The sequence below is a fragment of the Pseudomonas atagonensis genome, assembly GCF_011369485.1.
GTDB lineage: Bacteria > Pseudomonadota > Gammaproteobacteria > Pseudomonadales > Pseudomonadaceae > Aquipseudomonas > Aquipseudomonas atagonensis.
Map to the genome: position 1 here is coordinate 57,672 of NZ_VXCA01000016.1, position 57,671 is coordinate 115,342.

Consider the following 57,671-nt stretch of genomic DNA (forward strand, 5'->3'; position numbering starts at 1 on the left):
GAGCTGAAAGGATTTTGTCAGACAGAATTTGTAACAAGCGATCCCAAGACTTTTTTCACATGGGTTTCACTGGCTGCCTACGCGAGCGTCTGTAGCTTTGCCGCATCGAATGACAAGTGACGGCGGCTTTTTGTGGAATTGAGATTGAGTCTGTTCGGCGTCAAACGCTCGATTGATCTGAGTGGTCTGGCGCGTTTTCGAAACACCTGGGTGGTGCTGGCGGCCTCGCTGCTGGTGATCCCGTTGACCCTGTGGTTACTGGCGCCGGCGGCGGTGCCGGATCTGGCCCACGGCAATGCGACGGGCGCGCAGGCGTTGGCGGCAGGCTGGGCCAAGGGCGACATGATCGTGCTGGTGCGCCACGTCGAGCGCTGCGACCACTCCAAAGCCGCGTGCCTGACGGGCAATGACGGCATTACCGACCGCTCGCGCAGTGTCGCGGTGGCTGTCGGCGCGCAGTTCGAGCAACTGGGCCTGACCAACGCCGACTTCTACAACAGCCCGGTGATGCGCACCGTGCAGACCGCCGGTTACATGTTCAACCGCGCAGCCACCGGTGAAGACTGGCTGGTCAACTGCAGGGGGCGCATGTTGCAGGACGCACTCGCGCACAAAGTGCCGGGGCGCAACCTGATTCTGGTGACCCACAGCGAGTGCATGGCGCAAATCGAGAAAGACCTGAACGTGCCGGCCTCGAATCCCGGATACGGCTCCTCGCTGTTTGTTTCCGCTGCCAGCCCGGCGGCTCCGAAAATGCTCGGCTTTATTGAAGCCTCCGATTGGCGCACGGTGACCACCCGATGAAATCCCGTTTCTATGCAGTTAATTTCGGCATCCCGCTGGCCTGCGCCGCGCTGGTGTTCCTGATGTTCGACATGACCACCCTCGACATTCAGTTCAGCAACCTGCTGTTCGATCCGCTGAGCCAATCCTTCCCGCTCGACAAGGTCCACTTCTTCGAAAAACTCACGCACAAATGGGCGCGGATCATTCCGAACTGGACCGCCGAAATCGCCTTGATCGGCGCGATGCTGTCGCTGGTCTGGCCGTTGGTCAATCCACAGAAACGGCCGCGACTCGGCGCGTTTCTGGAACGCAGCAAAGTCGCGCCAGTGCTGCGTTTTGCCGCTGACCATCGGCGGGATTTTTTCTTCGTGGTGGTCGCGTTTGCGGTCTGCACGGGGGTGATCCATTTCCTCAAATCGCACACCAGCGTTTACTGCCCGATCGAAACCACGCTGTACGGCGGAAAAATGGCCCACATCGAGTGGTACAGCAATTTCCAGTTGTTCCATGAAGCGGGCAGTGGTCGCTGCTGGCCGGGCGGCCATGCCTCCGGTGGCTTCACCATGCTGGCGCTGTACTTTGTGGCGCGGCGTTACCAGTGGCGTTTTTCCAGTGCCATTTTGTGGGGCTCGTTGTTGCTCGGTTTTGTCTACGGCACGACGCGGGTTCTGCAGGGCTGGCACTACATGTCCCACACGTTCTGGGCCGGGATCTTTGTGTGGCTGGCGTGTTTGCTGACGGCGCTGGCGTTCTATGGGCGGGCACGGCTGGATGTGCCAGTGCTGAGCAAGCGTGAAGCGAGAGCCTTCGGTGCACAGCCAGAGGTTTCTGTGTAAGTCCTTTCCAGTGAATTGAAAAACCCGCCTGCATTGGCGGGTTTTTCATTTGCGCGATCGCCAGCTCAGTAGCCGACGAAGTAATACGCTTGCCGCCCGACCATCAACGTCTTGATCACTTTCAATGGAGCGGCGGGTTCGTTGTCCCCCGCCATGACAACAACGTGTGAGGTTGAGGCACTGAGGTAGTCACGCAGTTGCGCTTCGGTGTCCAGCCCTTTGAGCACTTGCTGGGTGTAGAAAACCGTGGCGCCGCCGAGCCGCTCGTTGGCTTGAAACAGCGCAACACGATGACCTTCCTCCTGCAGCGTTTGAATGTGTTCGGCCAGTGGCAGAAACGAAAGTTTTTTGTCTGCATGAGGCAATGCCCACTGTGCGGCGCCCAGGTAACTGGCGATCACCAACGCCAAGACACCGCCCGCCAGAGTCTGACGATGACGGGCGATTCGGCCGACAAAACCATGGGTCGATTCGTACGACTTCAGTTTTTCAAACAGCACACCTGCGTACTCGGCGGCGATCACCGCCGCGGCCGGCGTCATCGACATCAGATATACCGTGCGTTTACTGGACGCCAGCGTCAGCATCACAAACTGCGCAACGATCCACAGACTGAAAAACAACAGGTAACGATTGGCCTTCAACTGTTTGCGGAAATGCCATAACCCCAGGTACACCAGAATGTTCCACGGCAGGAACGCCTCGGGCAGCTTGGCCAGGTAGTAATAAAACGGCTCGTAGTGCCCGGCCTCGACGAAGGAGCCGCTGAAACGACCGACACTGTTGGTGAGCAACACTTCCTTGACCGCTTGCACACCGCCATGCTGAAAAAGCACCACCAGCCAGATCATCAGCGGAATCAAACCCACCACCGTCAGCAGCCCCGGGCGCAGCCAGTCTGCAATTTTCAGACGTCTGTCCAGCAGGTTGTCGACCAGCAGATAGGCGAAAATCACCACCCCCGGCATTGCCAGGCCCAACACGCCTTTGCTCAACGTGGCGATGGCAATCCCGACGACAAACAGCAGCGAGTTGCCCACTGTCGAGGCTCGTTGCGCCTGGAAAAACGCCAGCAGCGCTGTGGTCACGCCGAGTGCGAGCAACGCATCTTCGCCGACCCCGCGCACGTTGCTCCAGTAACTGGCCATGGTCGCCAGAAGTAAACCGGCCGTCCAGGCGATCATCTTCGGTCGCTCGAAACGCCGCAGCATGCCGTACAACAGCATCACGCTAAGCAATCCGGCGAACGCTGACGCCAGCCGCACCGCCCACGGCGAAACGCCGAAAACGCGCATCGCGCCGGCATCCAGCCACAGACTCAGCGGTGGTTTCTCCAGAAACGGTTCGCCGAACAGTCGCGGGGTCACCCAGTCGTCGTCCAGATGCATCTCCATGGCGATCCCGGCGACGCGGGCCTCGGTGGAGCCTTGCAATTGATGATTGCCCAGCGCAAAGAAAAATAGCAGGGCGGCAAGCAGAAACAGCGAAGTGGCGGCACGCGGCATGGGTTTCAGGCTACCGGAAAGGGCGGAAGGCCTGAGCATACGACGGCAATGCTTAACAAATTGTGAAACTCACGCGAGTCGTCGCGACCAGCGTTTGTCCGGCGTCTCGAACGCCGGATTGACCAGCGCCGTCAGTACATGATCCTGCCAGCGTCCGGCAATGTTCAGGTAGGCCTTGGCGTAGCCTTCACGTTCAAAACCCAGCCGTTCCAGCAAGCGCGCACTGCGCTCGTTGCCGGGTATGTAATTGGCCATGATCCGGTGCAGGTTCTGGCTGTCGAACATGTAGGCGATGCCAGCCTCCAGCGCTTCCTGCATCAAGCCCTTGCCCTGATGTTCGGCATCGATGTGGTAACCCAGATAACAGGCCTGGAACGCACCGCGAATGATCCCGCTGAAATTGCACGCGCCGATCATTTTCGAGCCGTCCTCGCTCAACAGCGCGAAATGCATGGCCAACCCGGCTTCAAAGGCGCTGGCCTGAATATCGAGTCGTCGGCGAATCTGCTCGGTAGAAAAATAATCGCGTGTGCGAATCGGTGACCACGGTGCGAGATGGCGTTGGTTGCGCTGGTAGAAAGCGCTTTCCAGGGCGGCCTGATCCGGATCGAGAATGGCCAGCGTCAGGCGTTGGCAGGGCAGGGTCAGCAGCGGCATCGGGCGCTCCGGGTCGATGAGTCTGCTGGCAGGTTCGCGCAATCACCGGGGAGCGGCAAGCGATGATGAGCAGGAGATCAAACACCGGGCAAAAAAAAAGCCCGCGGGAGAGCAGCGGGCGAACCGTAGTTTCTTGAATGAGCGAGCGGACTGTACAGGTTTGGCCGAAGGGGGGCAGTGAAGAAAAATTCATCTGCCCGGCGTTGCCGTCGGCTCGTTCAGGGCAAATGATCCGCAGCGAAATCCGCTTCCGAGCGCGCCCGCAGGCGGCCCTTGCGGCAGGCGTCCTGAAAGCGTTCGAAGTCGCGTTCATTCTGTGCCGTGTAGCTTTGGGCGTATTTGAGCAAGGCATCGGCCAGCGCATCGCCCTTGCCGATGTAGCCGCTGATCTGCGCAGCGTGCCCTGACGCTTTGGCGTGCGCGCGAGCCAGCGCACGGCCGCACACCCGGCCGTAAGCACCAAAGGTCTCGGCGTCAAAGTTCTCCAATTCGGCGGAGATTTTCATGTCGCGCAACTGCCGCACATAAAAGTGCCGACCACTGGGGCCGGTAGTCCAGCCGAGAAACAAGTCGCTGGCCGATTGCATCAAACGCTGGCCCTCAACCACGCGTTGCCCCTGATGGCGCACCCGCGATTTGCTTTTGACGTAACCGGCCAGCACCGAGGGCCGTGCTTCCTTGAATTGCAGAAACAGCGGAAATTCCTGATCGTCCGTCAGCAGGGCCACCAGGCATCGCGTACCAACACTGCCGACGCCAACCACTTTGAACGCCAGATCCTGAACGTGAAATCGCGACAGCAGTTCGCGCCGGTCGGCCTGCAGGGTGCTTCGGTAATCGCGCATGAACGTATCGAATAGCGGACGCCAGTCCGCCAGGCGCAACCAGTCATCTTCGGCGTCGAGCAGGGTGGTGTTTTTGTGCAGGTGGAAAATTTCCGGCAGGTCATCGCGAATAATCAGACGTCCGTGTTTGTCACGTTCGCTGATCTTCGGCAGCAGTTCCGCGTGGGTGCGCCGCTCGGCTTTGGCGATGGCCCGTTCGACGTGTTCAAGGGTACTTTTGCGTGCCTGCTCCAGCAGATCGTTGTAGCTGATCGACTCGTACCAGTTTTCCAGCGCGCCTTGCTCGGCGCATTCCAGCATGGTCGCTTGGTAGGCGCCGACCATCTCCCGGCAGACCGATTCTTCGACCGAGTCGCCATGACGCAAGTCGCGGGCCGCCACCACGAAACTCGCGGCCAGCCGTTTCAGGTCCCATTCCCACGGCCCGGGATGGGCTTCATCGAAATCATTGACGCTGAATAAAAGATTTCGCTCGGGCGTCGCAAATCCGCCGAAATTCATCAGGTGGCAGTCGCCGCAGATCGGTCCGACCAAACCCATATTCGGCGTGCTCGCCAGATCGTGCGCCTGCAATAACGCATTGCCGCGAAAGAAGGTAAACGGCGACACCAGCATGCGCCCGTAACGCAACTCGACCAGCGATTCGACCCGCCCGCGACTGGACGCATTGATCAAGGGGATCGGGTCGCGCTTCATCTTGCCCGTGATCGCTTGAGCACTGCGAGGGCATTTCTTGCGTGCGTTTTTGCCTTGTTGCAGACGGTCTTGAAGTGAGGTCATGGCGGCTCGATTCGGCGGAGTGGGCGCTGTGAGTGTAGAAGCGCTTTGGGACTTCATCCGCCGGTTTTGCACAACGACTAATCTGTACCACAGCGACTGTCCCGATTTCGCAACATGCAGCACGGAAACAGGAGGGGTTGTGCTTTCACTGCTGATATCGCTGCTGCTGGCCTTTCTCATCGGCTGGGTTTCCCAGCGCATGGGCATGTGTCTGGTCAACGCCACCGGGCAATTGCTGCGCCGCAGACCAACGCTGTTCGTGGCGCTGATTTCCTGCGGGTTGTTTGGTTTGTTGCTGGGGCCTGCCTATGGGCTGTTCGGCTTCAGCCAGCCGCTGTTCATCCCTGAGGTCGGTTACGGTTCACTGGTGGCCGGCGGTTTGTTGTTCGGACTCGCCTCTGTGCTCAACGATGGTTGCAGCGTCGGCACCCTGACCAAACTTGCCAGCGGGCATTTCGCCAAGGGGTTCACCGTTGTCGGCTGGGTGCTGGGTATCGTCCTCTGGCATCACTTGAACATGCTGGCTGAGCACAAAACGTTGCACATGCCGCAGATCAGCAGCCACCAATATTGGCTGACCCTTGGCATCGTGTTGCTGGTGCTGTTGTGGCTGATCCGGATTCACGGCGACCGGCGGGTGGTGGTATCGAGCATCCTGCTCGGTGCCCTGACCAGTGCGCTCTACACGTTCGAGCCGCTGTGGACACCCAGCGTGTTTTTTTATGACGTCTCGCGGCTGTCCTGGACGATGAATGAGCACGCGCTGACCGTCCAGCGCGTGGCGGTGTTCGGCATGCTCATGCTGGGCATGCTGGTTTACACGCTGCATCGCCAGACGTTTCGTTATCAACCTTTGGCGTGGATACCGGTCTGCCGTCATTTGCTGGCGGGCATGCTGATGGGTATTGGCGCGTCGATGATGCTCGGCGGCAATGACTCACAGATATTGTTGGTGTTTCCGACAATGACCTGGACAGGCGCGGTGCCGTTGACGGCGATTGTCGCGGGGATTTTGCTTGGCATGGGTGGACGGGCGCTGTTGCGCAGCACGTCAAGCGGTGCCCGATTGTGATGTGGATTAACTGTCGCTGGAGGTGAGCGGCTGCATGAAATCGTCGACGCGCCATGGCGGCGGAGCGAAGCCCGGTTCACGTCAATGAACAACAGGGCCAGGTGTATTGCGATCTCCAGATGCGACAAAGCCCGCACTTGGCGGGCTTTGTCGTTGAGAGTTGGTGGAGCCGGGGGGATTTGAACCCCCGTCCGCCAGTGCTCCGCTGTCGGTACTACATGCGTAGCCGTGTCTATTGAGTTAACCCTCAGCGACCCGACGGGCAGGGTGCTTTGGGCGAGTTGTGTAAGTTTTAGCCGCTTCGTCCACAACGTACTGCACGGCGATTCTGTTCTATATGACAATCATTTTGGGTTTACAGACATCCCCTGATGATTGCTGGGCCCGAAGGCACCAGGAGTGCATGTCAGCTGCAATTAAGCAGCGAGAGCAGCACCGTATTGGTCGTCATTGGCAACTATAAGAAGTTGCAACAGTGGATTTACGACTTCTGTTACCAAGTCGGCATGCACCTAAAGTTTCGTCACCGGCGTCGAATCCTAATCGGCCCCGAACTCATTGCCTCGTACATCACGTGAGGCAACAAGCCTGCGCAGTGTACGCCAATCAGCCGGCAAGGCCAACCCGAAGGTTGGCCGAAGCCAGGATCAGTTGTTGGTGCCCGTGGACTTGCGCAATTCCACAATGGTTTGCGAGGTTTCCGCAATGCAATCGTCGATTTTTCCTTGAGCCTTGAGCGCCTTGGCTTTGGCAACGCTGGTTTCGGCGCGCTGAGTCAGCTCCGGGTTCGAAGACAGTTGCCCCTTGGCATTGTCGATGGTTTGAATATTGGCATCGCACAGGTCAGCAGGTTTGTCGGCGGCGAACGAAGTGGAAGCCAGCATCGAGGCAGTAACGAACAGACCTAACAGTACAGAACGTTTCATGTGTATCTCCTTGAACTGAGGGATCCAGACTTCGCTGGTCGTCAGGACGGGCAACCGAGTGGAGGAAAAGCCCCGTTTATCGGGGCTTAATCTGTGGACTACAGTCGCACGCAAGGGTTCTATTTTTCTTCAGCAGGCCTTCGCCTGCGTTACGCGATCGACCAGATAGACCAGACCGTGGTAATCGATGCCACCGTGTTGCGTCAGACCGATCTCACAAGTGCGACTGGTGGAAATACCTTCGCTGCAATGTTGTACGGCGTCCTTCAGTGTCCGCAGCGAATGACTGTTCAGCTCCGGCGTGGTGAAACCCTTGTCGCCGGCAAAGCCGCAGCAATGAATGCCCTCGGGAATCACCACGTTGTTGCTGCACTTGCGCGCCAGATCGATCAGCGCCTGGCTTTCACCCAGATGCTGAGTGCTGCAGGTCACGTGCACGGCAATGGGCGCTTCCTGCGGTTTGAAATCCAGTCGATCGAGAAGATGTGTACGGATGAAGCGCACCGGGTCATACAGATCCAGACGGGTTTCTCCTACGTCCTGAACCAGGCGCAATGTGCACGGGCTGGTGTCGCAGTAGATCGGGTCGAGGCCGCCGCGACTGGCGTGGAGCAATGCGCTGATCAGCTCTTGCCGCTTGTGTTCGGCTTGCTCGGCGTAGCCTTTCGAGGCGAAGGGCTGGCCGCAGCAGAGGTTGTCCTGATTGTCCGGGAAGACCACCTGATAACCAGCCTTTTCCAGCAGGCCACGGGTTTTGTCATAGAGTGACATTTGCTCTTTGTCACCCGCCGCCGGGCCCATTACCCGCGATACACACGCGGCCAGATAGACCACACGCGGTCGCTCGTCCGACACGGTCGGGCTGAAGCGAATGGCTTTTTCCGGTTGCGGCATCGCGTTAGTCCATAGCGGCACCTGGCCTTTGGATAAGCGCGTCAGCGTCGCTGAAAGCTTTGCCAGACGCGGTGCGCCGAGCAGCATTCGCGCGCCGTTGGCCACGTGCAGGGTGAAGCGTGCGCCCTGTAGGGTTCTAGCGAAATTTCCTTCAATCCAGTCAGCGGTTTTCTGATGTGTTGCGTGTCGGCCTCGCAGCTTTTTGACCAGATCACCGGTATTGATGCCTACGGGGCAACGTTGCGCACACAAACCTGTCGCGGCGCAAGTGTCGATGCCTTGGTACTCGTAGGCTTTTTCCAGTTCAGTGGTGTTGACGCCTGCGCGTTTCTTTACCTGGATGTCACGCCAGATCACGATACGCTGGCGTGGGCTCAAGGTCAGGCCTTTCGACGGGCAGACCGGCTCGCAGAAACCGCATTCGATGCATTTGTCGACAATCTCGTCGGCGGCCGGCAGCGGCTTCAAGTGTTTGAGGTGAATCTGTGGATCTTCGCTGAGCACCACGTCCGGGTTGAGGATGCCGTGGGGGTCGAGCAGACGTTTGAGTTGCCACATCAGCTGGTAGGCGTCACTGCCCCATTCCAGTTCCACGAACGGCGCCATGTTGCGTCCGGTGCCGTGTTCAGCCTTGAGTGAACCACCGAACTCCACTGCGACCAATTGCGCGACGTCGTCCATGAACGCCTGATAGCGTGCGACTTCTTCCGGGCTGTTGAAGCCTTGGGTGAAGACGAAGTGCAGATTGCCTTCCAGCGCGTGTCCGAAAAGGATCGCTTCGTCGTAGGAATGTTTGTCGAACAGTTCGATCAAGCGGTTCACGCCGATGGCCAGTTGCTCGACCGGGAAGGTCACGTCTTCGATGATCACCGTGGTGCCGGTTTTACGCACGGCGCCGACGGCCGGGAAGGTGTCTTTGCGGATCGCCCAGAGCCTGGCGTTTTCTACAGGGTCCTCAGTGAAGTCGACCTGTTTTTCTACAGGGAAACCACTGAGCGATGCCATGATCTGTGCCAGTTGTTCCTGCAGTAACGAGGAAGACGCGGCGCGGGATTCGATCAGCAGGGCGCAGGCATTGTTCGACAGTTGTTGTACGAAAGCGGGCATGCCCGGTTTGTCCTGCACTGAGCGCAGACTGCGTCGGTCCAGCAGCTCGACTGCCGACACCGGTTGGGTTTTCAACACCGTGACCGCGTTGCAGCAGGTTTCCACGTCCGGAAAGACGATCAGTGCCGAGGCTTTGTTCGGATGATCGACCACGGTGTCATACGTCACTGCGCTGATAAAACCGAGCGTGCCTTCGGAGCCAACCAGCAGGTGACTCAAGATATCCACAGGCTCATCGAAATCCACCAGCGCATTGAGCGACAGGCCGGTGGTATTTTTCAGACGATATTTGTGGCGAATTCGTGCAGCCAGCTCGGCATTGGCGCGGGTCTCGCGGCCCAAAGTCGCCAAGCGATCCAGCAGATCGCCATGGCTTGCGCGAAATGCCGCGACACTTGTGGCGTCTTCGCTATCGAGGCACGTGCCATCGGCCAGCACCAATCGAATGCCCGCCAGCGTGTGATAAGTGTTTTGTGCGGTGCCGCAGCACATACCGCTGGCATTGTTGGCGACGATGCCGCCGATCTTGCAGGCGTTGATTGAGGCCGGATCCGGGCCGATCTTGCGTCCGAACGGCGCGAGCCATGCGTTGGCCTGCGCGCCGATCACACCCGGTTGCAGACGAATCTGCGTGCCTTGGCCACGAATCTCGCGAGCGTTCCAGTTATCCCCAAGTACGATTAAAACCGAATCGCTGATTGCCTGCCCCGACAGGCTGGTGCCGGCGGCACGAAACGTCACCGGGACGTTATCGCGCTGTGCCAGTTTCAGCAGCGCCACTACTTCATCTTCGGACTCGACACGGATCACCAGTTTCGGGATCAGCCGATAAAAACTCGCATCGGTGCCGAAGGCCAAGGTTGATAAAGGGTCATCAAAACGACGCTCGGTCGGAATCAGTTGTTGTGCATCACGCAGGAAAGCCGCCGGTAGACTCATTGGTCCTCCAGTATCAGAACCACCAGGTCTTTCGGCCCGTGTGCGCCGTAGGCCAGCACTTGTTCGATGTCAGCGGTTTTCGATGGGCCGGACACCAGCAACGCATTGGTAGGCATGCCTTGCGCCCACTCGAATTCCTGCTGCACCTGATAGAAGTTGTCGCGAATTTCGCTGGCCTTGAGCAAGGCGAAATGCACCGGTGGCACCAGGCTCATCAAGCGTGGTTCTTCGCGGGTCGGCCAGAGGATCAAACTGCCCGTGGCGGCGATTGCACCGAGGGTGCCGGTGAGGCTGGCCGGGGTGTCATTGAACAGCTCGGCTTTCCATTCTTCCATGGGCCGGTCGTAGGATTTCAGCGTCGGCAGATCAGGATTGTTCGCCCAGTGTTGTGCGATTTTCTGCCCGTGAGGCGTAGTCGGTGCGATCAACAGGCTCGGCAACTGACGATCACGCAGCAATTGCGCGAGCAGCGCCGGCCATGCGTCAGCGGAAGTCAGGTGGATTTCGGTGTGCACCGCCTCCATCAGTTTGCGCAGTTGCGGGATCCTTTGATCGGGGCTGTAGGTGTAAGGCTGCGTCACCAGATCGACATCGAAGTTGTCGGCAATCGGTGTCGCGCCCGTCAGGCTTTTGCGCAGCTTGGCGAGGATATTCTGCTTGGCGCTCATCAGCGGTCTCCCTGTTTGGCCAGATGCTCGCGGGCCATGTCATGCAGCGAGCGTGCGGCGGGTTTCGGCGCGCTGTGGTTTTGCGTCCACGGGCCGACGTTGCCTGGCATCAGTGCACGCAGGCGCGTGGCGAAGAAACCGAACAAGCGATACAAGGTCGGCGAGCTGTTGAGCCTGGCCCAGGCATTCCAGATGAAACGCTCCTTGCGCGAATACTTGCTGCCCTGACCGCGCATCACTTGATTCGGAGCGTCGGGCGCTTTGACGTTCTCTTCGCGCAGGCGACGCAGGATCGCCGGGATAGGAATTTTTACCGGGCACACTTCACCGCAGGCACCGCACAGCGAGGACGCGCTCGGGTGATCGGGGACTTTGGCCAGACCGACCATGTGCGGAGTGATGATTTTGCCGATCGGCCCTGGATATACCTCGCCATACGTATGGCCGCCGACACGGGTGTATACCGGGCAATGGTTCATGCAGGCACCGCAGCGGATGCAGTTCAACGTCTGACGCAATTCACTGTCGGCGAAGGCCTGGCTGCGACCATTGTCGAGCAGTACCAGATGCACTTCCTGCGGGCCATCGAGCTCATGCTCCTTGCGCGGGCCGGAGATCATGTTGACGTAAGTGGTGATCGGAATGCCCAGCGCCGAGCGGGTCAACAACGACAGCAAAGGCACTACGTCGCGCAGGTTTTCGACGACTTTTTCGATACCGGTGACGGCGATGTGCACGGGGGGCACGGTGGTGGTCATGCGCCCGTTGCCTTCGTTTTCCACCAGCAGCAGGGTGCCGGTTTCGGCCACGGCAAAGTTGACACCGGAGACGCCGATGTCCGCTTCGAAGAATTTCTGCCGCAGGACTCTGCGACCGATCTGAATGAGTTGGTCAACGTCCTTGGTGTATTCCACGCCAAGTTTGTCGTGGAACAAGGACGCGACCTGACCGGCATTCTTGTGGATCGCCGGCATAATGATGTGTGAAGGCTTCTCGTGGTCGAGCTGGACGATGTATTCCCCCATGTCGGACTCCAGACATTCAATGTCTCGAGCCTCGAGGAAATGGTTCATCTCCATCTCTTCGCTGACCATCGATTTGCCCTTGATCACTTGCCGCGCCTCGTGAGCGCGGATGATCGACAAGACGATGCCATTGGCCTCGTCCACCGTTTCCGCCCAGTGCACTATCACACCGTTGCGGGTCAGGTTTGTTTCCAGTTGCTCGAGCAGGTCGGGCAACCTGGAGAGCGCACGCGCCCTGATCGAGTTGCCCAGGGCGCGCAAGTGTTCTCTTTCATGGGCATCGCTGAAAGCCGCTGCCCGTTTGGTCATCAGTGAATCCATGGCAGTGCGGAAGTTATTCCGTAGCTGCGGATCACCCAGAGCGTTGTGCGCCCGGGTGCGGAAGTCTTCTTCTACGGCGACCGTAGGAATAATCGCGGAAGTGCTCATTGCGCACCTCCGGTTCGTTGCCACAGAAAGCTGGCGAGATGTTGCCCGCGTAGCGCTTCTTTTTGTTTCTCCAATGCGCCGTTGATGTTCATCAAACAGCCACAATCGGCGCTCAATACCTGATGCGCGCCGGATTCCTTCAGCGATCGGGTCTTGTCAGCCACCATCGCGCCGGAAATGTCTGGCATACGGACGCTGAATGTCCCACCGAAGCCACAGCATTCGCTTTCATGATCATGGTTGACCCGTTCCACGTTGCTCAACTGCGCCAACAGCTCGCGGCCGTGCAGGTGGGTGTTCATTTCGCGGCGTGCCGAACACGAAGTGTGCAGGGCGACTTTGACCGGTTCACCGCTGTCCTTGAGCTGCACCTTGCAGACGAACAGCAGAAACTCTGCCAATTCATAGGTGCGGGCGGCGAGGGCCTGAACCTGTTTCAACGTTTCCGGCTCATCCTTGAACAAGTCGGCGTAATGCTCGCGCAACATGCCCGCGCAGGAACCGGACGGCACCACCACCGGATAATCCTCGGCAAACAGCGCCAGTTGCGAGCGCGCCACCGTCCGCGCCTGCTCGGTATAACCCGAGGTGTAGGCTGGTTGTCCGCAGCAACTCTGCCCTTGCGGGTACTCGACCCGAATCCCTTCACGCTCCAGCAAGTGGATCGCGTCCATCCCGGCTTCGGGGTAGAACAGGTCGACCACGCACGTACCGAACAGATAGACCCGCGACGGTTTCTCGCTGGGGTATTGCCGAGGTTCGGGCAGTGGCGGTGCGACGCGGGTCGCGTTCGGCACAGCGTTGTAAAAAAGCTCGCTCATCAGGCGTGTCTCCGGGTGGTCCCGGTTATCCGTCCGTTGCGGCTACTGAATATAGAGAGCATTGCTTTCAGCAGCCTTACAGACCGGGTTGTGAATTGCTGACGCCGGAATCACGAGCCGGCGTCGGTTTTATCTGTTTTGCTTGTAGGTTTAGTGCACCAGCATGCCGGTGAACCAGTAGGCCTGAGCCAGAGTGATCAGGCCGACAATCGTTGCAAAGAATAGGCTGTGCTTGAGGGTGAAGCGGAACAGATCGGATTCCTTGCCCACCAGGCCGGTCGCGGCGCAGGCCACGGCGATCGATTGTGGCGAGATCATCTTGCCGGTCACGCCGCCGCTGGTGTTCGCCGCCACCAGCAGGGTGTCGTTGACGCCAATCTGGTGCGCGGTTGTCGCTTGCAGCGAACTGAACAGAGCGTTGGACGAAGTATCGGAACCGGTGAGGAACACGCCCAGCCAGCCGAGGAACGGCGAGAAGAACGGGAATGCCGCGCCGGTGCCCGCCAGTACCAGCGCTATGGTCGAAGACATGCCGGAATAGTTGGTGACGAAGGCAAACGCGAGCACCATGCCAATCGACAGAATCGGCCAGCGCAGTTCGTAGAAGGTCTCTTTGAAAGTGGTCAGACCAGTTTTGAAATTGATCTTCAGTACCAGCATCGAGATCAGCGCGGAGAAGAAAATCGCCGTGCCGGTCGCGGAAATCGGATCGAGTTTGAACACCGCCGGGATCGCCGTAGGCGTGGCAACGATTGGTGCGGTTTTGATCACCAGTTGATCAAGGTGCGGGATCGCAAAGTTGAACACCCAGCTGTACATCGATCCGCCAGCGGCAAACATTGCCTTGAAGGGCTTCAAGGTCCAGATGGTCACCAGCACGGTGAGGATCAGGAACGGCGACCAGGCTTTGAAAATTTCCCCGAGGCTGTAAGGCGAAGCCACGGTGGTGCGTTTCTGGCCGAAACCGCCGACGCTGGCGGTGATTGCTGCACTCGACGTGGCACCGGCGATTTGCGCGCCCGCAGTGCGTTTTGGCTGCCAGACCTTCAGGAAAAGAGTCAGAGAGATCAGGCTGGCCAGGGCCGAGGTGATGTCTGGCAGCTCCGGGCCGATGAGGTTCGACGTGAAGTATTGGGTCACGGCGAAGCTCAAGCCTGCAACCAGTGCTGCCGGCCAGGTTTCACGCACACCGCGCTGGCCGTCCATCATGAACACCAGCCAGAACGGCACGAACAGCGACAGCAGCGGCAGTTGGCGGCCGGTCATGGCGCCGATCTTGAACGCATCAATGCCAGTCACCTGACCCGCGACGATGATCGGAATCCCCAAGGCACCGAATGCGACGGGTGCAGTGTTGGCGATCAGGCACAGGCCGGCGGCGTACAGCGGGTTGAAGCCCAGCCCGACGAGGAGTGCGGCGGTAATCGCGACCGGCGCGCCGAAACCGGCGGCGCCCTCCAGAAACGCACCGAAGCAGAAACCGATCAGCAGCACTTGCAGGCGTTGATCGTCGGTAATCGACAGCACCGAACTGCGAATGACCTCGAACTGACCACTCTTGACCGTCAGTTTGTAGAGGAATACTGCTGCGACAATGATCCAGGCAATCGGCCAAAGACCGTAGGCGAAACCGTAACCGGCGGCGGCGAAGGCCATGTCGACCGGCATCTGGAAGGCGAAGATCGCCACGGCGATGGACAAGGCTAGCGTGATGCTGCCCGCCACATGACCTTTGAGGCGGAACACCGCCAGCGCGAGGAAGAAAAATACGATGGGAATGACGGCCGCGAGTGCGGAGACGCCGAGACTGCCGAGCGGGCTGTAGAGCTGTTGCCAGGTTTGCATATGGGGTGGCCCCTAATTGTTGTTGGTCAGGCACTGTCAGCGTTCTTGGATAATTGGTAAGACCAATTTACAATCGCTGTTGGCTAGGGTAAAAGCCTGGGTGTCGGTGTGTCAATTTGCCGCCCTGAAACTTTTGTCGAATGAGCGGTGCAGATCGCATCTGATCCGCTTTCGGCAGGTGGCGTCTGGTAGGTGTCGGCAAGGCGCCGATAGGCCAGAATAGAGAGCCCGGCGAGCGGTCGGGATCGTGGAGAAATGAGTTATGGGGTTTGATCAGATACGTCAGCGCCGTTTGTCTGACGATATTGTCGAGCGGCTTGAGGGGATGATCCTCGAGGGCACGCTGAAGTCCGGTGAGCGGCTGCCGGCGGAGCGCACGCTGGCCGAACAATTTGGCGTATCACGGCCATCGCTGCGTGAGGCGATTCAGAAACTGGCGGCCAAAGGTCTGCTGGTCAGTCGCCAGGGCGGCGGCAACTACGTGGTGGAAAGTCTCGGTTCGACCTTCAGTGACCCGTTGCTGCAATTGCTCGAAAGCAATCCGGAAGCGCAACGTGACTTGCTGGAGTTTCGGCACACATTGGAGGCATCGTGCGCCTATTACGCAGCATTGCGCGCTACCGATGTTGATCGCGAGCGTCTGACCGCCGCGTTTGAAGAGCTGCAGGATTGTTATTCGCGCCACGATGAAGTGAGTCGGGCGGAAGAGGGCGCGGCAGACGCAAAATTTCATCTGGCCATCGCCGAGGCCAGTCATAACGCGGTGTTGCTGCACACCATTCGCGGGTTGTTTGATTTGCTCAAGCGCAACGTGGTGACCAACATTGGCGGCATGTACAAGCAGCGCACGGAAACCCGCGACATGCTGATCACGCAGCATCGGGAATTGTATCTGGCGATTATCGAAGGGCGAGCGGAGCAGGCACGGGAAGTCTCCAGCCGACACATTCTGTATGTGCAGGAAGTGCTCGAAGAGGTGCGTCAGGAAGTTCAGCGCATGGCCCGGGCGGAGCGGCGCAAAGGGATGTGAGGTGGAACAGGCCATTCCCATGCAAGGCATGGAAATGGCCGGGCAGGACAATCAGTCTTCCTTGCCCTTGTTGCGTACCGCGCGCTGCAGCTCGCGACCGGCGTCGCGTTCGCGCTCGGTATCACGCTTGTCGTATTCCTTCTTGCCCTTGCCCAGAGCAATTTCGCACTTGACCATGTGCTTGCTCCAGTAGAAGGACAGGCAGACGCACGCGTAGCCTTTTTGCTGCACCGCAGCGGCGAGTTTTTCCAGCTCCCGTTTGTTGAGCAGCAGTTTACGGGTGCGGGTCGGGTCGGCGATAACGTGAGTGCTGGCAGTCATCAACGGTGTGATGTGACTGCCAAGCAACCAGGCTTCGCCATCCTTGAGCAACACGTAACTGTCGACCAGTTGCAGCTTGCTCGCCCGCAGGCTCTTTACTTCCCAGCCGGCCAGGACCAGACCAGCCTCGAACTTATGCTCGATGAAGTAATCGTGTCGCGCCTTTTTGTTCTGCGCGATGGTCCCTGTTGGGTGTTTCTTCTGTTTAGCCATAGGGGCGGCATTATATGGAGTTGTGCCGCTGTCGGCTACGGTGATGCTGCGTGCTTGAGCAGGTTGAGTGAATCCCGGACAATGCGGCCTCTTTTTCTAACGCTTGGGCGTGATAAACGATGTCGACAGACAAGGTTTCTGTCCACGGCAGTTGGGCTAGCCGCTGGGTTTTCATATTCGCCGCGACCGGTTCGGCCGTGGGATTGGGCAGCATCTGGAAATTCCCCTACATGGTCGGGGTCTACGGCGGCGGCGCCTTTGTGCTGATGTTTCTGGCCTGCATTGCGCTGATCGGCATTCCGGTGATGCTCGCTGAAACCCTGATCGGCCGGCGTGCGCGACAGAGTCCGGCGAATGCCCTGAAAGCGCTGGCACTCGAAGCGGGGCACTCGGCGAAATGGTCGTGGGGCGCGTTCGCCGGGATGATCACGGCGTTGCTGATCCTGTCTTTTTACAGTGTGGTTGGCGGCTGGTCGCTCGATTACATCATTGATATGGGCCGTGGTGACTTTCAGGGTGTGACGGCGGATCAGGTGGGGGCGTACTTCGGTAATGTCATCTCCGACCCGTGGCGCCTGACACTTTGGCACACAGTTTTTATGCTGCTGTCGGCGGTGGTCATCGCCAAAGGCGTGGTTGCCGGGCTTGAGCGCAGCCTGCGGATCATGATGCCGCTGTTGTTTGTGATGATTCTGGTGTTGCTGGGTTACAGCATGACCACCGGGCATTTCATGGAAGGCGTGCACTTCATGTTCGACTTCCATCCGGAGAAAGTCCTCGATGGGTTGCTGCCGGCGATGGGGCACGCGTTCTTCTCGCTGAGTGTGGGCGTCGGCTCGATCATGATCTACGGCGCTTACATGACCAAGGGTTCGTCGCTGTCGGGCACGGTGGTCGGCGTGGCGCTGCTGGATACCTTTGTTTCGCTGGTGGCCGGTCTGGCGTTGTTTCCGATTGTGTTCGCTGGCGGGCTCAACCCTAGCGAAGGCCCGGGCCTGATGTTCGTCAGTCTGCCATTTGCCTTCGGTAATGTGGCGTTCGGTCAGCTGATGGGCGTGGTGTTCTTCGTTCTGGTGGCCATTGCTGCCTGGAGTTCAGCGATTTCCCTGCTTGAGCCCATGGTTGCTTATCTGGTTGAACGCACGAAAATCAGCCGTGCCTGGGTCACCTTCTGGCTGGCCTTTACTTGCTGGTTCGTTGGGCTGGGCACGGTGTTCTCCTTCAACATTTGGAAGGAGGCCAAGTTTTTCGTGAACGAAGGCGGGGTTTTCCATCTCTACCAATGGGGTGCGAAGAGCGGTCTGGACTTCTTCGGCGTGATCGACTTCTTCACCTCGCGAATCATGCTGCCGCTCGGCGGGTTGTGCTTTGTGCTGTTTGCCGGTTGGGTGATGGGGCGTGAAGCGGTGCGCGACGAGTTGGCCATCCGCAACCCGGCGTTGTTCGCCCTGTCCCTGTTCTTGATGCGCTACGTGGCGCCTATCGGCATTCTTGTGGTGTTTGCCACCCAGCTCTGGAAGTGACGCTTACATGACGACACATATTCAACGATCGGCGCTGCTGCCTTACCCGGCGCAATTTCTTTACGACCTGGTCAACGACGTGGCGCGTTATCCGGAATTTCTGCCGTGGTGCTCGTCCGCCGAAGTGCTGGAAAGCTCGCCTGAGCACATGCGTGCCAGTGTTGGCGTGGCCAAGGGCGGCCTCAGTCAGCATTTCGTGACGCGCAATACGCTGGTGCCGGGGCAGTCGATCGAAATGAATCTGGAAGAAGGCCCGTTCAATCAGTTGCACGGCGTCTGGGTGTTCAAGGCGCTGAACGAGAAGGCCTGCAAGATCAGCCTGGATCTGTCGTTCGATTACGCCGGCCCCTTGGTTCGAGCCACGCTCGGCCCGTTGTTCAATCAGGCGGCGAATACATTGGTGGATGCGTTCTGCCAGCGTGCCAAGCAGATGCATGGTTGAGTCGGTGAGTGAGATCGAAGTTGTGTATGCGGCTGTAGATCGTCAAGTCTTGCGAACGATCAGCGTGCCCGAAGGCACGACGGTGCGGGCTGCTGTGCTCGCATCAGGTATTGGTAGCGAATTTCCTGAGCTGAATCTGACTGACTGCCCGTTAGGGATTTTCGGCAAGGTGGTTGCTGATCCGGACGCGCGTCTGATTCAGGCGGGGGATCGCATCGAGATCTACCGGCCTTTATTGGCCGATCCCAAAGAGGTGCGGCGCTTGCGAGCGGCTAAAGCGGCCGAGGCCAAGGCGCGGAATCAGTCGGCTGACTGATCGACAGGCAATAAAAAACCCGGAATTTCCGGGTTTTTTATTGCCTCGCACATTATTGCGGCGAGGTGTCCAGCGGCTCTGGTGTCGGAACCGGAACGGTTTCCACACCATCGACGTCCTTCTGGATCTGATCCAGCAAGGAACCTGGCTTGACCGGTTTTTCCGGTTTTGGCTTCTCGGCGTTTTCAGCAGGGGCGGTCACGTTAGTGCCGCTGTCCTTGCCGAGAATGGCTTCGTCACGGCTGACGCCCGGCATAAAGTCACCGGACAGGCTGACAAGCTGGTCGTTTGAGTTGAAAATAACGCTGATGCGTTCCTGTTGGCGTTCACCGCCACCCGGTTGCAGGCTGTACAGATAATCCCAGCGATCGGCATGGAACGTGTCGACAAGCAGAGGGTTGCCCATGATAAACCGTACTTGCGGCCGGGTCATTCCCGGGCGTAACTGGTCTATCATGTCCTGCGTGACGACATTGCCCTGCTGGATGTCGATTTTGTAAACCCCGGGGAATGAACAACCGGCGAGTGCGAGCAGTCCCACAAAGGTGAAACTGGTTAGCAAGAGCTTGGTGTTTTGCATCGGTGGGCGACTTCCACTATCTTGGCTGGGACAACGTAAACGCCGATCATACCCGCATTAAGAGAAGCTGCGAAGCAGCATCGCGAGAAAGCTGACCATGGTTGAAAATAGCGAACTACGCAAAGCCGGCCTCAAAGTGACCCTGCCACGGGTCAAGATCCTGCAAATGCTCGACTCTACCGAGCAGCGTCACATGAGTGCCGAGGACGTCTACAAGGCGTTGATGGAAGCTGGTGAGGACGTCGGTCTGGCCACGGTTTACCGTGTTCTGACCCAGTTCGAAGCCGCTGGCCTCGTGGTCCGTCACAACTTCGACGGCGGCCACGCGGTATTCGAACTGGCTGACGGTGGCCACCACGACCATATGGTCAACGTGGAAACCGGTGAAGTCGTGGAATTCGTCAGCATTGAAATCGAAAAGCTCCAGAAGGCAATTGCCGAAGAGCACGGTGTCGAGTTGGTTGATCACAACCTGGTGCTGTACGTGCGCAAGAAAAAGTAAGCATGTCGCGCGAATTTCAGGTTCGCGAAACGAGCGAAGGCGACCCAAGGGTCGCCTTCGTGCTTTCTATTATTTCCAAATCTTAAACTTTTGCGGTGACGACCATTTTTTTCGCGTGAGCGAGGGATTCCTTGGTCAGATCAATGCCGCCGAGCATGCGGGCCACTTCTTCTATTCGGTCGTTCTTGCTCAGCTTGGAGACAGCGGTGTGCGTTGCCTGTTCGCCACGCACCTTGTGCACGAATAAATGCTGATGACCCTGCGCCGCCACTTGCGGCAAGTGTGTCACCGTCAGAACCTGGCCGCGCTCACCGAGGCGCCGTAGCAACTGACCGACAATCTCGGCTGTCGGGCCGCCAATACCCACATCGACTTCGTCGAACACCAGCGTCGGTACGCGGGATGTCTGGGCCGTGATCACCTGAATCGCCAGGCTGATGCGTGAAAGTTCACCGCCAGAGGCGACTTTCGCCAGCGCTTTCAGAGGTTGGCCCGGGTTGGCGCTGACCAGCAGCTCAACCTGTTCCAGCCCGTTCGGCAGCAACTCATCGCTGCTGTTGGTGCGTAGTTCGATGGTGAAGCGGCCGCCGGGCATGCCCAGCCGCTGAATTTCCTGCTCCACCGCGCTGGCTAGGCTTCCGGCGGCCTGATGGCGCAGGTCACTCAGCTCCCGGGCTTTCTCCTGGTAGTGGCGAGCGTAGGAGGCCAGTTCTTCCCCCAGGCGCTCGATGGACTCGTCATTGGCGTTCAGGGTTTCGATTTCATCCAGCAGTTTCTGCTGCATTTCGCCGACTTCGGTCGGCTGGATCCGGTGTTTGCGCGCCAGCGTATAAATGGCGTCGAGCCGCTCTTCGAGATATTGCAGGCGTGCCGGGTCTGCATCGAAGTTATCAAGGAAGCGATTGAGTTCGCCGACGGCTTCTTCTACCTGAATCTGCGCGCTGGTGAGCAAACTGCTCGCTTCGCCCAATGCGCCGACGGAATTGTTCACGCTCGACAGACGATTGAGGCTGGCGGTCAGGGCATTAAGCACATTGCCGGAATCGCTCTCGCTGCATTGCTCGACCACTTGTCGGCAAATACCCAGTAGCGTTTCGGCGTTGGTCAGGTTTTTGTGTTCCTGCTCCAGTTGCTCCAGCTCGTTGTCACCGAGGCCGAGGTTTTCCAGCTCTTCGAGCTGATAACTGAGCAGTTGGTGGCGGGCGCGTTGCTCGTCTCCGGAGTTGGAAAGGCGTTCGAGCTCTTGGCGCGTCTGGCGCCAACGCTGTGCGGCGAGTTGCACCTGACGCGCGAGATCGGTCGCGCCGGCGTACTCGTCGAGCAGGCGGCGGTGTGTGTCGGTTTTCAGCAGGGACTGGTGTTCATGCTGGCTGTGGATATCGATCAGCAATTCGCCGAGCGACTTGAGATCGCCAAGCGGGCAGGGCGTACCGTTGATGTAGCCGCGCGAGCGACCTTCGCTGGTAATCACCCGGCGCAGGATGCACGGACCGTCGATGTCCAGATCGCGCTCGGCCAGCCAGGCGCTGGCTTCGGGAATGTCGGCGAGGTCGAACGTCGCGAGAATGTCGGCCTTGTCGGCACCGGGGCGCACCACGCCGCTGTCGGCCCGATCGCCTAGGGTCAGGCCAAGGGCGTCGAGCATGATCGACTTGCCGGCGCCCGTTTCACCGGTGATCACGCTCATCCCGCGATCAAGTTCGAGATCGAGATGTTCAACGATGGCGTAGTTGTGTACGGACAGGTGCACCAGCATAAAGGCCGCTCCCAGGCTTTAGGTCTGGTTATTTATACAGTGTTTTGTTTCGGGCTGACAATGGCCTCGCTTAGCTCGATTCGCTTGAACAGAAAATCTTCTTAGCGCATCGAGGAATGAGAAGCGGCACTTTTTTGTAGGGTTAATGCTTGAAGGCCCTTGAAGCCCGATTTTGCGGCCCCATATATCGGGGCAGAAGCGCGAGTCGAACTCGCGGACGAAATTGAAAGGAGAATTCTATGGCTGACGAACAGACAGTAGATAAGCAAAACCCAGAAGCCAATCAGGCGCCCGAGGCTTCGGGTGATGACCTGGCGACCCGTGTACAAGTGCTCGAAGAGCAATTGGCCGCCGCGCAGGATCAGTCTCTGCGTGTTGCTGCGGATCTGCAGAACGTCCGTCGCCGTGCCGAGCAGGATGTCGAGAAGGCGCACAAGTTTGCCCTGGAAAAATTCGCCGGTGACCTGTTGCCGATCGTCGACAGCCTGGAGCGCGGCCTCGAGCTGTCGAACCCGGATGACGAAAGCATCCGTCCGATGCGTGAAGGCATCGAGCTGACCCTGAAGATGTTCCACGACACCCTCAAGCGTTATCAGCTTGAAGCGATCGATCCGCATGGCGAACCGTTCAACGCCGTTCAGCATCAGGCGATGGCCATGCAGGAAAGCGCCGATGTCGAGCCGAACAGCGTGTTGAAGGTTTTCCAGAAGGGCTACCAGCTCAACGGTCGTCTTCTGCGTCCGGCCATGGTTGTGGTCAGCAAGGCGCCGGCACCGGTTTCGCCTTCGATTGACGAGCAGGCTTGAAATTAGCCGCAAGGCCCCCATTTAGAAGTCAAGCGTTTAAGTGCTACCGCAGTTAGCCACCACTGCTGCGGCATCAAAATCCAAAGTTTCGGGAGAGTGAACATGGGCAAAATTATCGGTATCGACCTGGGGACTACCAACTCCTGCGTCTCCGTGCTGGAAAACGGCGTAGCCAAAGTTATTGAAAACGCTGAAGGCGCGCGTACTACGCCGTCGATCATCGCTTACGCCAACGATGGCGAAATCCTGGTGGGTCAGTCGGCCAAACGTCAGGCTGTGACCAACCCGCACAACACCCTGTACGCAGTAAAGCGTCTGATCGGTCGTCGTTTCGACGAAGAAGTTGTGCAGAAAGACATCCAGATGGTCCCTTACAAGATCGTCAAGGCTGACAACAACGACGCCTGGGTTGAAGTGAACGGCCAGAAAATGGCACCGCCACAAATCTCGGCTGAAATTCTGAAGAAAATGAAAAAGACCGCCGAAGACTACCTCGGCGAGCCAGTGACCGAAGCGGTGATCACCGTTCCGGCCTACTTCAACGACAGCCAGCGTCAGGCGACCAAAGACGCCGGCCGCATCGCCGGTCTGGACGTAAAACGTATCATCAACGAACCAACCGCAGCCGCTCTGGCTTACGGTATGGACAAGGCCAAGGGCGATCACACCGTGATCGTTTATGACCTGGGTGGCGGTACTTTCGACGTGTCCGTGATCGAGATCGCTGAAGTTGACGGCGAGCACCAGTTTGAAGTGTTGGCCACCAACGGTGACACCTTCCTCGGCGGTGAAGACTTCGACATTCGTCTGATCGACTACCTCGTTGACGAATTCAAGAAAGAAAGCGGCATGAACCTCAAAGGTGATCCGCTGGCCATGCAGCGCCTGAAAGAAGCCGCTGAGAAAGCCAAGATCGAGCTGTCGTCCGCTCAGTCGACCGACGTCAACCTGCCGTACATCACTGCAGACGCGACCGGTCCTAAGCACCTGAACGTGAAGATTTCGCGTGCCAAGCTCGAAGCGCTGGTTGAAGATCTGGTTCAACGCACCATCGAACCTTGCCGCATCGCCATGAAAGACGCAGGTCTGGACGTTGGCGCGATCAACGACGTGATTCTGGTCGGTGGTCAGACCCGTATGCCGCTGGTACAGAAGCTGGTTACTGATTTCTTCGGTAAAGAAGCACGTAAAGACGTTAACCCGGACGAAGCTGTTGCCATGGGTGCCGCGATTCAGGGCGCTGTTCTGGCTGGTGATGTGAAAGACGTTCTGCTGCTCGACGTTAGCCCGCTGACCCTGGGTATCGAAACCATGGGTGGCGTGATGACCGCGCTGATCGAGAAAAACACCACGATTCCTACCAAGAAATCGCAAGTGTTCTCGACTGCCGACGACAACCAGGGCGCTGTGACCATTCACGTTCTTCAGGGCGAGCGCAAGCAAGCCGCACAGAACAAGTCCCTGGGCAAGTTCGACCTGGCCGACATTCCACCTGCTCCACGTGGTGTGCCGCAGATCGAAGTAACCTTCGACATCGACGCTAACGGCATCCTGCACGTCGGCGCGAAAGACAAGGCTACCGGCAAGACTCAGTCGATCGTGATCAAGGCCAACTCCGGTCTGTCCGACGAAGAAATCGAGCGCATGGTGCGTGATGCCGAAGCCAACGCTGAGGAAGACCGCAAGTTCGAAGAGCTGGCCGCTGCCCGTAACCAGGGTGATGCACTGGTTCACTCGACGCGCAAAATGGTTGCTGATGCGGGCGACAAAGTCACCGCCGAAGAGAAGACTGCGATCGAAGCTGCCGTGGTTGCCCTGGAAGCCGCTGTCAAAGGCGACGACAAGGCTGCCATCGAAGCGAAGGTTGAAGAGTTGTCGAAAGTCTCCGCTCCGGTTGCTCAGAAGATGTATGCCGAACAGGCTCAGCCAGCTGATGGTGCAGCCCCGCAAGGCGAATCGGCTGAGAAGGCTGACGACGTTGTCGATGCAGAGTTCGAAGAAGTCAAAGACCACAAGTAAGTTGTTGGTCGGCCGGTTGACTGCCTTTGGGCAGTGACTGGTAGGATGTCGCCGCGCGGGAGCTAGCTCCCGCGTTGGCGTATCTGGAATACGCGAATTTTTACAGCATGCGACAACGCTCGCCTGCTGCTGGTATGGCCGGGAATGCTCCTGCTTTTCGCGCCGAAAGTACCAATTGATACAAAGACCAGGATCGTTGAATTGACGTGAGTTGGGTCCGGGCCTGTATTGGGGCTCAACGAGTTTGGCGATCCTCAGGAGGGGTTTGCCGGACGTCCTCAAGAGTGCAAAGAACTTATGGCAAAGCGTGACTATTACGAAGTATTGGGTGTTGAGCGTGGCTCCAGCGAAGCGGACCTGAAAAAGGCCTATCGTCGTCTGGCGATGAAGCATCACCCGGACCGTAATCCCGATGACAAAGCGTCGGAAGAGATGTTCAAAGAGGCCAACGAGGCCTATGAAGTGCTCTCCGACTCCAGCAAGCGCGCTGCGTACGATCAGTACGGCCATGCCGGTGTCGATCCGAGCATGGGCGGCGGCGGAGCCGGTTTCGGCGGTCAGAATTTCTCCGACATCTTCGGCGATGTGTTCAGTGATTTCTTCGGTGGTGGTCGCGGCGGTTCCCGTGGCGGCGCCCAGCGTGGCAGCGACTTGCGCTACACCCTGGAGCTGAATCTGGAAGAAGCGGTGCGCGGCACGACCGTGAATATCCGCGTTCCGACATTGGTCAACTGCAAACCGTGCGATGGTTCTGGCGCGAAGAAAGGTTCTTCACCTTCGACCTGCCCGACCTGCGGCGGCATCGGTCAGGTGCGCATGCAGCAAGGCTTCTTCTCGGTGCAGCAGACCTGCCCTCGCTGCCATGGCCAAGGCAAGATCATTTCCGATCCGTGCGATTCCTGCCACGGTGACGGTCGTGTTGAAGAGTACAAAACCCTTTCCGTCAAAGTGCCGGCCGGTGTCGATACCGGTGACCGCATTCGTCTGTCCGGCGAAGGCGAGGCGGGCACGCAGGGCGGTCCGACTGGTGATCTGTACGTGGTCATCAATGTCCGCGAACACGACATCTTCCAGCGTGATGGCAAGCACCTGTTCTGCGAAGTGCCGATCAGCTTCGTCGATGCGGCATTGGGCGGCGAGCTGGAAATTCCGACCCTCGACGGTCGCGTCAAACTGAAAATCCCTGAAGGCACCCAGACCGGCAAGCAGTTCCGCGTACGCGGCAAAGGCGTTGCTCCGGTGCGTGGCGGCGGTGCAGGCGATTTGATGTGCCGTGTTGCGGTCGAAACTCCGGTCAATCTGAACCGTCGTCAGCGTGAACTGCTTGAAGAGTTCCGCAGCTCGCTGGCAGATGACAACAGCCACTCACCGAAAACCACGGGTTGGTTCGACGGTGTGAAGCGCTTCTTCGGCGATCTGTAAGGAGTCGGCATGCGACGTATAGCTGTGATGGGCGCCGCCGGGCGCATGGGCAAGATTCTGGTCGAGGCCGTGCAGCAGCGCGCTCCGCTGACCGGTCTCACGGCCGCCATCGTCCGCCCCGGCAGCACGTTGATCGGCGTGGACGCCGGTGAGCTGGCTTCGCTGGGGCGAATCGGTGTGCCGTTGTCCGGCAATCTGGAATCGGTGGCTGAAGAGTTCGACGTGTTGATCGATTTCACCCTGCCGGAAGTCATGCTGAAAAACCTCGCGTTCTGCCGCAAGGCCGGCAAGGCCATGGTGATCGGCACGACCGGGCTGGATACGGCGCAGAAGCATCTGCTGGCTGAAGCGGGCAAAGACATTCCGATCGTGTTTGCCGCCAATTTCAGTGTCGGTGTAAACCTGTCGCTGAAACTGCTCGAGATGACGGCGCGTGTGCTGGGCGACGATGCAGACATCGAAATCATTGAGGCTCACCACCGTCACAAGATCGATGCGCCTTCCGGCACAGCTTTGCGCATGGGGGAAGTGATTGCCGATGCGCTGGATCGTGATCTGCAGAAGGTCGCGGTTTATGGTCGCGAAGGTCACACCGGTGCCCGTGAGCGCGAAACCATCGGTTTTGCCACTGTTCGCGGTGGGGATGTAGTGGGTGATCATACCGTGCTGTTTGCCTGTGAGGGCGAGCGTCTGGAAATCACTCATAAAGCGTCCAGCCGCATGACGTTTGCCAAAGGGGCGGTCCGTGCCGCGCTGTGGCTGGACGGTCGCGAGCCGGGTCTTTATGACATGCAGGATGTGCTCGAGCTGCACTGAGTCACGCTTTCATCCAGCGCAAACGCCCTGTTTGCGCTGGTTTTTCACCGCTGCGCGACGGCCTGTCGCATTCTCCGGCCTTTTAGGCTCTTTAGCGGTGGACCAAAAAAGCCTTTTTCTGTAAGCTACAGCTTTAGTGTGTCCACTAAAAGCGCGCAGAATAATTCAGTGAAGAAGCGGGGTGACGTGTCCATACGTCACTCCGCTTTTTTACAACCTGCGATTGCCCTTTCATGCGTTATTTACGGGAGGTCTTCTTGACTAAGCCAGCCATACTCGCCCTTGCTGATGGCAGCATTTTTCGCGGCGAAGCCATTGGAGCCGACGGTCAAACCGTTGGTGAGGTGGTGTTCAACACCGCAATGACCGGCTATCAGGAAATCCTTACCGATCCTTCCTACGCCCAACAGATCGTTACCCTGACTTACCCGCACATCGGCAACACCGGCACCACGCCGGAAGACGCTGAGTCCGACCGTGTCTGGTCCGCTGGCCTGGTCATCCGTGACCTGCCGCTGGTAGCGAGCAACTGGCGTAACACGATGTCCCTGTCCGACTACTTGAAGGCCAACAATGTTGTGGCCATCGCCGGTATCGACACGCGCCGCCTGACCCGCATCCTGCGTGAAAAAGGTGCGCAGAACGGCTGCATCATGGCCGGCGACAACATCTCCGAAGAAGCCGCAATTGCAGCTGCGCAAGGCTTCCCCGGCCTGAAAGGCATGGATCTGGCGAAAGTCGTCAGCACCAAGACTCAATACGAATGGCGCTCGACTGTCTGGGATCTGAAAACCGACAGCCATGCGACCATTGAAGCCTCCGAGCTGCCTTATCACGTTGTCGCCTACGACTACGGGGTCAAGGTCAACATCCTGCGCATGCTGGTCGAGCGCGGCTGCCGCGTTACCGTCGTGCCGGCGCAAACGCCTGCCGCCGACGTGCTGGCACTGAAGCCGGACGGTGTGTTCCTGTCCAACGGCCCTGGTGATCCGGAGCCGTGCGACTACGCGATCAAGGCGATCAAGGAAGTCCTGGAAACCGAAATTCCGGTCTTCGGCATCTGCCTCGGTCACCAACTGTTGGCTCTAGCCTCCGGCGCCAAGACCCTGAAAATGGGCCACGGCCACCATGGTGCCAACCACCCGGTGCAGGATCTGGACACTGGCGTTGTGATGATCACCAGCCAGAACCACGGTTTTGCTGTAGACGAAGCAACCCTGCCAGCCAACGTGCGTGCGATTCATAAATCGCTGTTCGACGGCACCCTGCAAGGCATCGAGCGCACCGACAAGAGCGCGTTCAGCTTCCAGGGCCACCCTGAAGCGAGCCCGGGCCCGAACGATGTGGCGCCGCTGTTCGACCGCTTCATCAACGAGATGGCCAAGCGACGCTAAGCGTTCGCCTTGAGACTGTAGAGAGAAGCCCTTGAGGGTGGCCCCGAATCCGGCGGCCCCCTCGGGACTTCAGAAATCGATCAAGACGGCTTGCCGACTGACCTGCGGATTTGAGTGACAAACCCATGCCAAAACGTACAGACATTAAAAGCATCCTGATTCTCGGCGCTGGCCCGATCGTTATCGGCCAGGCCTGCGAATTCGACTACTCCGGCGCCCAGGCCTGTAAAGCCCTGCGCGAAGAGGGTTACCGCGTCATCCTGGTGAACTCCAACCCGGCCACCATCATGACCGACCCGGACATGGCCGACGCCACCTACATCGAGCCGATCAAGTGGCAGACCGTTGCCAAGATCATCGAAAAAGAGCGTCCGGATGCGGTGCTGCCAACCATGGGCGGCCAGACTGCTCTGAACTGCGCCCTGGACCTGGAGCGTGAAGGCGTTCTGGAAAAGTTCGGCGTAGAAATGATCGGCGCCAACGCCGACACCATCGACAAGGCTGAAGACCGTTCGCGTTTCGACAAAGCCATGAAGTCGATCGGTCTGGAATGCCCGCGTTCCGGCATCGCCCACAGCATGGAAGAAGCCAACGCCGTTCTCGAACGCCTGGGCTTCCCCTGCATCATCCGTCCGTCCTTCACCATGGGCGGCACCGGTGGCGGTATCGCGTACAACCGTGAAGAGTTCGAAGAAATCTGCGCCCGTGGTCTCGACCTATCGCCGACCAAAGAGCTGCTGATCGACGAATCGCTGATCGGCTGGAAAGAATATGAGATGGAAGTTGTCCGCGACAAAAAGGACAACTGCATCATCGTCTGCTCCATCGAAAACTTTGACCCGATGGGCGTGCACACCGGTGACTCGATCACTGTTGCGCCAGCTCAGACCCTGACCGACAAGGAATACCAGATCCTGCGTAACGCCTCCCTGGCGGTACTGCGCGAGATCGGCGTCGAGACCGGCGGTTCCAACGTACAGTTCGGTATTTGCCCGGACACCGGCCGCATGGTCGTGATCGAGATGAACCCGCGCGTGTCGCGTTCCTCGGCACTGGCTTCGAAAGCCACCGGTTTCCCGATTGCCAAAGTCGCTGCCAAACTGGCTGTGGGTTATACCCTCGACGAACTGTCGAACGACATCACCGGCGGCAAGACCCCGGCGTCCTTCGAGCCGTCCATCGACTACGTCGTGACCAAGCTGCCACGTTTCGCCTTCGAAAAATTCGCCAACGCTGACGCGCGTCTGACTACTCAGATGAAGTCGGTGGGTGAAGTCATGGCCATCGGCCGTACCTTCCAGGAGTCCCTGCAGAAAGCTCTGCGCGGTCTGGAAGTGGGCGTTTGCGGTCTCGACGAGAAACTTGACCTGAGCAACCCGGAAAGCATGAGCGTGCTCAAGCGCGAACTGACCGTGCCGGGCGCTGAGCGTATCTGGTACGTGGCGGACGCTTTCCGCGCCGGCATGACCGTCGAAGACATCTTCGGCATGAACATGATCGACCCGTGGTTCCTGGTGCAGATCGAAGATCTGATCAAGGACGAAGAGCGGGTTAAGACCCTCGGCCTGTCGGCAATCGACCGCGACCTGATGTTCAAGCTCAAGCGCAAAGGCTTCTCCGATCAGCGTCTGGCCAAGCTGCTGGGCGTCACCGAGAAGAACCTGCGTACGCACCGCCAAAAGCTGGAAGTGTTCCCGGTCTACAAGCGCGTTGACACCTGCGCCGCTGAGTTCGCCACCGACACCGCCTACCTCTACTCGACGTACGAGGAAGAGTGCGAAGCCGCGCCGTCGGGCCGCGACAAAATCATGATTCTGGGTGGCGGTCCAAACCGTATCGGCCAGGGCATCGAGTTCGACTACTGCTGCGTTCACGCCGCCCTCGCTCTGCGCGAAGACGGTTACGAAACCATCATGGTCAACTGCAACCCGGAAACCGTTTCCACCGACTACGACACTTCCGACCGTCTGTACTTTGAGCCGGTAACCCTGGAAGACGTGCTGGAAATCTGCCGCGTCGAGAAGCCGAAAGGCGTGATCGTCCAGTACGGTGGCCAGACTCCGCTGAAGCTGGCTCGTGCTCTGGAAGCTGCCGGCGTGCCAATCATCGGCACCAGCCCTGACGCCATCGACCGCGCCGAAGACCGTGAGCGCTTCCAGCAAATGGTTGAGCGCCTGAACCTGCGTCAGCCGCCAAACGCTACCGTGCGCAGCGAAGACGAAGCTGTTCGCGCTGCCGCCAAAATCGGTTATCCGCTGGTAGTGCGCCCGTCCTACGTTCTGGGCGGTCGTGCGATGGAAATCGTTTACAAGGAAGACGAGCTCAAGCGCTACTTGCGTGACGCGGTGCAAGTGTCCAACGACAGCCCGGTGTTGCTCGACCACTTCCTCAACTGCGCCATCGAAATGGACGTGGATGCGGTCTGCGACGGTAAAGACGTGGTGATCGGCGCGATCATGCAGCACATCGAACAGGCGGGCGTTCACTCCGGTGACTCCGCGTGCTCGCTGCCGCCGTACTCGCTGCCGGCGCACATCCAAGACGAGATGCGCGAACAGGTCAAGAAAATGGCCCTGGAACTGGGCGTGGTCGGCCTGATGAACGTGCAGTTGGCGCTGCAAGGCGAAGACATCTACGTCATCGAAGTCAACCCGCGTGCTTCCCGTACCGTACCGTTTGTGTCCAAGTGCATCGGTGTTTCCCTGGCCATGATCGCTGCCCGCGTGATGGCTGGTAAAACCCTGAAAGAAATCGGCTTCACCAAAGAAATCATCCCGAACTTCTACAGTGTGAAAGAGGCGGTATTCCCGTTCGCCAAATTTCCTGGCGTTGACCCGATCCTCGGCCCAGAGATGAAGTCGACTGGTGAAGTGATGGGTGTCGGCGACACTTTCGGCGAAGCCTTTGCCAAGGCCCAGATGGGTGCGAGCGAAGTGCTGCCGACCGGCGGTACCGCCTTCATCAGCGTGCGTGACGATGACAAGCCGCTGGTTGCAGGCGTGGCCCGCGATCTGATCAACTTGGGCTTCGAAGTGGTTGCCACTGCCGGCACTGCCAAGCTGATCGAAGCCGCAGGCCTGAAAGTGCGTCGCGTGAACAAGGTGACCGAAGGTCGTCCGCACGTGGTCGACATGATCAAGAATGACGAAGTCACTTTGATCATCAACACCACCGAAGGTCGTCAGTCGATCGCTGATTCCTACTCCATTCGTCGTAATGCCCTGCAGCACAAGATTTACTGCACCACCACCATTGCTGCTGGCGAAGCTATCTGTGAAGCACTGAAGTTCGGTCCTGAAAAAACCGTGCGCCGCTTGCAGGATCTACACGCAGGATTGAAGGCATGAGCTTAGTTAAGTACCCAATGACCGTTCAGGGCGCTCGCGCCCTGGAAGAAGAACACGCTCACCTGACCAAGGTCGTTCGTCCGAAGCTCAGCCAGGACATCGGTACGGCCCGCGAGTTGGGTGACTTGAAGGAAAACGCGGAATACCATGCCGCTCGCGAGCAGCAAGGCATGGTCGAGGCGCGGATTCGTGACATCGAGGGCCGGATTCAGAATCAGGTGATCATTGATGTCACGACCATTCCTCATACCGGCAAAGTGATTTTCGGTACTACCGTCGAAATCGCCAACGTCGAAACCGATGAAAGCGTCACTTACCACATCGTGGGTGAGGATGAGGCCGACTTCAAACTCGGCAAGATTTCGGTGGGCTCGCCCCTGGCCCGTGCCTTGATCGGCAAGGAAGAGGGCGACGTGGTCGCCGTGAAAACGCCAAGTGGCGTAATCGAGTACGAGATTGTCGAAGTCCGTCACATCTGAAAGAAGGCGCCCGCTGCATGCGGGCGCCATGCTTTGGCAGTTGACCCAGATGCTGTGGGTCGGCGGCCTATGGCTGATTCATCTCGGTCTGCAGCCGGTGCTGGTTCAAATTGAACTGGCACCCCTGTTGATCGATGAGATTTCCAGCGTGTTTGAAGTGCTGGTGGTGGGATTTTCCGCCGCGTGCTTGATTTTCCAGGCTTTGGTGCTGATTCAGGCCGAGGGCCTTGTCAGTCTATGGCGGGATTTTCGCGGGCAGGTGCTGTTGATGGCGTTGTACGCGTGTGCGATGTTTTTCGCAGTGCGTGTCGGCTGGCCGGATGCGCAGCGCTGGCAGGTGTTCAGCTATATGGTTCTGGGGTTTTCCGGGCTGGTGCTGGTATTGCTGCCAGTGCCGGGATGGAGTGGCAGGGTGCGCGAAGCACACCCTTGACCCTTGTCATCACTTGAAGCGATGAACGTTCGACAGCTGCTTGTTGACGCTGAAGTTCTTGCGGTAAACCAGTGCCATTTTGCCGATGACCTGTACCAGGTCCGCTTTGCCGACTTTGCACAGTTCTGCGATGTGCGCCAGGCGCGACTCGCGATCAAGGATATTGAGCTTGATCTTGATCAGCTCGTGATCCGCCAAGGCACGTTCAAGTTCGGCTAAAACACCTTCAGTCAAACCGTTGTCAGCCACCGTCAGAACCGGTTTCAGGTGGTGGCCAATGGATTTGTACTGTTTCTTCTGCTCTGGAGTGAGCGGCATAATCTGACCCTTTCGTCTGGATTCTGTAAAATGGCGGCCATTTTACCCGAGGGCTCGTGGATCCGCCCAATTAATCACGACCCTAATCAACGAGGTGCCCAATGGCGCGTTCCAAGACAAGCCTTGGTTGGCTGAAAAGACATGTCAACGATCCCTATGTGAAGCAGGCTCAGAAGGATGGCTACCGCTCGCGTGCGAGTTACAAACTTCTGGAGATCCAGGAAAAATACAAGCTTATCCGTCCTGGCATGAACGTAGTGGATCTGGGCGCAGCGCCCGGTGGCTGGTCGCAGGTGACTAGCCGGCTGATCGGTGGTCAGGGGCGTCTGATCGCTTCGGACATCCTTGAGATGGACAGCATTCCTGACGTGACATTCATTCAGGGTGACTTCACCGAGGACGCGGTGCTCGCGCAAATTCTGGACGCCGTCGGTAATTCGCAGGTAGACCTTGTGATTTCCGATATGGCCCCCAATATGAGTGGTACGCCTGAAGTGGACATGCCCAAAGCCATGTTCCTTTGCGAGCTTGCGCTTGATCTGGCGGAGCGGATACTCAAGCCGGGTGGCAATTTCGTGATCAAGATTTTTCAGGGTGAAGGCTTCGATGTTTACCTGAAGGATGCTCGCAAGAAGTTCGACAAGATCCAGATGATCAAGCCGGACTCTTCCCGTGGCAGTTCCCGTGAGCAGTACATGCTGGCTTGGGGCTACCGCGGCTGTAGTGAGTAAAACGAGGTTTTTTGTGCGGGGTGATAGGTTTTTCGTATTTCGCCCTGCGTGCATAAGCGCATATTGTGTAGAAAGTGTTTCACAAAGGGTTACAGACGGCGCCTGCCAGAGCTGTAGGTAATGTAGTAAGTTAGGCCGGTGAATATCATGCGAAGCGCGCGCCAGTAGCGGAGCTTGCTTCAGAGGGTAGTTAATTGAACGATATGGCAAAGAATCTGATCCTGTGGTTGATCATCGCGGCTGTCCTGGTGACGGTGATGAACAACTTCTCCAGCCCTAACGAGCCGCAGACCCTCAACTATTCCGACTTCATCCAGCAGGTCAAGGATGGCAAGGTCGAGCGCGTAGCCGTTGATGGCTATGTGATTACCGGTAAGCGAAACGACGGCGACAGCTTCAAGACCATTCGTCCGGCAATTCAGGACAATGGCCTGATCGGCGATCTGGTTGACAACCACGTTGTGGTTGAAGGCAAGCAGCCTGAGCAGCAAAGCATCTGGACCCAGCTTCTGGTGGCCAGTTTCCCGATCCTGGTGATCATCGCGGTGTTCATGTTCTTCATGCGCCAGATGCAGGGCGGTGCCGGCGGCAAGGGCGGACCGATGAGCTTCGGCAAGAGCAAGGCGCGCCTGCTCTCTGAAGATCAGGTGAAAACCACATTGGCTGACGTTGCCGGTTGCGACGAAGCCAAGGAAGAAGTGGGCGAGCTCGTTGAGTTCCTGCGTGATCCGGGCAAGTTCCAGCGTCTGGGCGGCCGTATTCCTCGCGGTGTGCTGATGGTGGGTCCTCCGGGTACCGGTAAAACGTTGCTGGCCAAGGCGATTGCCGGCGAAGCCAAGGTTCCGTTCTTCACCATCTCCGGTTCCGACTTTGTCGAAATGTTTGTCGGGGTCGGCGCCAGCCGTGTGCGTGACATGTTTGAACAGGCCAAGAAGCACGCGCCTTGCATCATCTTCATCGACGAAATCGACGCTGTCGGTCGCCATCGTGGCGCCGGCATGGGGGGCGGTCACGACGAGCGCGAGCAGACGCTCAACCAGTTGCTGGTTGAGATGGACGGCTTCGAAATGAACGATGGCATCATCGTGATTGCTGCAACCAACCGTCCTGACGTACTCGACCCTGCGCTGCTGCGTCCGGGCCGTTTCGACCGTCAAGTTGTCGTGGGTCTGCCGGATATCCGTGGTCGCGAGCAGATTCTCAAAGTTCACATGCGCAAAGTGCCGATGGGTGACGACGTCGCTCCGGCCGTGATCGCACGTGGTACTCCTGGTTTCTCGGGTGCTGACCTGGCCAACCTGGTCAACGAAGCCTCGCTGTTTGCTGCACGCAGCGGCAAGCGCATCGTTGAAATGAAAGAATTCGAACTGGCGAAAGACAAGATCATGATGGGCGCCGAGCGCAAATCGATGGTCATGTCCGAGAAAGAAAAGCAGAACACTGCCTATCACGAAGCAGGCCACGCTATTGTTGGTCGCGTCGTGCCTGAGCATGATCCGGTGTACAAAGTATCGATCATCCCGCGCGGTCGTGCGCTGGGTGTGACTATGTTCCTGCCGGAAGAGGATCGCTACAGCCTGTCCAAGCGCGCACTGATCAGCCAGATCTGCTCGCTGTACGGTGGCCGTATTGCTGAAGAAATGACCCTTGGCTTCGATGGTGTTACCACCGGTGCTTCCAACGACATCATGCGTGCCAGTCAGATTGCGCGAAACATGGTGACCAAATGGGGCTTGTCGGAAAAACTCGGTCCATTGATGTACGCCGAAGAAGAGGGTGAAGTATTCCTCGGTCGCGGCGGTGGCGGTCAAAATGCAAGTTTCTCTGGTGAAACAGCCAAGCTGATCGACTCCGAAGTGCGCAGCATCATTGATCAGTGCTACGGCACCGCCAAGCAGATCCTCACGGACAACCGTGACAAGCTTGATGCCATGGCTGACGCTCTGATGAAGTACGAGACAATCGATGCAGAGCAGATCGACGACATCATGGCGGGTCGCACGCCTCGCGAACCGCGTGATTGGTCGGGTGGTACGGGTACTCCGCCACCACCAGTCGTTCAGGATGAGCGTCCGCAAACACCGATTGGTGGTCCGGCTGCTGACGTTTAAGGTTTGAAATGACTTCTGTACAGTCCCTGACCCGGTTGCCTTGCGGCAACCGGGTTCTTGATTTGGCCCATACGCATGTCATGGGCATTCTCAATGTCACTCCCGATTCCTTCTCTGATGGCGGCCAATACAGCCAGCTGGACGCGGCCTTGCGTCACGCGGAAGCCATGGTTGCAGCCGGTGCGACGCTGATTGATGTCGGTGGCGAGTCCACGCGTCCTGGCGCGCGAGCAGTCTCTCCGCTTGAAGAGCTTGAGCGCGTCGCGCCGATCGTCGAGCTGATCAATCGCGAGCTTGATGTGATCATCTCGGTCGACACCTCGACGCCGGCCGTGATGCGCGAAACGGCACGTCTTGGCGCGGGGTTGATCAATGATGTGCGATCACTGCAACGCGACGGTGCTCTGGATGCAGCGGCGGCGACAGGTCTTCCTGTCTGTCTGATGCACATGCTGGGTGAGCCTGGTGACATGCAGGACAATCCGCAGTATCAGGATGTCACCCGGGAAGTGGGTGAGTTTCTTGCTGAGCGGATGTCGGTTTGCGATTCGGCAGGCATCCCGGCCGAGCGCATCATTCTCGATCCCGGTTTCGGCTTCGCCAAAACCCTGCAGCACAATCTAAGCTTGTTCAAGCATATGGAAGCCTTGCATGCATTGGGGCGGCCACTGCTGGTCGGCGTTTCACGCAAGAGCATGATCGGGCATGCGCTCAATCGCCCGGTGGGTGAGCGTCTGCACGGCGGTCTGGCACTTGCTGCACTGGCGTCGGTCAAAGGTGCGCGTATATTGCGTGTCCATGATGTGGCGGAAACGGTAGATGTGGTGCGTATGATCGCGGCCGTGGAATCAGCCGAATAAGAATGAGGGAGCACTTATGAGCAAGAAATACTTTGGTACTGACGGCATTCGTGGTCGAGTCGGGGAATATCCGATTACTCCTGACTTCATGCTCAAGCTCGGCTGGGCCGCCGGTATGGCGTTCCGTAAGATGGGTGCCTGCAAAGTGCTCGTCGGCAAAGACACAAGAATTTCCGGATATATGTTCGAGTCGGCGCTGGAGGCGGGTCTGACTTCTGCTGGTGCCGATGTGATGCTGCTCGGCCCTATGCCGACGCCGGCCATCGCCTATCTGTCTCGTACGTTCCAGGCTGAGGCCGGTATCGTGATCAGTGCATCGCACAATCCGCATGACGATAACGGCATCAAGTTCTTCTCTGGCAAAGGCACCAAGTTGCCGGATGAGCTGGAGCTTATGATCGAAGAGTTGCTCGATACCCCGATGACCGTGGTCGAATCGAGCAAGATTGGCAAGGTATCGCGAATCAACGATGCCTCCGGTCGCTACATCGAATTCTGCAAGAGCAGCGTTCCGACCGGCACCAGTTTTTCCGGACTCAAGATCGTCATCGATTGTGCTCATGGTGCGACCTATAAAGTCGCTCCAAGCGTGTTTCGCGAGTTGGGTGCGGAAGTTGTGGTGTTGTCGGCGCAGCCCAATGGCCTGAACATCAATGATAATTGCGGTTCGACCCATATGGGGCCGTTGCAGGCCGCGGTGCTGGCCGAGCACGCCGATCTGGGCATCGCGTTCGATGGTGATGGTGATCGGGTGCTGATGGTTGATCATACTGGCGCTATTGTTGATGGCGACGAGTTGTTGTTCATCATCGCCCGGGATCTGCATGAGCGCGGCAAGCTGCAGGGCGGCGTAGTGGGTACCCTGATGAGCAACCTCGGTCTGGAACTGGCGCTGGCGGATCTTTCGATCCCGTTTATCCGTGCCAACGTTGGCGACCGGTATGTGATCGCTGAGTTGCTGGAGCGCAACTGGCTGGTCGGTGGTGAGAACTCGGGGCATGTCGTTTGCTTCAATCACACCACGACGGGCGATGCGATCATTGCCGCGCTGCAGGTGTTGATGGCGCTGAAGACGCGTAATGAAGGTCTGGCGCAAACCCGGCAAGCGTTGCGTAAGTGTCCTCAGGTCCTGATCAACGTGCGTTTCGGCGGCGGCGAAAGCCCGCTGGAGCATCCGGCTGTCAAGGAAGCCAGTGCGCGTGTCACCCAGGCAATGGCGGGGCGTGGGCGTGTTCTTTTGCGCAAGTCCGGTACAGAGCCTCTGGTGCGCGTGATGGTCGAAGGCGAAGACGAAACCCAGGTTCGTAACTACGCGGAAGAACTGGCAAAACTGGTAACTGAAGTTTCTGCCTGATACGGCTTGCAAGCCATGATTGTGTTGGGTAACATCTGCGCCCACTTTGACCGACGAGGTACAGCATGCGTCGCCCTATGGTAGCTGGTAACTGGAAGATGCACGGTACCCGCGCCAGCGTCGCTGAGCTGATCAACGGCCTTCGTCATCTGGCCTTGCCGAGCAGTGTCGATGTAGCGGTATTCCCGCCTTGCTTGTATATCAATCAAGTGATTGATGGCTTGAAAGGCAAGTCGATTTCGGTCGGCGCGCAGAACTCTGCGGTGGAATCCATGCAGGGTGCATTGACCGGTGAGATCGCGCCGAGTCAGTTGGTGGATGCAGGTTGTTCCCTTGTGCTTGTCGGGCACTCCGAACGCCGTCAGATAATGGGCGAGCGAGACGGAATGCTGAATCGCAAGTTTGCAGCGGCGCAAGCATGCGGCTTAATTCCGGTGTTGTGTGTAGGGGAGACCCTCGAGCAGCGCGAAGCCGGAAAAACTCTTGAAGTTGTCGGGCGTCAGCTGGGCAGCATCATCGAGGAGCTGGGTGTAGGTGCCTTTGCCAAGGCAGTCATCGCTTACGAGCCGGTCTGGGCTATTGGTACCGGACTGACTGCAACGCCGCAACAGGCGCAGGATGTGCATAAAGCCATCCGCGAGCAGTTGGCGGCAGAGAATTCTGAAGTGGCACGAGGTGTGCGGCTTCTATACGGCGGCAGCGTGAAGGCGGCCAATGCGGTCGAACTGTTCGGCATGCCGGATATCGATGGGGGGCTCATTGGTGGAGCTTCCCTGAATGCAGATGAGTTCGGTGCGATTTGTCGCGCCGCGGGAAACTGAAAAAATGCTGGAAACAGTCGTAGTCGTTTTTCATCTGCTGGGTGCATTGGGCGTAGTTGCTCTGGTTTTGCTGCAGCAGGGTAAAGGTGCGGATGCTGGCGCGTCTTTCGGAGCAGGTGCTTCAAATACTGTGTTCGGAAGCCAAGGTTCCTCTACCTTTCTTAGTAAGTTTACTGCTATACTTGCCGCCGGTTTCTTCATAACCAGCTTGGGGTTAGGTTACTTTGCTAAAGAGAAGGCTCATCAGCTGACTCAGGCAGGTCTCCCAAATCCAGCAGTGTTGGAAGTACCTAAGCAACAACAACCGGCTTCTGATGATGTCCCGGTGCTTCAAGAGCAAAAGTCGGCTACTCCAGCGACTGACGTACCTCCAGCTCAAGAGCAGAAGTAAGAAGGGTTTCAAACGTAGTTTTGCCGAGGTGGTGGAATTGGTAGACACGCAACCTTGAGGTGGTTGTGCCCATAGGGTGTAGGGGTTCGAGTCCCCTTCTCGGTACCAATTAGTCAGGAGAGCCCGCTGTTGCGGGCTTTCTTGCAGGTGGAAGGTTACATTGACCCTATAAGGGATCGGTCGTATACTTCCGCCCCAGCTTTGTCGCGGGGTGGAGCAGTCTGGTAGCTCGTCGGGCTCATAACCCGAAGGTCGTCGGTTCAAATCCGGCCCCCGCAACCAGTTTAAGGAGCCCCTTTTAAGGGGCTTTTTGTTAGCTGGACACTTTCAACGCCGCTGTTTGACGGCGTTTCAAGGATGGGCGTTTCGCCCATTTTTTTATTCTGCATAGCATGCACATACATGCACGAGGGGGTTCAGGTGTCGAGCAAGCTAGAAGAGTTGCAGGCCTTGCTGGCCCCGGTGGTCGTGGCCCTAGGCTATGAATGCTGGGGTATTGAGTTTTCGGCTCAAGGTCGTCACTCGATGTTGCGCGTTTATATCGATAAAGAGGGCGGTGTGCTGGTGGACGACTGCGCCATTGTCAGCCGTCAGATCAGCGGTGTACTGGATGTTGAAGATCCGATCTCCGTTGAATACACCCTCGAAGTTTCCTCGCCTGGCATGGAGCGCCCACTGTTCACTCTTGAGCAGTTTGCAAAATTTGCCGGTGAACAAGTGAAGATCAAGCTGCGCTCGCCTTTTGAAGGTCGACGCAACTTTCAGGGCCTTCTGCGCGGTGTAGAAGAACAGGATGTCGTGGTGCAGGTAGAAGACCATGAGTTCCTGTTGCCGATCGATATGATCGACAAGGCCAACATTATTCCCAGTTTTGACTGAGACGCGGATCCCGCGGATCCAATGGCTTGCGAAAGGCGAGGCGTACGATGAGCAAAGAAGTACTGCTGGTTGTTGAGTCGGTATCCAATGAAAAGGGCGTACCGGCAAGCGTAATTTTTGAAGCGCTGGAGCTGGCTCTGGCCACTGCTACCAAAAAGCGTTTTGAAGACGAAGTTGACCTGCGTGTGGAAATTAACCGCCACACCGGTTCTTACGAAACCTTCCGTCGCTGGACGGTCGTCGAAGAGAACGATCTCGACGATCCGGCTATCGAAACCTGGCCGAGCAAGGTTGCCGAAACGCATCCTGGCGCCAAGGTTGGCGACGTCGTTGAAGAAAAGATCGAATCCATCGAGTTCGGCCGCATCGCTGCACAGACTGCCAAGCAAGTCATTGTGCAGAAAGTGCGTGAAGCCGAGCGCGCTCAAGTGGTTGACGCCTATCGCGAGCGCCTGGGAGAAATCATCTCCGGCACCGTGAAGAAAGTGACCCGCGACAACGTGATCGTCGATCTGGGTAACAACGCCGAGGCGCTGCTGGCCCGTGAAGACATCATTTCTCGCGAAACCTTCCGTGTCGGTGTGCGTCTGCGTGCACTGCTCAAGGAAATCCGCACCGAGAACCGCGGCCCGCAGCTGATCCTGTCGCGTACCGCGCCGGAAATGCTGATCGAGCTGTTCCGTATCGAAGTGCCGGAAATTGCTGAAGGCCTGATCGAAGTAATGGCAGCGTCCCGTGATCCGGGTTCGCGTGCCAAGATCGCCGTTCGCTCCAAGGACAAACGCATCGACCCGCAAGGCGCGTGCATCGGTATGCGCGGTTCGCGCGTCCAAGCCGTGTCGGGCGAGTTGGGTGGCGAGCGTGTTGATATCGTTCTGTGGGACGACAACCCGGCTCAGTTCGTGATCAACGCCATGTCCCCGGCAGAGGTTGCGGCAATTATCGTTGACGAAGATGCCCACGCAATGGACATCGCCGTTGGCGCAGACAATCTGGCTCAGGCCATCGGTCGCGGTGGTCAGAACGTGCGTCTGGCCAGCCAATTGACTGGCTGGACCCTGAACGTGATGACCGAATCGGACATCCAGGCTAAGCAGCAAGCAGAAACCGGCGACATCCTGCGCAACTTCATCGACGAGCTGGAAGTCGACGAAGAACTGGCTCAGGTGCTGGTTGATGAAGGCTTCACCAGCCTGGAAGAGATTGCCTACGTACCGTTGGAAGAAATGCTCAACATCGACGGCTTTGACGAAGACATCGTCAACGAGCTTCGCGCTCGTGCCAAGGATCGCTTGTTGACCAAAGCCATCGCTACTGAGGAAAAGCTGGCAGACGCCCATCCGGCCGAAGACCTGCTCTCGCTTGAGGGTATGGACAAGGATTTGGCGATGGAACTGGCGGTGCGCGGCGTAATTACCCGCGAAGACCTGGCCGAGCAGTCTATTGACGACCTGCTCGACATCGACGGCATTGACGATGATCGTGCCGGCAAGTTGATCATGGCCGCCCGAGCCCACTGGTTCGAGTAATTAGGCGCGGCCTGAGGAGAGAAGTGCATGACGCAAGTCACGGTGAAACAACTGGCCGATGAGGTCAAAACACCGGTAGAGCGCCTGTTGCAGCAGATGCGTGAGGCAGGTCTGCCGCACACCGCCGCCGAAGAAAATGTGACTGACAGTGAGAAGCAGTCCCTGCTGACTCACTTGAAAAGCAGCCACAAGGCGAAAGTGGAAGAACCACGCAAGATCACGCTGCAGCGTAAAACCACCAGCACCCTGCGTGTGGCTGGTAGCAAGAGCATCAGCGTAGAAGTTCGCAAGAAGAAAGTTTTCGTACAGCGTAGCCCGGAAGAAATCGAAGCCGAGCGCAAGCGTGAACTGGATGAGCGTCGCGCAGTAGAGAATGCTGCCCGTCAGAAGGCTGAAGAAGAAGCCAAGCAGCGCGCCGAAGAAGAAGCGCGTCGCCAGCCTGCTGCTGCGTCGACTGCTCCTTCGGACGCGGTTGCAGCACCTGCTCCAGTGGCTGAACCTGTGCGTGAAGCTGCGCCGGTTGTAGCCGCTGCGCCGGCTGCCGACACTCGCAAGCGTGACGAACAGCGCCGTCCGGACAAGCCACGTGCCGACGATAACAATCGTCGCGGTGGTGGTGATGGCGAGCGCAAAAACGCTCCGCATCGCGCATCGGTCAAAGAAAAAGCGCCAGCACCACGTGTGGCGCCACGCACTACCGACGAAGAAAGCGATGGCTTCCGTCGTGGTGGTCGCGGCAAGGCCAAGCTGAAGAAACGCAACGCTCACGGTTTCCAGAGCCCGACCGGCCCTGTCGTGCGTGAAGTGAAGATCGGCGAAACCATCACTGTTGGCGATCTCGCTCAGCAGATGTCGGTCAAGGCTGCCGAAATCATCAAGTTCATGTTCAAGCTGGGTACTCCGGCCACCATCAACCAGGTACTGGATCAGGAAACTGCCCAACTGGTTGCTGAAGAGCTGGGCCACAAAGTGACCCTGGTCAGCGACACCGCCCTGGAAGATTCCCTGGCAGAGTCCCTGAAGTTCGAAGGTGAAGCGGTTCCTCGTGCGCCGGTCGTGACCGTAATGGGTCACGTTGACCACGGTAAGACCTCGCTGCTCGACTACATCCGTCGTGCGAAGGTTGCTGCTGGCGAAGCCGGCGGTATCACACAGCACATCGGTGCGTACCACGTTGAAACCGAACGCGGCATGGTCACCTTCCTCGACACCCCGGGTCACGCTGCGTTTACCGCAATGCGTGCTCGTGGTGCCAAGGCGACTGACATCGTGATCCTCGTGGTTGCGGCCGACGACGGCGTGATGCCACAAACCATTGAAGCGGTTCAGCACGCGGTAGCGGCTGGCGTTCCATTGGTCGTTGCGGTGAACAAGATCGACAAGCCGGGCGCCGATCTCGATCGCATCCGTAGCGAACTGTCGACTCACGGCGTGACGTCCGAAGAGTGGGGTGGCGATACTCCATTCGTACCGGTTTCCGCGAAGATGGGTACCGGCGTTGACGAACTGCTCGAAGCTGTTCTGCTGCAAGCCGAAGTTCTCGAACTGACCGCTACTCCGTCGGCTCCAGGCCGTGGTGTTGTGGTTGAATCGCGCCTCGACAAGGGCCGCGGCCCGGTGGCAACTGTTCTGGTTCAGGACGGTACGCTGCGTCAAGGCGACATGGTGCTGGTCGGCTCGAACTATGGCCGTGTGCGCGCCATGCTCGACGAGAACGGCAAGCCAATCAAGGAAGCAGGTCCGGCCATTCCGGTCGAGATCCTCGGTCTTGACGGTACGCCGGACGCTGGCGATGAGATGAGCGTGGTTGCTGACGAGAAGAAAGCCCGTGAAGTGGCTCTGTTCCGTCAAGGCAAGTTCCGCGAAGTCAAACTGGCTCGCGCTCACGCCGGCAAGCTGGAAAACATCTTCGAAAACATGGGTCAGGAAGAGAAGAAGACGCTCAACATCGTCCTCAAATCCGACGTCCGTGGTTCGCTGGAAGCTTTGCAGGGCGCTCTGAATGGCCTGGGCAACGACGAAGTGCAAGTGCGCGTAGTCGGTGGCGGTGTCGGTGGTATCACCGAATCCGACGCCAACCTGGCACTGGCTTCCAACGCTGTACTGTTCGGCTTCAACGTGCGTGCCGATGCTGGCGCACGGAAGATCGTCGAGCAGGAAGGTCTGGATATGCGTTACTACAACGTGATCTACGACATCATCGAAGACGTCAAGAAAGCCCTGACCGGTATGCTCGGCAGCGATGTTCGCGAGAACATCCTGGGCGTGGCCGAAGTGCGTGACGTATTCCGTTCGCCGAAGTTTGGCGCGATCGCAGGCTGCATGGTGATCGAAGGTGTTGTGCACCGTAACCGTCCGATCCGTGTACTGCGTGAAGACATCGTTATCTTCGAAGGCGAGCTGGAATCCCTGCGCCGCTTCAAGGATGACGCTTCCGAAGTACGTGCCGGCATGGAATGCGGTATCGGCGTGAAGAGCTACAACGACGTCAAAGTCGGTGACAAGATCGAAGTCTTCGAGAAGGTTCAGGTTGCTCGCAGCCTCTAACTCGCGCACTTCAAGGGCCACGTCGAGCCGCCGTATGCAAATGCGCGCCACGGCGTCAGGACTCTAAACGCAACGCCCGGTCTGGCTTTTGTCAGGCCGGGCGTTTGCCGCTTTCAGACCTTGCGGGTTTCACCGTGGGGCAGTAACAGGTAACAAATCATGGCAAAAGAATACAGCCGTACCCAACGTATCGGCGATCAGATGCAGCGTGAGCTGGCACAGTTGATCCGTCGTGAAGTCAAAGACCCGCGCGTCGGCCTGGTCACCATTACCGCTGTGGAAGTCAGCCGTGACGTCGGTCACGCGAAAATTTTCATCACCGTGATGGGGCAGGACAACGCCGAAGACATCGCGCAAAGCATCAAGGTGCTGAACGCTGCTGCAGGTTTCCTGCGCATGCAGCTGGCCCGTGAAATGAAGCTGCGCAGCGTGCCGCAATTGCACTTCCACTACGACGAATCCGTTGTCCGTGGTGCGCACCTGTCGGCCCTGATCGAGCGCGCCGTGGCTGAAGACAATCAGCACGTGGCAGCTCCAGCACCTGAAGACACCAAGGAGTAATTCGGTGGCTCAGGTCAAACGTATCCGTCGTAACGTCAGCGGTATCATCCTGCTCGACAAGCCGTTGGGATTCACCTCCAACGCCGCACTGCAGAAGGTTCGCTGGTTGCTCAACGCCGAGAAGGCCGGCCACACCGGCAGTCTCGACCCGCTGGCCACCGGTGTATTGCCGCTGTGCTTTGGCGAGGCAACCAAGTTCTCGCAATATCTGCTCGATTCCGACAAGGGTTATGAAACCCTGGCGCAACTGGGCAAGACCACCACCACGGCGGACGCTGAAGGTGAGGTTTTGCAGGAACGCCCGGTGACCGTTGGTCGCGTCGATGTCGAGGCTGTTTTGCCGAAATTTCGCGGCCAAATCAGCCAGATACCGCCGATGTACTCGGCCCTCAAGCGTGATGGTCAGCCGCTGTACAAGCTGGCCCGTGCAGGCGAAGTAGTGGAGCGCGAACCGCGTTCTGTTACTATTGCGCGCTTGGAATTGCTGGCCTTCGAAGGCGATACTGCGCGTCTTGCGGTGGACTGCAGCAAGGGCACCTATATTCGCACCCTCGTGGAGGATATCGGTGAGCAACTCGGTTGTGGTGCGTACGTCGCTGAATTGCGTCGTACCCAGGCCGGGCCTTTCACCCTGGCGCAGACCGTGACCCTCGAAGAGCTTGAAGCGGTACATGCCGAAGGCGGCAACGAAGCGGTCGACCGCTTCCTGATGCCATCGGACAGCGGCCTGCAGGATTGGCCGCTGCTGCACTTCTCGGAAGCGAGCGCGTTCTACTGGCTCAACGGTCAGCCGGTGCGCGCCCCGGATGCTCCGAAGTTCGGCATGGTGCGAGTACAGGATCACAATGGTCGCTTCATCGGTATCGGTGAAGTGAGCGAAGACGGGCGCATCGCGCCACGTCGATTGATTCGGTCGGAATGACCGGAACCGGTTCGTGTAACAGCGAACCGGCGAGTGTGGCTGTTAACAGGCACGGTCATCACTCATTTATAGATACAGGGATTTGTCCCTGGCCTGTTGAAGCTGTTTTTCTGAAACAGTTTCCTGATAAAAGGATTGCCTCATGGCTCTCGACGTTCAAGAAAAAGCTCAAATCGTTGCTGACTACCAGCAAGCTGTTGGTGACACTGGTTCGCCAGAAGTGCAAGTTGCACTGCTGACCGCCAACATCAACAAACTGCAAGGTCACTTCAAGGCCAACGGTAAAGATCACCACTCCCGTCGTGGTCTGATCCGCATGGTTAACCAGCGTCGCAAGCTGCTGGACTACCTGAAAGGCAAGGACGTGAGCCGTTACAGCGCTCTGATCGCTCGCCTGGGTCTGCGTCGCTAATCAGCGATTGCGCTATGAGGTTGGTTGTCTGTCAGACGTCTGCGGTTTTCCGCTGGCGTCCGGCAGGCTCCCAGCCTCAAGTTTTATCTGGATACACGTTTTACCCTGGACAGGCGTTGGGCCGATTCCCGACATTGCCCAAGAATTCGCAAGAAACCAGTTCCCCCAAGAGCCACAAAGAAGGTAGGACACCGTGAACCCGGTAATCAAAAAATTCCAGTTCGGTCAGTCGACCGTTACCCTCGAGACTGGCCGTATCGCCCGTCAGGCCTCCGGCGCAGTATTGGTCACCGTTGACGACGACGTCAGCGTATTGGTGACCGTCGTCGGTGCCAAGCAAGCCGATCCAGGCAAGGGCTTCTTCCCTCTGTCCGTTCACTACCAGGAAAAGACTTACGCTGCCGGTAAGATCCCTGGCGGTTTCTTCAAGCGTGAAGGCCGTCCTTCCGAGAAAGAAACCCTGACTTCCCGACTGATCGACCGTCCGATCCGTCCGCTGTTCCCGGAAGGCTTCATGAACGAAGTGCAGGTTGTCTGCACCGTCGTTTCCACCAGCAAGAAAACCGACCCGGACATCGCTGCGATGATCGGTACTTCGGCTGCCCTGGCCATCTCCGGCATTCCGTTCGACGGTCCGATCGGCGCCGCTCGCGTAGCTTTCCATGAAAGCACCGGCTACCTGCTGAACCCGACCTACGAGCAGCAAGCTGCTTCGAGCCTGGACATGGTCGTTGCCGGTACTTCCGACGCCGTACTGATGGTTGAATCGGAAGCCAAAGAGCTGACCGAAGACCAGATGCTGGGCGCTGTACTGTTTGCTCACGACGAATTCCAGGTCGTGATCAACGCGGTCAAGGAACTGGCGGCCGAAGCGGCCAAGCCAACCTGGACCTGGGCTCCTGCTCCAGAAGCCACTGAACTGCTGGGCGCTATCCGTGCCGAGTTCGGCGACGCAATCTCCCAGGCTTACACCATCACCGTCAAGGCTGACCGCTATGCGCGTCTGGGCGAGCTGAAGGATCAAGTCGTTGCCAAGCTGTCCGGCGAAGAAGGCCAGCCATCGTCCAGCGAAGTCAAAGCGGCTTTCGGCGAAATCGAATACCGCACCGTTCGCGAAAACATCGTTAACGGCAAGCCACGTATCGACGGTCGCGACACCAAAACCGTACGTCCGCTGAACATCGAAGTCGGCGTTCTGCCGAAGACTCACGGTTCGGCGCTGTTCACCCGTGGTGAAACCCAGGCGCTGGTCGTTGCAACGCTGGGCACCGCCCGTGATGCACAGCTGCTGGACACCCTGGAAGGCGAGAAAAAAGACCCGTTCATGCTGCACTACAACTTCCCTCCGTTCTCGGTGGGCGAGTGTGGTCGCATGGGTGGCGCCGGTCGTCGCGAAATCGGTCACGGCCGTCTGGCCCGTCGTTCGGTTTCGGCCATGCTGCCTGCCGCTGACGTGTTCCCGTACACCATCCGTGTAGTGTCGGAAATCACCGAATCCAACGGTTCGAGCTCGATGGCTTCCGTATGCGGCGCTTCCCTGGCCCTGATGGACGCTGGTGTTCCGATGAAGGCGCCGGTTGCCGGTATCGCCATGGGTCTGGTTAAAGAAGGCGAGAAATTCGCCGTCCTGACCGACATCCTCGGTGACGAAGACCACCTGGGCGACATGGACTTCAAAGTAGCCGGTACCGCCAAAGGTGTGACCGCGCTGCAGATGGACATCAAGATCAAGGGCATCACCGAAGAGATCATGGAAATCGCTCTGGGCCAGGCCCTGGAAGCGCGCCTGAATATCCTCGGCCAGATGAACCAGATCATTGGTCAGTCGCGTACCGAACTGTCGGCCAACGCTCCGACCATGATCGCGATGAAAATCGACACCGACAAAATCCGTGACGTTATCGGTAAAGGTGGCGCAACCATCCGTGCGATCTGCGAAGAAACCAAGGCTTCGATCGACATCGAAGACGACGGTTCGATCAAGATCTTCGGCGAAACCAAGGATGCCGCAGAAGCTGCTCGTCAGCGCGTTCTGAGCATCACTGCAGAAGCTGAAATCGGCAAGATCTATGTCGGCAAGGTTGAGCGCATCGTCGACTTCGGCGCATTCGTCAACATCCTGCCGGGCAAGGACGGTCTGGTACACATCTCGATGCTGAGCGACGCTCGCGTAGAGAAAGTGACCGACATCCTGAAAGAAGGCCAGGAAGTGGAAGTGCTGGTACTGGACGTGGACAACCGCGGCCGTATCAAGCTGTCCATCAAAGACGTGGCAGCGGCCAAGGCTTCGGGCGTTTAATCACCCCACCGCCTTAGCGCAATGAAAATGCCCCGCCGTGCAAACGGCGGGGCATTTTTTTGTCTGTCGAAAACTGCGGTGACAAGGCAGCAAGTTGCTGGAGTGCCGGACCGGTGCTAGGTTTAGCCCACCGCCCGTGTAGCTCAGCCGGTAGAGCAGCGCACTCGTAACGCGAAGGTCGCAGGTTCGATTCCTGTCTCGGGCACCACCTCTGCCGTTTTACTTCCCCGTTTATGTTCCGCAGGTCAGCTTTTTGTGGGAGAGATGTAAAGAGCCGTGTAATTCGTCATGCAAACGTCCTATATTCGGTGCCTGCATGAGCATCGCCCAGCAGTTTTCAGATGATCCCGAATGGTTCCGAAGGCCGGACAAATCCGCGTCAGAGAGATCCTTGATGATCCAGATCCATCCTCCATTCTTACGATCAGCGAGAACGCCATGACCGAATTAACTCAAGAGCAACGTCACGAACAAGCGCTGGAGAAATACAAACTCGACGCGCCCCAGCTATTAGAAGAGATCAAAGACCTGAGTCCTGATGATCAGAAGGATCAGATCCAGTGGGCGTTCGAAGACGAAGCCGAAGCCCAGGGCCTGCAGCCATGGGAGCTGACGCTCAAGTACACCAGCACGCCGGATGAGTTCGAGACCCAACGCCTTGTGCTGCATAAAGAAGCGGCTGAAGTGCTGGGTGTCGAGTGGGAAGAGTACTGCGAGATGAACAATCTCGTCGTTTGACGAGAGCTGCCAGCTACAAGCCGCAAGCTACAAGTAAAAGCACAACCGCTTTTGCTTGCAGCTTGTAGCTCGCATCTTGCCGCTGTTCTTAAAGGCTGAGGCGCATCGACAGATCCACGGCTTTGACATCCTTGGTCATCGCACCAATCGAGATGTAATCGACCCCGGTCTCGGCGATCGGCAGCAACGTGCTCTCGTTAATCCCGCCGCTGGCTTCCAGCTTCGCCTTGCCGGCGTTCAGGCGTACGGCTTCACGCATGTCATCGAGGCTCAGTTCATCGAGCATGATGATGTCGGCACCGGCCGCCAAGGCTTCCTTCAGTTCGTCCAGACTCTCCACTTCAATTTCCACCGGTTTGCCCGGGGCGATCTTGTGCGCGGCGGCAATGGCCTGCGCAATGCCACCGCTGGCGGCAATGTGGTTTTCCTTGATGAGGAAAGCATCGTACAGACCGATGCGGTGGTTGTGGCAGCCACCGCAGGTGACCGCGTATTTCTGCGCCAGACGCAGGCCCGGCAAGGTCTTGCGGGTGTCGAGGAGTTTCACCTGAGTGGTGCCGACGAAATCCGCCAGATACTGCGCGCGCGTCGCCACGCCAGACAACAGTTGCAGGAAATTCAGCGCGCTGCGCTCACCGGTCAGCAACGAGCGCGCCGGGCCTTCGAGGTGGAACAGCGGCTGATTCGGTTTGACCCGTTCACCATCGGCCACTTGCCAATGCACCGCCACCCTTGGATCGAGCTGACGAAACACCGCATCGACCCAAGCGGTGCCGCAGATGACGGCGGCGTCGCGGGTGATGATGGTGGCTTTGGCCAGACGTTCGGCCGGGATCAGTTGCGCGGTGATGTCGCCGCTGCCGATGTCTTCGAGCAACGCACGGCGCACGTTGGCTTCGATTTCGGCGGTCAAATCGGCGAGACGTAGATTCGGCATAACGGGCTCCACAAACAAAGTGGCCCGATTATAGGGGTATGGCATCGGCCAACCCAAGGCGAGAAGTCGCGTGCTTGCCTGCATCCGGTCGATTTTCTTTGAGCAAACCCCGTTCTGTCATGGTCACTGGAGGGTGGCCGGGCATAGGGGAAACCCTGACGGCTATAGCGGCGGTGTCACCTTTTACAAGATAATCCGCCTTGCATTTGACGTCATGGCTTTGACGTTCCGGTGCTCGAGGTTGCTCACCGAAAGAATCACCGTTTCAGGAGGCTTGGATGCACAACGACGGGAATGTAGTGCCTTTGCACAAGGCCGCTACCGATCAGGCGATTCACTCGCCGCTCGCCCGCCTGCCTGTGATTCTGCTTCAGGTTCGCGACAAGGCAGCGCAGCAACTGCGCCACGGATTGCAGGAATTGTTCGATAACGCCGACGACACCCTGTTTGAAATGGCGGATCGGGCACGCAACGACGTCGAGCAAAACATCTTTTTTGAAGCCATGCGCGACCTGCGCCTCAAGCGCAAAAACATCGAGCGTGGCTTTCTCGAGCAATTCTTCGAAGCCTTCGTCGGCCTCACTCAACAAGACGCTGCTGCGCACACGTTACCGCCCACACTGATGTTTGAAGAGTCGGCGCCACGCACCGATGACATGGAGCGCAGCGTGGCCGTCGAAAGCATGGTCGGCCGGGTTCTCAAGCGCGACGGCTTTGCCCTTGATCAACTGACCGCGCGGCTCAACGCGCTGCTCGGCAAGCCCCTCGATGACCGGCACAACCCGCTGGGCCCGGCAATGCTCTGCGAGTTCTTCATGCAGGCCGGGCGAAACCTCGGTGTGGAGATCAAGGTCAAGCTGATCCTGCTCAAGCTGTTCGAACGTTATGTGCTGACCGACACCGAGCAACTGTATGCCGAAGCCAATCAACTGCTGCTCGCCACCGGTGTCTTGCCCGAGTTGAAGCCAGCCCCGGCGCGGCGAGCGCTGGATCGTGCGGTGGCCAGCGTACAGCGCGAAGAGAGCGACGAGCCGGCACCCGCCGATGAAGGCGTGCAGGAAGTCTTTGCCGCGTTGCAAGAGTTGTTGCTGCATGTGCGGGGCAGCGTCGCGCCGACCCTGGAATCCAACGTCAGTGTTCAGCCCATCACCACCCGCGACCTGCTGCGCCTGCTCTCGCACCTGCAACAATACGTGCCGGCGCTGGCGGCGCAGGACGATTTCGATCTGCGTAATCAGCTCGAACAGCTGCTGACCCGGGTCAGCGTGAAAAGTGGCAAGTCGCGAGTCGTCGCCGGTGCTGACGAAGATGTGATCAATCTGATCGCCATGGTTTTCGACTGCATGCTCGATGATCGCAACCTGCCGGATTCGCTCAAGGCACTGATTGCCCGTCTGCAGATTCCGATGCTCAAGGTTGCCGTCATCGACAAAAGCTTCTTCAGCCGCAGCAGTCACCCGGCGCGTCGATTGCTCAACGAAATCGCCGAGGCGGCGATGGGCTGGGGCGATTGTGATGGCCAGGCGCGCGACAGCCTGTACCTGCGCATCGAGCAAGTGGTGCAGCGTTTGCTGAGCGATTTTGTCGATGATCCGGCGATTTTCTCCGAGCTGCTGGCGGACTTCCTCGCTTTCACCAGCGACGAGCGCCGTCGCAGCGAATTGCTGGAACAGCGCTTGCGGGATGCCGAAGAGGGACGGGCGAAAACCGAGCTGGCCCGGCGCCGGGTCGAGCGTGCGTTGAATCAGGCGCTGCTGGGTCAAGTCCTGCCGCCGACAGTGGTGGGTTTCGTCCAGCAAGCCTGGAGCAAAGTGCTGCTGCTGACGTGCCTCAAGCATGGTGACCAGTCCGCCGAGTGGCAGGCCGATGTACAAACCATGGAGCAACTGATCTGGAGCGTGCAGCGCCATACCGAAGCAGACGCGGGCCTGCGCTTGCTCGCGCTGGTGCCGGGTTTGCTCAAGGCACTGCGCGATGGCCTGACCAGTTCAGCGTTCGATCCGTTTGCCACCAGCGAGTTTTTCAGCGAACTGGAAGCCCTGCACGTACGAGTGCTGGAACCCGACGTGGGGGCTCAGCCAGTCGACGCCGTGGTCGAAGTTTCGCAGCAGATTGTGTTGAGCGACGAGGGGGGCGCGGCTGCGGCAGCGCTGCCCCGTGACGATGCAGGTCTGCGTCAGGTCGAGCAATTGCGTCTGGGCAGTTGGGTGGCGTTTCAGGAGGACGAAGAGCACACCCTGCGCTGCAAACTCGCGGCGATCATCGAAGTCACCGGCCAGTACGTGTTCGTCGATCGAACCGGTATGAAAGTGCTTGAACGCAGCCGCGTCGATCTGGCCCTGGAATTGCGCCGTGGCACCGCGCGTGCGCTGGACGACACCTTGCTGTTCGACCGCGCGCTGGAGTCGGTGCTGGGCAATCTGCGGCGACTCAATCACGCCAAGTGATCGCGCGGCGGGGGCCGATCACGGCATACTGGGCGCCAACACAGTCGGCGTTGAAGGAATCGGTATGCAGTTGGATCCCGCTAGCGGGTGGTGTCACGGGGTGAAAGTCTGCCCATCGCCCAACTTCAATGAACGCCCTGCGGGCGAAATTTCCCTGTTGGTGATCCACAACATCAGCCTGCCGCCGGCGCAATTTGCCACCGGCAAGGTGCAGGAGTTTTTCCAGAACCGTCTGGACGTCACCGAACATCCCTACTTTGCGGGAATTGCCGACCTGCGGGTCTCGGCGCATTTTCTGATCGAACGTGACGGCCGCGTCACCCAGTTTGTCTCCTGTCTTGAACGGGCGTGGCATGCCGGCGTGTCGGTATTCGAGGGGCGCGAAACCTGTAACGATTTTTCCGTGGGCATCGAGCTCGAAGGCACCGATGAACTGCCGTTCACCGATGCGCAGTATCAAGCGTTGACGGCGCTGACGCGCCAGTTGCAAAGGGCATTTCCGGCTATCACCGGCGCTCGCATTTGCGGGCACAGCGACATCGCACCCGGGCGCAAGACCGATCCTGGCCCGGCATTCGACTGGGCGCGTTACCGCGCAGCCCTGGCACAAGAGGAAGGACAATGAGTTTTCTGGTGTTACTGCTGGCGGTCTGGATCGAGAAGTTCTCGGCCCTGCGCCATCGGGTTCAACGCGATGGCGGATGGATCCGCGAACTGCACAAACTCGAAAGCAACGAGCGACTGGCGACACAGCCATGGCTGGTGCTGACGATTCTGGTGTTGTTGCCGGTGGCCCTGCTGGGATTGTTGCTGGTGGTACTGGAGCCGGTGGCCTATGGCTTGCTGGCCCTGCCGGTGCATTTGCTGGTGGTGATTTACAGCCTGGGGCGTGGTGACTTGCTCGGTGGTCTGGGGCCGTTTCGCGATGCCTGGCGCCGTGAAGACCTGCAAGCGGCGGCGCATGTTGCCAAGCGTGACCTGAATATCTGCGCCGACAGCGGCGAGCAATTGCTCGACCGGGTGCAAGGGCACTTGTTGTGGCAGGCCTATCAAAGCTTCTTCGCGGTGATTTTCTGGTACTTCGTGCTAGGCCCGGTGGCGGCGCTGGCCTACCGTTTGCTGGCGCTGGCCGAAGAACACGGGCAAAACCCGGCGCTGGTCGAGCGTGCTGCGCAGTTGCGCCATGCTTTCGACTGGCTGCCGGTGCGCCTGCTGGCGGCGAGTTTTGCCTTGGTCGGCAACTTTGTCGCGGTCAGCCGGGTGATGCTGCATGAGTTGCTGAACTGGAACATCAGCGCGGCGCACCTGATCAACAAGGTCGGCCTGGCCGCCGGTGAAATTCCGCCGCCGGTTGTCGGCCCGGAAGGCATCACCACCCTCGATTGCCTGTGGGAACTGCTGCTGCGCGCTGCCGTGCTGTGGTATGCCGGTTTTGCCTTGTGGACAGTCCTGATCCACTGACTGATTCCACAGATATTCATTGTGGTGAGGGGGCCAAGCCCCTTCCCCACAAGATGTACGGCCCGTGCAGCGTAGTCGTTAACCTTAAGTTACAAAACCTCCCTTCGATTTGAGCTATACAGAGATGGCGCCCGATAGTGGCTATCTGCTGTCGCCTCGCGCCTGCCAATAAAAACAAGAAAAACCAAGGGAGACTTCCAGTGAAGAGCTTGCTCTATCCCGCCGTCTCGCTGATGAACCGTCTGAGCTTCGGTATGAAGTTCAGCTTGATCAGCGTGCTGTTCCTGGTGCCGATGCTGGTGACCAATTTCTATCTGGTGCGCGATTCCTATCGCGAATTCCAGGGCACTCGGGTCGAACTGCAAAGCCTCGATGTGCTCGGCAGCAGCCTGACCCTACGCCGGGATCTGGAGACCCTCAACAACCTGGTGCAGATCAACGTCACCCTCGGCCAGTCCGGTAAGGCCGGAAACGTCGAAGCGCAAATCACCAGCCTCGAACAAGCGGTGCTGACGCGTCTGCAAGGGCTGGCCGCGATGACCGACGATCCCGAGCAGATCAAGGTGTTCGACGGCAAACGCGATGAAATGATTGCCGCGTTCAAGGCCCAGCAGGTGGAAAACTCGCTGCAAAGCAAAAGTGCGCTGATTGGCAAGTTGGTGGCCAGTGCGCAGATTTTCAGTCAGATCATCACCAGTCAGGCGGGCCTGAGCCGGGACAACCAGAGCGACATCCGTCAGCTCAGTGAACTGATCACCCTGATCACGCCGACTGTGACGCAAACCCTCGGCGAAGGCCGGGCCATGGGTTCGTACTCGCTGGGGCAGGGCTTTCTCAACAGTGCGTCGAGCACGCGCTTCGATGAGCTGTTGGTGCAACTCGAAAAACTCCATGCCGAATACGGCCTGAAATTGCAGGACGCCCTCGGCTCCAGCAAAGCCGCGCGTGAAACCCTCAGTGTTCAGGCCGATAGCAGCAAGGCAACGCTCAAGCAGGCCAGCGAGCTTTTTGAGGAGCAAGTCGTGGTCGCTGACACCCTCGATGCTCCGTGGCAGGCGTTTTATGATCAGGTCACCGGGCTGATGGACAAGACGTATCAGCTCAACGAAGCAACGCTGAAATTCCTCGACACGCAACTGCAGCAGCGTCTGACGCAGAACCGCACGCACATGGTCTTGCAGGCCGTGGCGCTGTCGGTGGTCTTTGTGCTGATTTTCTATCTCTACGGCGGCTTCTACGCCTCGACCCGCACCACGCTCAAGCGTCTGGGCGCGATGATGGACAAGGTGGCGGCGGGCGACATGACGGTCAACTTCAAGGCCAACAGCCGCGATGAGCTGGGCGAGTTGGGCGAAGTGTTCAACGGCACGGTGAAGAAGATTCACGACTTGATCGAACGGGTCGGCCAGACCGTCGGCGAGGTCGAGCGTCAGGCCGGGCAGGTCGAAAATGTCTCGGCACAAAGCAATCAGGCCGTTGCCGGGCAGCGTACACAGATCGAGCAAGTGGCGACGGCGATGAATCAGATGTCGGCGACCTCCCAGGAAGTGGCCCGCAGCGCGGCGGCTGCGGTGAGCAGCGCGCACAGCGTCAACGATGAAACCATCAGCGGACGTGGGCTGGTGGAGTCGCAGCAGGGCAGCATTGCCGCGCTGGCCAGCGAGATTGATCAGTCAGTGCTGGTGATCAATCAACTGGCGAGTGACAGCCAATCGATCAGTCGTGTGCTGGAAGTTATCAAAAGCATCGCCGAGCAGACCAACCTGCTGGCGCTCAACGCCGCCATCGAAGCGGCGCGGGCGGGTGAGCAGGGACGCGGTTTCGCCGTGGTGGCGGACGAAGTGCGCACACTGGCCAAACGCACCCAACAATCGACCGAAGAAATCGAACAGATGATCGCCAAATTGCATGGCGGTGTCGGTGCAGCGGTGAAGGCCATGGGCGTCAGTCATCAGATGGCCAATGGCACGGTGGGCCAGTCGGAAAAGGTCCAGCAGGCGCTGGAAAACATCCTCGGTGCTGTCGGCATGATCGTTGATCAGAACCAGCAGATTGCCGCGGCCGTCGAACAGCAAACCGCTGTGGCCCACGATATTGACCAGAACATCGTCGAAATCAACCGCGCCGGGGAGCGCACGGCGCAAGGCGCACATCAGACCGAAGACGCCAGTCGGGCGTTGTCGGCGCAGGTGGTGGAGCTAAAACAGCTGATCAGCGCATTCCGTGTCTGACTGCGGTCGACGGATCAAAAAGTGGGAGCGGGCTCGCTCCCACAAGGTTCAGGCGTTTTCAGAAACTTTTGTAATACTTTTCCACTTTCAGTCGTAGGCCGAATCCTGTTTTTCTCCCGGCTCTGGCTTTTCGTCATCAATGAGCCAGTATCTCTGTTCATCTGATCGCGTAGAGGAGGCCGCTCATGTCCGTTGCAACCCTGGGAGTCCAGGGCCGCTGTGCCCATTGCGCGCAGACGCTGGTGCTCAAGCCCTGGCAACTCAACGCCATCGCGATCAACGAATCATTCACCTGCGAACACTGTCAGCAAGCCCTGGAGCTGCGTTGCCCCCAGCAGATCAAGCGCTTCAAGTCGCTCGATTCGCTGGCGTTGTTGCGCTTCAGCGCGTCGGTGACGGTGTGCACCGCGTTGCTGGTGGCGTTGGTGATGGAGTGGGTGGGGCTGCTCAGTGTCACCGAACAGTTGAATGCCTCGCTGATCACGATTTTCGTGTACTTCGTGGTCGTTCGTTATGCGCGCCATCGTCAGCACATGACGCTGATTCTCGAGGCCGCCAAGGCTCACGCCGACTGATTACCAGCCAAACACAGCGCAGCTGTTGGCGGTGCTGGCAGTGGCCAACTGCTGCGGGCTGATCTTCATCAATCCGGCCAGTGCCGCACAGATCGCCGGCAGGTGTGCCGGGCTGTTGCGCTGGCCGGGGAACATCGCGGGCGCCATGTCCGGTGAGTCGGTTTCCAGCACAATCGAGTCCAGCGGCAAATCCGCCAGCACCCGATGCATGCGCAACGCCTGTGGCCAGGTCGGCGCGCCGCCCAAGCCGAGTTTGAAACCGAGTCTGAGGTACTCGCGCGCTTCTTCACGGCTGCCGGCGAACGCGTGGATGATCCCGGCCCGCTTGAGTTTGAAACGCTTGAGTGTGGCAATCACTGCCGCGTGGCTTCGGCGCACATGGATCAGCGCCGGCAAATTGAAATCCGCCGCCACTTGCAGCTGCGCTTCGAACAGCGCCTGCTGCCGTTCGCGGTCGAGGGTTTCGATGAAGTAGTCCAGACCAATCTCGCCCACCGCGCACAATTGGCGATGACCGCGTAATCGCGTCAGCCAGTCGCCAAGCGCCTGCAAATCTTCGGGGCGATGCTGATCGAGATACACCGGATGCAAACCGAACGCCGCGTACAAGTCAGCGTCGCTTTGCACCAGATCCCACACCCGTTGCCAGTTAGCTTCATAGACACCCAACACCACTATCCGCCGCACCCCGAGGGTGCGGCTTTCGGCCAGTAACGCCGAGCGATCGGCGTCGAAGTCGGGGAAGTCGAGGTGAGTGTGGGTGTCGATCAGCTCCACGGTTCAGTCCCGGTGAATACGCTGCTTGAAGGTCCGCGCGATGGCTTGCACCCCCGGCTTGTATTCCGATTGTTCAACGGCGGCCAGCGCCAGCTCCAGCGCCTTGTCGGCGATCAACTGGTGCTGCTGGGCCATGGCGTTGACCGGCAGCGGCAGGAAGTCCAGCAACTGCGTATCGCCGAAGGTGCCGAGGCGCAACGGGCGGGATTTCAGCGGGAAGTCATGCAGCGCATCGA

51 protein-coding genes, 3 tRNA genes and 1 other RNA gene (1 of these 55 only partly in view) are annotated in these 57,671 nt (G+C 58.5%); 38 read left to right on the top strand and 17 right to left on the bottom strand.

What is annotated here, in order from left to right; translation table 11 throughout:
• The first annotated feature begins 132 nt into the window (after positions 1-132).
• Together pmrG and F2P67_RS11465 are read left to right on the top strand one after the other, a co-directional pair.
• Positions 133-804, top strand: a complete 672-nt coding sequence (gene pmrG / locus F2P67_RS11460) for a lipopolysaccharide core heptose(II)-phosphate phosphatase PmrG (protein ID WP_166220393.1) — start codon at positions 133-135, stop codon at positions 802-804.
• Complete coding sequence (locus F2P67_RS11465) at positions 801-1,622, top strand: phosphatase PAP2 family protein (protein ID WP_166220395.1); 822 nt, start codon at positions 801-803, stop codon at positions 1,620-1,622. Before pmrG ends, F2P67_RS11465 begins: the two co-directional genes overlap by 4 nt.
• Positions 1,623-1,687: 65 nt before the next feature.
• Here the strand turns inward: F2P67_RS11465 and F2P67_RS11470 are convergent, their stop codons facing one another.
• The 3 genes from F2P67_RS11470 to F2P67_RS11480 form a co-directional block, all read right to left on the bottom strand.
• A complete protein-coding gene (locus F2P67_RS11470; protein WP_166220397.1) occupies positions 1,688-3,166 on the bottom strand; it encodes an ArnT family glycosyltransferase in 1,479 nt (492 codons plus the stop codon).
• Positions 3,167-3,196: 30 nt separating this feature from the next.
• On the bottom strand, positions 3,197-3,784 hold the full coding sequence (gene rimJ / locus F2P67_RS11475; RefSeq protein WP_166220399.1) for a ribosomal protein S5-alanine N-acetyltransferase: 588 nt from the start codon (positions 3,782-3,784) through the stop codon (positions 3,197-3,199).
• A gap of 218 nt (positions 3,785-4,002) precedes the next feature.
• Positions 4,003-5,409: a DUF2252 domain-containing protein gene (locus F2P67_RS11480; protein WP_166220402.1), complete on the bottom strand. Its 1,407-nt coding sequence runs from the start codon at positions 5,407-5,409 to the stop codon at positions 4,003-4,005.
• 139 nt (positions 5,410-5,548) lie between these two features.
• Between F2P67_RS11480 and F2P67_RS11485 the strand changes: the two genes are divergently transcribed.
• Complete coding sequence (locus tag F2P67_RS11485; RefSeq protein ID WP_166220404.1) at positions 5,549-6,481, top strand: YeeE/YedE thiosulfate transporter family protein; 933 nt, start codon at positions 5,549-5,551, stop codon at positions 6,479-6,481.
• A 161-nt stretch (positions 6,482-6,642) separates the two neighbouring features.
• On the opposite strand, the gene ssrA is transcribed toward F2P67_RS11485, so the two are convergent.
• From ssrA to F2P67_RS11520, 7 genes are all read right to left on the bottom strand, one after another.
• Positions 6,643-7,032, bottom strand: a transfer-messenger RNA (tmRNA) gene (gene ssrA / locus F2P67_RS11490).
• 96 nt (positions 7,033-7,128) lie between these two features.
• Positions 7,129-7,407: a hypothetical protein gene (locus F2P67_RS11495; protein WP_166220406.1), complete on the bottom strand. Its 279-nt coding sequence runs from the start codon at positions 7,405-7,407 to the stop codon at positions 7,129-7,131.
• A 129-nt stretch (positions 7,408-7,536) separates the two neighbouring features.
• Positions 7,537-10,347 (bottom strand): FAD-binding and (Fe-S)-binding domain-containing protein, encoded by a 2,811-nt coding sequence (locus F2P67_RS11500; RefSeq protein WP_166220408.1) that lies wholly within the window; start codon positions 10,345-10,347, stop codon positions 7,537-7,539.
• A complete protein-coding gene (locus F2P67_RS11505) occupies positions 10,344-11,015 on the bottom strand; it encodes a LutC/YkgG family protein (RefSeq protein ID WP_166220410.1) in 672 nt (223 codons plus the stop codon). Before F2P67_RS11505 ends, F2P67_RS11500 begins: the two co-directional genes overlap by 4 nt.
• Complete coding sequence (locus F2P67_RS11510) at positions 11,015-12,469, bottom strand: LutB/LldF family L-lactate oxidation iron-sulfur protein (RefSeq protein ID WP_166220412.1); 1,455 nt, start codon at positions 12,467-12,469, stop codon at positions 11,015-11,017. The genes F2P67_RS11505 and F2P67_RS11510 overlap by 1 nt, the downstream gene beginning before the upstream one ends.
• Complete coding sequence (locus tag F2P67_RS11515; protein WP_166220414.1) at positions 12,466-13,290, bottom strand: (Fe-S)-binding protein; 825 nt, start codon at positions 13,288-13,290, stop codon at positions 12,466-12,468. Before F2P67_RS11515 ends, F2P67_RS11510 begins: the two co-directional genes overlap by 4 nt.
• A 150-nt stretch (positions 13,291-13,440) precedes the next feature.
• The gene (locus F2P67_RS11520; RefSeq protein ID WP_166220416.1) at positions 13,441-15,135 is read right to left on the bottom strand and encodes a lactate permease LctP family transporter; all 1,695 of its coding nucleotides are present in this window, start codon (positions 15,133-15,135) and stop codon (positions 13,441-13,443) included.
• 262 nt (positions 15,136-15,397) lie between these two features.
• Here F2P67_RS11520 and F2P67_RS11525 point away from each other — a divergent pair, with 262 nt between their 5' ends.
• On the top strand, positions 15,398-16,165 hold the full coding sequence (locus F2P67_RS11525; protein WP_007915207.1) for an FCD domain-containing protein: 768 nt from the start codon (positions 15,398-15,400) through the stop codon (positions 16,163-16,165).
• 51 nt (positions 16,166-16,216) lie between these two features.
• Here F2P67_RS11525 and smpB read toward each other — a convergent pair whose 3' ends face one another.
• Positions 16,217-16,699: an SsrA-binding protein SmpB gene (smpB, locus tag F2P67_RS11530; protein WP_166220418.1), complete on the bottom strand. Its 483-nt coding sequence runs from the start codon at positions 16,697-16,699 to the stop codon at positions 16,217-16,219.
• A 119-nt stretch (positions 16,700-16,818) separates the two neighbouring features.
• Here smpB and F2P67_RS11535 point away from each other — a divergent pair, with 119 nt between their 5' ends.
• Genes F2P67_RS11535 through F2P67_RS11545 form a run of 3 tightly spaced genes read left to right on the top strand, consistent with a single transcriptional unit; the run spans position 16,819 to position 18,980 of the window.
• Positions 16,819-18,222 (top strand): sodium-dependent transporter, encoded by a 1,404-nt coding sequence (locus F2P67_RS11535; protein WP_166220420.1) that lies wholly within the window; start codon positions 16,819-16,821, stop codon positions 18,220-18,222.
• 7 nt (positions 18,223-18,229) lie between these two features.
• Positions 18,230-18,664, top strand: coding sequence for a type II toxin-antitoxin system RatA family toxin (locus tag F2P67_RS11540; RefSeq protein WP_003221509.1), 435 nt, complete (start codon positions 18,230-18,232; stop codon positions 18,662-18,664).
• Positions 18,657-18,980 (top strand): RnfH family protein, encoded by a 324-nt coding sequence (locus F2P67_RS11545; RefSeq protein WP_166220422.1) that lies wholly within the window; start codon positions 18,657-18,659, stop codon positions 18,978-18,980. Before F2P67_RS11540 ends, F2P67_RS11545 begins: the two co-directional genes overlap by 8 nt.
• Before the next feature lie 52 nt (positions 18,981-19,032).
• Here F2P67_RS11545 and F2P67_RS11550 read toward each other — a convergent pair whose 3' ends face one another.
• Positions 19,033-19,560 (bottom strand): outer membrane protein assembly factor BamE, encoded by a 528-nt coding sequence (locus F2P67_RS11550; RefSeq protein ID WP_166220424.1) that lies wholly within the window; start codon positions 19,558-19,560, stop codon positions 19,033-19,035.
• A 97-nt stretch (positions 19,561-19,657) separates the two neighbouring features.
• On the opposite strand from F2P67_RS11550, the gene fur reads away from it, so the two are divergent.
• Positions 19,658-20,062, top strand: a complete 405-nt coding sequence (gene fur, locus F2P67_RS11555) for a ferric iron uptake transcriptional regulator (RefSeq protein ID WP_064119476.1) — start codon at positions 19,658-19,660, stop codon at positions 20,060-20,062.
• Positions 20,063-20,144: 82 nt separating this feature from the next.
• On the opposite strand, the gene recN is transcribed toward fur, so the two are convergent.
• Positions 20,145-21,818, bottom strand: coding sequence for a DNA repair protein RecN (gene recN / locus F2P67_RS11560; protein WP_166220426.1), 1,674 nt, complete (start codon positions 21,816-21,818; stop codon positions 20,145-20,147).
• Between the two features lie 239 nt (positions 21,819-22,057).
• On the opposite strand from recN, the gene grpE reads away from it, so the two are divergent.
• The 8 genes from grpE (at position 22,058) to F2P67_RS11600 (ending at position 32,534) form a co-directional block, all read left to right on the top strand.
• A complete protein-coding gene (gene grpE / locus F2P67_RS11565) occupies positions 22,058-22,624 on the top strand; it encodes a nucleotide exchange factor GrpE (RefSeq protein WP_166220428.1) in 567 nt (188 codons plus the stop codon).
• Positions 22,625-22,726: 102 nt separating this feature from the next.
• Entirely contained in the window at positions 22,727-24,643 is a 1,917-nt protein-coding gene (gene dnaK, locus F2P67_RS11570; protein WP_166220430.1) for a molecular chaperone DnaK, read from the top strand.
• Between the two features lie 297 nt (positions 24,644-24,940).
• A complete protein-coding gene (gene dnaJ, locus F2P67_RS11575) occupies positions 24,941-26,065 on the top strand; it encodes a molecular chaperone DnaJ (protein WP_166220432.1) in 1,125 nt (374 codons plus the stop codon).
• A 9-nt stretch (positions 26,066-26,074) separates the two neighbouring features.
• Positions 26,075-26,881 (top strand): 4-hydroxy-tetrahydrodipicolinate reductase, encoded by an 807-nt coding sequence (gene dapB, locus F2P67_RS11580; protein ID WP_166220434.1) that lies wholly within the window; start codon positions 26,075-26,077, stop codon positions 26,879-26,881.
• Between the two features lie 257 nt (positions 26,882-27,138).
• Entirely contained in the window at positions 27,139-28,275 is a 1,137-nt protein-coding gene (carA, locus tag F2P67_RS11585) for a glutamine-hydrolyzing carbamoyl-phosphate synthase small subunit (RefSeq protein WP_064593337.1), read from the top strand.
• Between the two features lie 125 nt (positions 28,276-28,400).
• On the top strand, positions 28,401-31,622 hold the full coding sequence (carB, locus tag F2P67_RS11590; protein ID WP_166220436.1) for a carbamoyl-phosphate synthase large subunit: 3,222 nt from the start codon (positions 28,401-28,403) through the stop codon (positions 31,620-31,622).
• Positions 31,619-32,101, top strand: coding sequence for a transcription elongation factor GreA (greA, locus tag F2P67_RS11595; protein WP_166220439.1), 483 nt, complete (start codon positions 31,619-31,621; stop codon positions 32,099-32,101). Before carB ends, greA begins: the two co-directional genes overlap by 4 nt.
• Positions 32,102-32,129: 28 nt before the next feature.
• Positions 32,130-32,534: an MFS transporter gene (locus F2P67_RS11600; protein WP_166220538.1), complete on the top strand. Its 405-nt coding sequence runs from the start codon at positions 32,130-32,132 to the stop codon at positions 32,532-32,534.
• Positions 32,535-32,543: 9 nt separating this feature from the next.
• Here F2P67_RS11600 and F2P67_RS11605 read toward each other — a convergent pair whose 3' ends face one another.
• Positions 32,544-32,852, bottom strand: a complete 309-nt coding sequence (locus F2P67_RS11605; protein WP_003221534.1) for a YhbY family RNA-binding protein — start codon at positions 32,850-32,852, stop codon at positions 32,544-32,546.
• Positions 32,853-32,953: 101 nt separating this feature from the next.
• On the opposite strand from F2P67_RS11605, the gene rlmE reads away from it, so the two are divergent.
• The 17 genes from rlmE (at position 32,954) to F2P67_RS11690 (ending at position 49,007) form a co-directional block, all read left to right on the top strand.
• Positions 32,954-33,583 (top strand): 23S rRNA (uridine(2552)-2'-O)-methyltransferase RlmE, encoded by a 630-nt coding sequence (gene rlmE / locus F2P67_RS11610; protein WP_166220441.1) that lies wholly within the window; start codon positions 32,954-32,956, stop codon positions 33,581-33,583.
• Positions 33,584-33,786: 203 nt separating this feature from the next.
• Positions 33,787-35,694 (top strand): ATP-dependent zinc metalloprotease FtsH, encoded by a 1,908-nt coding sequence (gene ftsH, locus F2P67_RS11615; RefSeq protein ID WP_166220443.1) that lies wholly within the window; start codon positions 33,787-33,789, stop codon positions 35,692-35,694.
• 8 nt (positions 35,695-35,702) lie between these two features.
• Positions 35,703-36,554, top strand: coding sequence for a dihydropteroate synthase (gene folP / locus F2P67_RS11620; RefSeq protein ID WP_166220446.1), 852 nt, complete (start codon positions 35,703-35,705; stop codon positions 36,552-36,554).
• 16 nt (positions 36,555-36,570) lie between these two features.
• Entirely contained in the window at positions 36,571-37,908 is a 1,338-nt protein-coding gene (gene glmM / locus F2P67_RS11625) for a phosphoglucosamine mutase (RefSeq protein WP_166220448.1), read from the top strand.
• Positions 37,909-37,973: 65 nt separating this feature from the next.
• The gene (gene tpiA, locus F2P67_RS11630; protein ID WP_166220450.1) at positions 37,974-38,729 is read left to right on the top strand and encodes a triose-phosphate isomerase; all 756 of its coding nucleotides are present in this window, start codon (positions 37,974-37,976) and stop codon (positions 38,727-38,729) included.
• A gap of 4 nt (positions 38,730-38,733) precedes the next feature.
• On the top strand, positions 38,734-39,120 hold the full coding sequence (gene secG / locus F2P67_RS11635; RefSeq protein WP_016986497.1) for a preprotein translocase subunit SecG: 387 nt from the start codon (positions 38,734-38,736) through the stop codon (positions 39,118-39,120).
• A 22-nt stretch (positions 39,121-39,142) separates the two neighbouring features.
• A tRNA-Leu gene (locus F2P67_RS11640) sits at positions 39,143-39,228 on the top strand.
• Positions 39,229-39,325: 97 nt separating this feature from the next.
• A tRNA-Met gene (locus tag F2P67_RS11645) sits at positions 39,326-39,402 on the top strand.
• A gap of 138 nt (positions 39,403-39,540) precedes the next feature.
• Complete coding sequence (gene rimP, locus F2P67_RS11650) at positions 39,541-39,999, top strand: ribosome maturation factor RimP (RefSeq protein WP_007973115.1); 459 nt, start codon at positions 39,541-39,543, stop codon at positions 39,997-39,999.
• 47 nt (positions 40,000-40,046) lie between these two features.
• Entirely contained in the window at positions 40,047-41,528 is a 1,482-nt protein-coding gene (gene nusA, locus F2P67_RS11655) for a transcription termination factor NusA (protein ID WP_003221546.1), read from the top strand.
• A gap of 27 nt (positions 41,529-41,555) precedes the next feature.
• On the top strand, positions 41,556-44,075 hold the full coding sequence (gene infB, locus F2P67_RS11660) for a translation initiation factor IF-2 (RefSeq protein ID WP_166220452.1): 2,520 nt from the start codon (positions 41,556-41,558) through the stop codon (positions 44,073-44,075).
• A 159-nt stretch (positions 44,076-44,234) separates the two neighbouring features.
• Positions 44,235-44,636: a 30S ribosome-binding factor RbfA gene (gene rbfA, locus F2P67_RS11665; protein WP_016771753.1), complete on the top strand. Its 402-nt coding sequence runs from the start codon at positions 44,235-44,237 to the stop codon at positions 44,634-44,636.
• Positions 44,637-44,640: 4 nt separating this feature from the next.
• Positions 44,641-45,558 (top strand): tRNA pseudouridine(55) synthase TruB, encoded by a 918-nt coding sequence (truB, locus tag F2P67_RS11670; RefSeq protein ID WP_166220454.1) that lies wholly within the window; start codon positions 44,641-44,643, stop codon positions 45,556-45,558.
• Positions 45,559-45,700: 142 nt separating this feature from the next.
• Positions 45,701-45,970 (top strand): 30S ribosomal protein S15, encoded by a 270-nt coding sequence (gene rpsO / locus F2P67_RS11675; RefSeq protein WP_011332409.1) that lies wholly within the window; start codon positions 45,701-45,703, stop codon positions 45,968-45,970.
• A 193-nt stretch (positions 45,971-46,163) separates the two neighbouring features.
• Positions 46,164-48,269, top strand: a complete 2,106-nt coding sequence (gene pnp / locus F2P67_RS11680) for a polyribonucleotide nucleotidyltransferase (protein ID WP_166220456.1) — start codon at positions 46,164-46,166, stop codon at positions 48,267-48,269.
• A gap of 132 nt (positions 48,270-48,401) precedes the next feature.
• A tRNA-Thr gene (locus tag F2P67_RS11685) sits at positions 48,402-48,477 on the top strand.
• Positions 48,478-48,707: 230 nt separating this feature from the next.
• Entirely contained in the window at positions 48,708-49,007 is a 300-nt protein-coding gene (locus F2P67_RS11690; protein WP_166220458.1) for a DUF6388 family protein, read from the top strand.
• 88 nt (positions 49,008-49,095) lie between these two features.
• Here the strand turns inward: F2P67_RS11690 and nadC are convergent, their stop codons facing one another.
• Positions 49,096-49,944 (bottom strand): carboxylating nicotinate-nucleotide diphosphorylase, encoded by an 849-nt coding sequence (gene nadC / locus F2P67_RS11695; protein WP_166220460.1) that lies wholly within the window; start codon positions 49,942-49,944, stop codon positions 49,096-49,098.
• Between the two features lie 278 nt (positions 49,945-50,222).
• Between nadC and F2P67_RS11700 the strand changes: the two genes are divergently transcribed.
• The 5 genes from F2P67_RS11700 (at position 50,223) to F2P67_RS11720 (ending at position 56,658) form a co-directional block, all read left to right on the top strand.
• A complete protein-coding gene (locus F2P67_RS11700) occupies positions 50,223-52,391 on the top strand; it encodes a DUF1631 domain-containing protein (RefSeq protein ID WP_166220462.1) in 2,169 nt (722 codons plus the stop codon).
• Between the two features lie 64 nt (positions 52,392-52,455).
• Positions 52,456-53,016 carry a 1,6-anhydro-N-acetylmuramyl-L-alanine amidase AmpD gene (ampD, locus tag F2P67_RS11705; RefSeq protein ID WP_166220464.1) on the top strand — a complete coding sequence of 187 codons (561 nt, stop codon included), beginning with the start codon at positions 52,456-52,458 and terminating at the stop codon, positions 53,014-53,016.
• Positions 53,013-53,852 carry a regulatory signaling modulator protein AmpE gene (gene ampE / locus F2P67_RS11710; protein WP_166220466.1) on the top strand — a complete coding sequence of 280 codons (840 nt, stop codon included), beginning with the start codon at positions 53,013-53,015 and terminating at the stop codon, positions 53,850-53,852. The genes ampD and ampE overlap by 4 nt, the downstream gene beginning before the upstream one ends.
• A 200-nt stretch (positions 53,853-54,052) precedes the next feature.
• Positions 54,053-56,083, top strand: coding sequence for a methyl-accepting chemotaxis protein (locus F2P67_RS11715; RefSeq protein ID WP_166220468.1), 2,031 nt, complete (start codon positions 54,053-54,055; stop codon positions 56,081-56,083).
• Between the two features lie 185 nt (positions 56,084-56,268).
• A complete protein-coding gene (locus tag F2P67_RS11720; RefSeq protein ID WP_166220470.1) occupies positions 56,269-56,658 on the top strand; it encodes a hypothetical protein in 390 nt (129 codons plus the stop codon).
• Here F2P67_RS11720 and F2P67_RS11725 read toward each other — a convergent pair whose 3' ends face one another.
• Together F2P67_RS11725 and cra are read right to left on the bottom strand one after the other, a co-directional pair.
• Positions 56,659-57,435 (bottom strand): TatD family hydrolase, encoded by a 777-nt coding sequence (locus tag F2P67_RS11725; protein WP_166220472.1) that lies wholly within the window; start codon positions 57,433-57,435, stop codon positions 56,659-56,661.
• Between the two features lie 3 nt (positions 57,436-57,438).
• Positions 57,439-57,671 carry the end of a catabolite repressor/activator gene (gene cra, locus F2P67_RS11730; RefSeq protein ID WP_166220474.1) on the bottom strand. Its footprint extends 763 nt past the window's final position, so the window shows 233 of its 996 coding nt (coding positions 764-996); its start codon lies beyond the right edge, outside the window; its stop codon occupies positions 57,439-57,441.

Coding starts and splice junctions, on each gene's coding strand:
- F2P67_RS11505 (WP_166220410.1), bottom strand. CDS start 11,015: ATGAGCGCCAAGCAGAATATCCTCGCCAAGCTGCGCAAAAGCCTGACG.
- F2P67_RS11495 (WP_166220406.1), bottom strand. CDS start 7,407: ATGAAACGTTCTGTACTGTTAGGTCTGTTCGTTACTGCCTCGATGCTG.
- F2P67_RS11545 (WP_166220422.1), top strand. CDS start 18,657: ATGGTTGAGTCGGTGAGTGAGATCGAAGTTGTGTATGCGGCTGTAGAT.
- glmM (WP_166220448.1), top strand. CDS start 36,571: ATGAGCAAGAAATACTTTGGTACTGACGGCATTCGTGGTCGAGTCGGG.
- F2P67_RS11510 (WP_166220412.1), bottom strand. CDS start 12,469: ATGAGCACTTCCGCGATTATTCCTACGGTCGCCGTAGAAGAAGACTTC.
- smpB (WP_166220418.1), bottom strand. CDS start 16,699: ATGGCTAAACAGAAGAAACACCCAACAGGGACCATCGCGCAGAACAAA.
- dnaJ (WP_166220432.1), top strand. CDS start 24,941: ATGGCAAAGCGTGACTATTACGAAGTATTGGGTGTTGAGCGTGGCTCC.
- ampE (WP_166220466.1), top strand. CDS start 53,013: ATGAGTTTTCTGGTGTTACTGCTGGCGGTCTGGATCGAGAAGTTCTCG.
- nadC (WP_166220460.1), bottom strand. CDS start 49,944: ATGCCGAATCTACGTCTCGCCGATTTGACCGCCGAAATCGAAGCCAAC.
- F2P67_RS11690 (WP_166220458.1), top strand. CDS start 48,708: ATGACCGAATTAACTCAAGAGCAACGTCACGAACAAGCGCTGGAGAAA.
- F2P67_RS11480 (WP_166220402.1), bottom strand. CDS start 5,409: ATGACCTCACTTCAAGACCGTCTGCAACAAGGCAAAAACGCACGCAAG.
- fur (WP_064119476.1), top strand. CDS start 19,658: ATGGTTGAAAATAGCGAACTACGCAAAGCCGGCCTCAAAGTGACCCTG.
- F2P67_RS11540 (WP_003221509.1), top strand. CDS start 18,230: ATGACGACACATATTCAACGATCGGCGCTGCTGCCTTACCCGGCGCAA.
- F2P67_RS11550 (WP_166220424.1), bottom strand. CDS start 19,560: ATGCAAAACACCAAGCTCTTGCTAACCAGTTTCACCTTTGTGGGACTG.
- F2P67_RS11525 (WP_007915207.1), top strand. CDS start 15,398: ATGGGGTTTGATCAGATACGTCAGCGCCGTTTGTCTGACGATATTGTC.
- F2P67_RS11605 (WP_003221534.1), bottom strand. CDS start 32,852: ATGCCGCTCACTCCAGAGCAGAAGAAACAGTACAAATCCATTGGCCAC.
- rlmE (WP_166220441.1), top strand. CDS start 32,954: ATGGCGCGTTCCAAGACAAGCCTTGGTTGGCTGAAAAGACATGTCAAC.
- F2P67_RS11470 (WP_166220397.1), bottom strand. CDS start 3,166: ATGCTCAGGCCTTCCGCCCTTTCCGGTAGCCTGAAACCCATGCCGCGT.
- dnaK (WP_166220430.1), top strand. CDS start 22,727: ATGGGCAAAATTATCGGTATCGACCTGGGGACTACCAACTCCTGCGTC.
- folP (WP_166220446.1), top strand. CDS start 35,703: ATGACTTCTGTACAGTCCCTGACCCGGTTGCCTTGCGGCAACCGGGTT.
- secG (WP_016986497.1), top strand. CDS start 38,734: ATGCTGGAAACAGTCGTAGTCGTTTTTCATCTGCTGGGTGCATTGGGC.
- ftsH (WP_166220443.1), top strand. CDS start 33,787: ATGGCAAAGAATCTGATCCTGTGGTTGATCATCGCGGCTGTCCTGGTG.
- F2P67_RS11535 (WP_166220420.1), top strand. CDS start 16,819: ATGTCGACAGACAAGGTTTCTGTCCACGGCAGTTGGGCTAGCCGCTGG.
- F2P67_RS11600 (WP_166220538.1), top strand. CDS start 32,130: ATGCTTTGGCAGTTGACCCAGATGCTGTGGGTCGGCGGCCTATGGCTG.
- rimJ (WP_166220399.1), bottom strand. CDS start 3,784: ATGCCGCTGCTGACCCTGCCCTGCCAACGCCTGACGCTGGCCATTCTC.
- rbfA (WP_016771753.1), top strand. CDS start 44,235: ATGGCAAAAGAATACAGCCGTACCCAACGTATCGGCGATCAGATGCAG.
- rpsO (WP_011332409.1), top strand. CDS start 45,701: ATGGCTCTCGACGTTCAAGAAAAAGCTCAAATCGTTGCTGACTACCAG.
- dapB (WP_166220434.1), top strand. CDS start 26,075: ATGCGACGTATAGCTGTGATGGGCGCCGCCGGGCGCATGGGCAAGATT.
- greA (WP_166220439.1), top strand. CDS start 31,619: ATGAGCTTAGTTAAGTACCCAATGACCGTTCAGGGCGCTCGCGCCCTG.
- F2P67_RS11465 (WP_166220395.1), top strand. CDS start 801: ATGAAATCCCGTTTCTATGCAGTTAATTTCGGCATCCCGCTGGCCTGC.
- nusA (WP_003221546.1), top strand. CDS start 40,047: ATGAGCAAAGAAGTACTGCTGGTTGTTGAGTCGGTATCCAATGAAAAG.
- recN (WP_166220426.1), bottom strand. CDS start 21,818: ATGCTGGTGCACCTGTCCGTACACAACTACGCCATCGTTGAACATCTC.
- infB (WP_166220452.1), top strand. CDS start 41,556: ATGACGCAAGTCACGGTGAAACAACTGGCCGATGAGGTCAAAACACCG.
- F2P67_RS11515 (WP_166220414.1), bottom strand. CDS start 13,290: ATGAGCGAGCTTTTTTACAACGCTGTGCCGAACGCGACCCGCGTCGCA.
- F2P67_RS11720 (WP_166220470.1), top strand. CDS start 56,269: ATGTCCGTTGCAACCCTGGGAGTCCAGGGCCGCTGTGCCCATTGCGCG.
- carB (WP_166220436.1), top strand. CDS start 28,401: ATGCCAAAACGTACAGACATTAAAAGCATCCTGATTCTCGGCGCTGGC.
- tpiA (WP_166220450.1), top strand. CDS start 37,974: ATGCGTCGCCCTATGGTAGCTGGTAACTGGAAGATGCACGGTACCCGC.
- F2P67_RS11700 (WP_166220462.1), top strand. CDS start 50,223: ATGCACAACGACGGGAATGTAGTGCCTTTGCACAAGGCCGCTACCGAT.
- F2P67_RS11520 (WP_166220416.1), bottom strand. CDS start 15,135: ATGCAAACCTGGCAACAGCTCTACAGCCCGCTCGGCAGTCTCGGCGTC.
- ampD (WP_166220464.1), top strand. CDS start 52,456: ATGCAGTTGGATCCCGCTAGCGGGTGGTGTCACGGGGTGAAAGTCTGC.
- grpE (WP_166220428.1), top strand. CDS start 22,058: ATGGCTGACGAACAGACAGTAGATAAGCAAAACCCAGAAGCCAATCAG.
- F2P67_RS11500 (WP_166220408.1), bottom strand. CDS start 10,347: ATGAGTCTACCGGCGGCTTTCCTGCGTGATGCACAACAACTGATTCCG.